This is a genomic window from Nocardioides hankookensis, assembly GCF_042658885.1.
GTDB lineage: Bacteria > Actinomycetota > Actinomycetes > Propionibacteriales > Nocardioidaceae > Nocardioides > Nocardioides hankookensis.
This window is the reverse complement of record NZ_JBHSRJ010000002.1, coordinates 112634-166956: the sequence shown is the minus strand read 5'-3', so window position 1 is coordinate 166956 and position 54323 is coordinate 112634. Positions and strand designations below refer to the sequence as shown.

General features: G+C 72.6%; 59 protein-coding genes and 1 riboswitch (2 of these 60 running past the window's edge). Of the genes, 24 read left to right on the top strand and 35 right to left on the bottom strand.

The window, feature by feature from the left end; translation table 11 throughout:
- Window positions 1–797, bottom strand: the 5' portion of a protein-coding gene (gene folP, locus ACFPYL_RS03735; RefSeq protein ID WP_379150470.1) for a dihydropteroate synthase. Its footprint begins 52 nt before the window's first position; the window shows 797 of its 849 coding nt (coding positions 1–797); it begins with the start codon at window positions 795–797; its stop codon lies off the left edge, out of view.
- Between the two features lie 60 nt (window positions 798–857).
- Between folP and ACFPYL_RS03730 the strand changes: the two genes are divergently transcribed.
- The gene (locus ACFPYL_RS03730) at window positions 858–2228 is read left to right on the top strand and encodes a glycosyltransferase (RefSeq protein ID WP_379150468.1); all 1371 of its coding nucleotides are present in this window, start codon (window positions 858–860) and stop codon (window positions 2226–2228) included.
- On the opposite strand, the gene ACFPYL_RS03725 is transcribed toward ACFPYL_RS03730, so the two are convergent.
- Window positions 2225–2980: a class I SAM-dependent methyltransferase gene (locus ACFPYL_RS03725; RefSeq protein WP_379150466.1), complete on the bottom strand. Its 756-nt coding sequence runs from the start codon at window positions 2978–2980 to the stop codon at window positions 2225–2227. The two genes, ACFPYL_RS03730 and ACFPYL_RS03725, sit on opposite strands and share 4 nt — an antisense overlap.
- Before the next feature lie 80 nt (window positions 2981–3060).
- Here ACFPYL_RS03725 and ACFPYL_RS03720 point away from each other — a divergent pair, with 80 nt between their 5' ends.
- Together ACFPYL_RS03720 and ACFPYL_RS03715 are read left to right on the top strand one after the other, a co-directional pair.
- Window positions 3061–3672 (top strand): TetR/AcrR family transcriptional regulator, encoded by a 612-nt coding sequence (locus ACFPYL_RS03720; protein WP_379150464.1) that lies wholly within the window; start codon window positions 3061–3063, stop codon window positions 3670–3672.
- Window positions 3669–4865: a sulfotransferase family protein gene (locus ACFPYL_RS03715; RefSeq protein WP_379150462.1), complete on the top strand. Its 1197-nt coding sequence runs from the start codon at window positions 3669–3671 to the stop codon at window positions 4863–4865. Before ACFPYL_RS03720 ends, ACFPYL_RS03715 begins: the two co-directional genes overlap by 4 nt.
- Window positions 4866–4888: 23 nt before the next feature.
- Here ACFPYL_RS03715 and folE read toward each other — a convergent pair whose 3' ends face one another.
- From folE to dacB, 7 genes are all read right to left on the bottom strand, one after another.
- On the bottom strand, window positions 4889–5503 hold the full coding sequence (folE, locus tag ACFPYL_RS03710; protein ID WP_379150460.1) for a GTP cyclohydrolase I FolE: 615 nt from the start codon (window positions 5501–5503) through the stop codon (window positions 4889–4891).
- Window positions 5504–5507: 4 nt separating this feature from the next.
- Window positions 5508–7568, bottom strand: a complete 2061-nt coding sequence (gene ftsH / locus ACFPYL_RS03705) for an ATP-dependent zinc metalloprotease FtsH (protein ID WP_379150458.1) — start codon at window positions 7566–7568, stop codon at window positions 5508–5510.
- 130 nt (window positions 7569–7698) lie between these two features.
- Window positions 7699–8250, bottom strand: coding sequence for a hypoxanthine phosphoribosyltransferase (gene hpt / locus ACFPYL_RS03700; RefSeq protein ID WP_379150456.1), 552 nt, complete (start codon window positions 8248–8250; stop codon window positions 7699–7701).
- A 22-nt stretch (window positions 8251–8272) separates the two neighbouring features.
- Window positions 8273–9055: a hypothetical protein gene (locus ACFPYL_RS03695; protein WP_379150454.1), complete on the bottom strand. Its 783-nt coding sequence runs from the start codon at window positions 9053–9055 to the stop codon at window positions 8273–8275.
- Window positions 9056–9097: 42 nt separating this feature from the next.
- Window positions 9098–10078: a tRNA lysidine(34) synthetase TilS gene (tilS, locus tag ACFPYL_RS03690; RefSeq protein WP_379150452.1), complete on the bottom strand. Its 981-nt coding sequence runs from the start codon at window positions 10076–10078 to the stop codon at window positions 9098–9100.
- The gene (locus ACFPYL_RS03685) at window positions 10075–11112 is read right to left on the bottom strand and encodes a zinc-dependent metalloprotease (protein WP_379150450.1); all 1038 of its coding nucleotides are present in this window, start codon (window positions 11110–11112) and stop codon (window positions 10075–10077) included. The genes tilS and ACFPYL_RS03685 overlap by 4 nt, the downstream gene beginning before the upstream one ends.
- A gap of 29 nt (window positions 11113–11141) precedes the next feature.
- Window positions 11142–12551, bottom strand: coding sequence for a D-alanyl-D-alanine carboxypeptidase/D-alanyl-D-alanine endopeptidase (dacB, locus tag ACFPYL_RS03680; RefSeq protein WP_379150448.1), 1410 nt, complete (start codon window positions 12549–12551; stop codon window positions 11142–11144).
- A gap of 111 nt (window positions 12552–12662) precedes the next feature.
- On the opposite strand from dacB, the gene ACFPYL_RS03675 reads away from it, so the two are divergent.
- Window positions 12663–13169, top strand: a complete 507-nt coding sequence (locus ACFPYL_RS03675; protein WP_379150446.1) for an inorganic diphosphatase — start codon at window positions 12663–12665, stop codon at window positions 13167–13169.
- 80 nt (window positions 13170–13249) lie between these two features.
- On the opposite strand, the gene ACFPYL_RS03670 is transcribed toward ACFPYL_RS03675, so the two are convergent.
- The 6 genes from ACFPYL_RS03670 to ACFPYL_RS03645 form a co-directional block, all read right to left on the bottom strand.
- Window positions 13250–15235, bottom strand: coding sequence for an acyl-CoA dehydrogenase family protein (locus ACFPYL_RS03670; RefSeq protein WP_379150444.1), 1986 nt, complete (start codon window positions 15233–15235; stop codon window positions 13250–13252).
- A 64-nt stretch (window positions 15236–15299) separates the two neighbouring features.
- The gene (locus ACFPYL_RS03665; RefSeq protein ID WP_379150442.1) at window positions 15300–16595 is read right to left on the bottom strand and encodes a C40 family peptidase; all 1296 of its coding nucleotides are present in this window, start codon (window positions 16593–16595) and stop codon (window positions 15300–15302) included.
- 237 nt (window positions 16596–16832) lie between these two features.
- The gene (locus ACFPYL_RS03660; protein ID WP_379150440.1) at window positions 16833–17870 is read right to left on the bottom strand and encodes a phosphatase PAP2 family protein; all 1038 of its coding nucleotides are present in this window, start codon (window positions 17868–17870) and stop codon (window positions 16833–16835) included.
- Between the two features lie 27 nt (window positions 17871–17897).
- A complete protein-coding gene (locus ACFPYL_RS03655) occupies window positions 17898–18890 on the bottom strand; it encodes an ABC transporter ATP-binding protein (RefSeq protein WP_379150438.1) in 993 nt (330 codons plus the stop codon).
- Window positions 18890–20524: an ABC transporter permease gene (locus ACFPYL_RS03650; RefSeq protein ID WP_379150436.1), complete on the bottom strand. Its 1635-nt coding sequence runs from the start codon at window positions 20522–20524 to the stop codon at window positions 18890–18892. The genes ACFPYL_RS03655 and ACFPYL_RS03650 overlap by 1 nt, the downstream gene beginning before the upstream one ends.
- A complete protein-coding gene (locus ACFPYL_RS03645) occupies window positions 20521–21573 on the bottom strand; it encodes a thiamine ABC transporter substrate-binding protein (RefSeq protein ID WP_379150434.1) in 1053 nt (350 codons plus the stop codon). Before ACFPYL_RS03645 ends, ACFPYL_RS03650 begins: the two co-directional genes overlap by 4 nt.
- Window positions 21563–21672: riboswitch (TPP riboswitch) on the bottom strand. Its footprint overlaps the gene before it by 11 nt.
- A 153-nt stretch (window positions 21673–21825) precedes the next feature.
- Here ACFPYL_RS03645 and ACFPYL_RS03640 point away from each other — a divergent pair.
- The gene (locus ACFPYL_RS03640; RefSeq protein ID WP_379150432.1) at window positions 21826–22254 is read left to right on the top strand and encodes a GNAT family N-acetyltransferase; all 429 of its coding nucleotides are present in this window, start codon (window positions 21826–21828) and stop codon (window positions 22252–22254) included.
- 2 nt (window positions 22255–22256) lie between these two features.
- Here ACFPYL_RS03640 and ACFPYL_RS03635 read toward each other — a convergent pair whose 3' ends face one another.
- Window positions 22257–23906, bottom strand: a complete 1650-nt coding sequence (locus tag ACFPYL_RS03635) for a DUF885 domain-containing protein (RefSeq protein WP_379150431.1) — start codon at window positions 23904–23906, stop codon at window positions 22257–22259.
- Between the two features lie 268 nt (window positions 23907–24174).
- Here ACFPYL_RS03635 and ACFPYL_RS03630 point away from each other — a divergent pair, with 268 nt between their 5' ends.
- Both ACFPYL_RS03630 and ACFPYL_RS03625 read left to right on the top strand, forming a co-directional pair.
- Window positions 24175–24696: a SigE family RNA polymerase sigma factor gene (locus ACFPYL_RS03630; RefSeq protein ID WP_379150429.1), complete on the top strand. Its 522-nt coding sequence runs from the start codon at window positions 24175–24177 to the stop codon at window positions 24694–24696.
- Window positions 24693–25310, top strand: a complete 618-nt coding sequence (locus tag ACFPYL_RS03625) for a hypothetical protein (RefSeq protein WP_379150427.1) — start codon at window positions 24693–24695, stop codon at window positions 25308–25310. The genes ACFPYL_RS03630 and ACFPYL_RS03625 overlap by 4 nt, the downstream gene beginning before the upstream one ends.
- A 9-nt stretch (window positions 25311–25319) precedes the next feature.
- On the opposite strand, the gene ACFPYL_RS03620 is transcribed toward ACFPYL_RS03625, so the two are convergent.
- The 7 genes from ACFPYL_RS03620 to ACFPYL_RS03590 form a co-directional block, all read right to left on the bottom strand.
- Entirely contained in the window at window positions 25320–26378 is a 1059-nt protein-coding gene (locus ACFPYL_RS03620) for an MBL fold metallo-hydrolase (RefSeq protein WP_379150425.1), read from the bottom strand.
- Window positions 26379–26387: 9 nt separating this feature from the next.
- Entirely contained in the window at window positions 26388–27194 is an 807-nt protein-coding gene (locus ACFPYL_RS03615) for an SDR family oxidoreductase (RefSeq protein WP_379150423.1), read from the bottom strand.
- Window positions 27191–28276, bottom strand: a complete 1086-nt coding sequence (locus ACFPYL_RS03610; protein ID WP_379150421.1) for an NAD(P)H-dependent amine dehydrogenase family protein — start codon at window positions 28274–28276, stop codon at window positions 27191–27193. The genes ACFPYL_RS03615 and ACFPYL_RS03610 overlap by 4 nt, the downstream gene beginning before the upstream one ends.
- Window positions 28277–28302: 26 nt before the next feature.
- The gene (locus ACFPYL_RS03605) at window positions 28303–29502 is read right to left on the bottom strand and encodes an oxidoreductase (protein WP_379150419.1); all 1200 of its coding nucleotides are present in this window, start codon (window positions 29500–29502) and stop codon (window positions 28303–28305) included.
- A gap of 38 nt (window positions 29503–29540) precedes the next feature.
- On the bottom strand, window positions 29541–29948 hold the full coding sequence (locus ACFPYL_RS03600; protein ID WP_379150417.1) for a hypothetical protein: 408 nt from the start codon (window positions 29946–29948) through the stop codon (window positions 29541–29543).
- A gap of 294 nt (window positions 29949–30242) precedes the next feature.
- Window positions 30243–30659, bottom strand: a complete 417-nt coding sequence (locus ACFPYL_RS03595) for a hypothetical protein (protein ID WP_379150415.1) — start codon at window positions 30657–30659, stop codon at window positions 30243–30245.
- Window positions 30656–31015: a hypothetical protein gene (locus ACFPYL_RS03590; protein WP_379150413.1), complete on the bottom strand. Its 360-nt coding sequence runs from the start codon at window positions 31013–31015 to the stop codon at window positions 30656–30658. Before ACFPYL_RS03590 ends, ACFPYL_RS03595 begins: the two co-directional genes overlap by 4 nt.
- On the opposite strand from ACFPYL_RS03590, the gene ACFPYL_RS03585 reads away from it, so the two are divergent.
- Window positions 31014–31793 carry a putative protein N(5)-glutamine methyltransferase gene (locus ACFPYL_RS03585; protein WP_379150411.1) on the top strand — a complete coding sequence of 260 codons (780 nt, stop codon included), beginning with the start codon at window positions 31014–31016 and terminating at the stop codon, window positions 31791–31793. The two genes, ACFPYL_RS03590 and ACFPYL_RS03585, sit on opposite strands and share 2 nt — an antisense overlap.
- 184 nt (window positions 31794–31977) lie before the next feature.
- Here ACFPYL_RS03585 and ACFPYL_RS03580 read toward each other — a convergent pair whose 3' ends face one another.
- Window positions 31978–32832, bottom strand: a complete 855-nt coding sequence (locus ACFPYL_RS03580) for an SDR family oxidoreductase (RefSeq protein ID WP_379150409.1) — start codon at window positions 32830–32832, stop codon at window positions 31978–31980.
- 122 nt (window positions 32833–32954) lie between these two features.
- Between ACFPYL_RS03580 and ACFPYL_RS03575 the strand changes: the two genes are divergently transcribed.
- Both ACFPYL_RS03575 and ACFPYL_RS03570 read left to right on the top strand, forming a co-directional pair.
- Entirely contained in the window at window positions 32955–33287 is a 333-nt protein-coding gene (locus ACFPYL_RS03575) for a winged helix-turn-helix transcriptional regulator (protein ID WP_056157038.1), read from the top strand.
- On the top strand, window positions 33284–34057 hold the full coding sequence (locus tag ACFPYL_RS03570; RefSeq protein WP_379150407.1) for an MBL fold metallo-hydrolase: 774 nt from the start codon (window positions 33284–33286) through the stop codon (window positions 34055–34057). Before ACFPYL_RS03575 ends, ACFPYL_RS03570 begins: the two co-directional genes overlap by 4 nt.
- Here the strand turns inward: ACFPYL_RS03570 and ACFPYL_RS03565 are convergent.
- Entirely contained in the window at window positions 34054–35112 is a 1059-nt protein-coding gene (locus tag ACFPYL_RS03565; protein ID WP_379150405.1) for a hypothetical protein, read from the bottom strand. The genes ACFPYL_RS03570 and ACFPYL_RS03565 overlap by 4 nt on opposite strands.
- Before the next feature lie 133 nt (window positions 35113–35245).
- On the opposite strand from ACFPYL_RS03565, the gene ACFPYL_RS03560 reads away from it, so the two are divergent.
- Entirely contained in the window at window positions 35246–35746 is a 501-nt protein-coding gene (locus ACFPYL_RS03560) for a thioesterase family protein (protein WP_379150403.1), read from the top strand.
- Window positions 35747–35756: 10 nt separating this feature from the next.
- Complete coding sequence (locus ACFPYL_RS03555) at window positions 35757–36173, top strand: DUF6314 family protein (RefSeq protein WP_379150401.1); 417 nt, start codon at window positions 35757–35759, stop codon at window positions 36171–36173.
- Between the two features lie 12 nt (window positions 36174–36185).
- Here the strand turns inward: ACFPYL_RS03555 and ACFPYL_RS03550 are convergent, their stop codons facing one another.
- From ACFPYL_RS03550 to ACFPYL_RS03540, 3 genes are all read right to left on the bottom strand, one after another.
- Window positions 36186–36674: a response regulator transcription factor gene (locus ACFPYL_RS03550; RefSeq protein ID WP_379150399.1), complete on the bottom strand. Its 489-nt coding sequence runs from the start codon at window positions 36672–36674 to the stop codon at window positions 36186–36188.
- A 150-nt stretch (window positions 36675–36824) separates the two neighbouring features.
- Window positions 36825–36998, bottom strand: a complete 174-nt coding sequence (locus ACFPYL_RS03545) for a hypothetical protein (protein ID WP_379150397.1) — start codon at window positions 36996–36998, stop codon at window positions 36825–36827.
- Window positions 36999–37125: 127 nt separating this feature from the next.
- Window positions 37126–38202 carry an NAD(P)H-dependent amine dehydrogenase family protein gene (locus ACFPYL_RS03540; protein WP_379150395.1) on the bottom strand — a complete coding sequence of 359 codons (1077 nt, stop codon included), beginning with the start codon at window positions 38200–38202 and terminating at the stop codon, window positions 37126–37128.
- A gap of 47 nt (window positions 38203–38249) precedes the next feature.
- Between ACFPYL_RS03540 and ACFPYL_RS03535 the strand changes: the two genes are divergently transcribed.
- The 4 genes from ACFPYL_RS03535 to ACFPYL_RS03520 are packed head-to-tail and all read left to right on the top strand — an operon-like array spanning window position 38250 to window position 42293.
- A complete protein-coding gene (locus ACFPYL_RS03535) occupies window positions 38250–39095 on the top strand; it encodes a TIGR03619 family F420-dependent LLM class oxidoreductase (protein ID WP_379150394.1) in 846 nt (281 codons plus the stop codon).
- Window positions 39092–39715, top strand: a complete 624-nt coding sequence (locus tag ACFPYL_RS03530) for a TetR/AcrR family transcriptional regulator (protein WP_379150392.1) — start codon at window positions 39092–39094, stop codon at window positions 39713–39715. The genes ACFPYL_RS03535 and ACFPYL_RS03530 overlap by 4 nt, the downstream gene beginning before the upstream one ends.
- Window positions 39712–41664, top strand: coding sequence for an oxidoreductase (locus ACFPYL_RS03525; protein ID WP_379150390.1), 1953 nt, complete (start codon window positions 39712–39714; stop codon window positions 41662–41664). Before ACFPYL_RS03530 ends, ACFPYL_RS03525 begins: the two co-directional genes overlap by 4 nt.
- On the top strand, window positions 41661–42293 hold the full coding sequence (locus ACFPYL_RS03520) for a PaaI family thioesterase (RefSeq protein WP_379150388.1): 633 nt from the start codon (window positions 41661–41663) through the stop codon (window positions 42291–42293). Before ACFPYL_RS03525 ends, ACFPYL_RS03520 begins: the two co-directional genes overlap by 4 nt.
- Before the next feature lie 6 nt (window positions 42294–42299).
- Here ACFPYL_RS03520 and ACFPYL_RS03515 read toward each other — a convergent pair whose 3' ends face one another.
- Genes ACFPYL_RS03515 through ACFPYL_RS03505 form a run of 3 tightly spaced genes read right to left on the bottom strand, consistent with a single transcriptional unit; the run spans window position 42300 to window position 45830 of the window.
- Window positions 42300–42767 carry a DUF4334 domain-containing protein gene (locus ACFPYL_RS03515; RefSeq protein WP_379150386.1) on the bottom strand — a complete coding sequence of 156 codons (468 nt, stop codon included), beginning with the start codon at window positions 42765–42767 and terminating at the stop codon, window positions 42300–42302.
- Window positions 42764–44629, bottom strand: coding sequence for an AMP-dependent synthetase/ligase (locus tag ACFPYL_RS03510; protein ID WP_379150384.1), 1866 nt, complete (start codon window positions 44627–44629; stop codon window positions 42764–42766). Before ACFPYL_RS03510 ends, ACFPYL_RS03515 begins: the two co-directional genes overlap by 4 nt.
- A gap of 10 nt (window positions 44630–44639) precedes the next feature.
- A complete protein-coding gene (locus ACFPYL_RS03505; protein ID WP_379150382.1) occupies window positions 44640–45830 on the bottom strand; it encodes an acyl-CoA dehydrogenase family protein in 1191 nt (396 codons plus the stop codon).
- A gap of 75 nt (window positions 45831–45905) precedes the next feature.
- On the opposite strand from ACFPYL_RS03505, the gene ACFPYL_RS03500 reads away from it, so the two are divergent.
- From ACFPYL_RS03500 to ACFPYL_RS03490, 3 genes are read left to right on the top strand one after another with little or no spacing between them, the layout of a single operon-like run.
- A complete protein-coding gene (locus tag ACFPYL_RS03500; RefSeq protein ID WP_379150380.1) occupies window positions 45906–46520 on the top strand; it encodes a TetR/AcrR family transcriptional regulator in 615 nt (204 codons plus the stop codon).
- Window positions 46517–47350: an oxygenase MpaB family protein gene (locus ACFPYL_RS03495; RefSeq protein ID WP_379150378.1), complete on the top strand. Its 834-nt coding sequence runs from the start codon at window positions 46517–46519 to the stop codon at window positions 47348–47350. Before ACFPYL_RS03500 ends, ACFPYL_RS03495 begins: the two co-directional genes overlap by 4 nt.
- A 59-nt stretch (window positions 47351–47409) precedes the next feature.
- On the top strand, window positions 47410–47904 hold the full coding sequence (locus tag ACFPYL_RS03490) for a nuclear transport factor 2 family protein (protein WP_379150376.1): 495 nt from the start codon (window positions 47410–47412) through the stop codon (window positions 47902–47904).
- On the opposite strand, the gene ACFPYL_RS03485 is transcribed toward ACFPYL_RS03490, so the two are convergent.
- Entirely contained in the window at window positions 47901–48704 is an 804-nt protein-coding gene (locus tag ACFPYL_RS03485) for a glucose 1-dehydrogenase (protein WP_379150374.1), read from the bottom strand. The genes ACFPYL_RS03490 and ACFPYL_RS03485 overlap by 4 nt on opposite strands.
- Before the next feature lie 60 nt (window positions 48705–48764).
- Between ACFPYL_RS03485 and ACFPYL_RS03480 the strand changes: the two genes are divergently transcribed.
- Complete coding sequence (locus ACFPYL_RS03480; protein WP_379150372.1) at window positions 48765–49274, top strand: SigE family RNA polymerase sigma factor; 510 nt, start codon at window positions 48765–48767, stop codon at window positions 49272–49274.
- Complete coding sequence (locus ACFPYL_RS03475) at window positions 49261–49824, top strand: hypothetical protein (RefSeq protein WP_379150370.1); 564 nt, start codon at window positions 49261–49263, stop codon at window positions 49822–49824. The genes ACFPYL_RS03480 and ACFPYL_RS03475 overlap by 14 nt, the downstream gene beginning before the upstream one ends.
- A 2-nt stretch (window positions 49825–49826) precedes the next feature.
- On the opposite strand, the gene ACFPYL_RS03470 is transcribed toward ACFPYL_RS03475, so the two are convergent.
- Window positions 49827–51212, bottom strand: a complete 1386-nt coding sequence (locus ACFPYL_RS03470; protein WP_379150368.1) for a hypothetical protein — start codon at window positions 51210–51212, stop codon at window positions 49827–49829.
- 141 nt (window positions 51213–51353) lie between these two features.
- On the bottom strand, window positions 51354–52784 hold the full coding sequence (locus ACFPYL_RS03465) for an MFS transporter (protein WP_379150366.1): 1431 nt from the start codon (window positions 52782–52784) through the stop codon (window positions 51354–51356).
- Window positions 52785–52871: 87 nt separating this feature from the next.
- On the opposite strand from ACFPYL_RS03465, the gene ACFPYL_RS03460 reads away from it, so the two are divergent.
- Genes ACFPYL_RS03460 through ACFPYL_RS03450 form a run of 3 tightly spaced genes read left to right on the top strand, consistent with a single transcriptional unit; the run spans window position 52872 to window position 54164 of the window.
- Window positions 52872–53327, top strand: a complete 456-nt coding sequence (locus tag ACFPYL_RS03460) for a MarR family winged helix-turn-helix transcriptional regulator (protein ID WP_379150364.1) — start codon at window positions 52872–52874, stop codon at window positions 53325–53327.
- A gap of 22 nt (window positions 53328–53349) precedes the next feature.
- Entirely contained in the window at window positions 53350–53814 is a 465-nt protein-coding gene (locus ACFPYL_RS03455) for a PTS sugar transporter subunit IIA (RefSeq protein WP_379150362.1), read from the top strand.
- A 41-nt stretch (window positions 53815–53855) separates the two neighbouring features.
- The gene (locus ACFPYL_RS03450; RefSeq protein ID WP_379150360.1) at window positions 53856–54164 is read left to right on the top strand and encodes a lipopolysaccharide assembly protein LapA domain-containing protein; all 309 of its coding nucleotides are present in this window, start codon (window positions 53856–53858) and stop codon (window positions 54162–54164) included.
- On the opposite strand, the gene ACFPYL_RS03445 is transcribed toward ACFPYL_RS03450, so the two are convergent.
- A protein-coding gene (locus tag ACFPYL_RS03445) for an alpha/beta hydrolase (RefSeq protein WP_379150358.1) crosses the window boundary here: on the bottom strand, window positions 54138–54323 show its 3' end. Its footprint extends 432 nt past the window's final position; the window shows 186 of its 618 coding nt (coding positions 433–618); its start codon lies beyond the right edge, outside the window; its stop codon occupies window positions 54138–54140. The two genes, ACFPYL_RS03450 and ACFPYL_RS03445, sit on opposite strands and share 27 nt — an antisense overlap.

Here is a 54323-nt window from a genome sequence, read left to right as displayed (position 1 = left end):
AGCACCCGGAGGGCGTCCTTCGCGGACAGTACGTCGTGCACCCGCAGCCCCCACACACCCTGCTGGGCGAGGAGCACGGTGAGTGCCGTGTTGGCGTGCTCCCGGTCGCCCACCGGGCGCGGGGACCCGCCGGACGCGAGGAGGGTACCGAGGAACGACTTGCGGCTGGCGCCCACCAGCAGCGGGAACCCCAGCGAGCGGACCGGGCCGAGGTCGTGCAGCAGCTGCCAGTTGTGCTCGGGCCGCTTGGCGAAGCCGAGGCCGGGGTCGAGGACGATCCGGTCGGGCCGGACGCCCGCGGCGAGCATCGCGTCGACCCGCGCGGCCAGCTCGTCGCGCACCGCCGCCACGACGCCGCCCGGCCCGTCGTAGACGGCGAAGTCACGCATGTGGTCGGCGTGCGCCCGCCAGTGCATCGCGACGTACGTGCAGCCCGCGGCCGCCACGACGTCGTACATCCGCGGGTCGGCGAGGCCGCCCGAGACGTCGTTGACGATCGCCGCGCCGGCCGCGATCGCGGCCTCGGCCACCTCGGCGCGCATCGTGTCGACCGAGACGGTCGCCCCGCTGCCGGCGAGCTCGGTGATGACCGGCACGACCCGCCCGAGCTCCTCCTCGACCAGCGGCCGGGTGGCGCCGGGGCGGGTGGACTCGCCGCCGATGTCGAGGATGTCGGCGCCCTGGGCCTGCAGCTCGCGGCCGTGGGCGACCGCTGCGTCGGGTGCGAACCAGCGGCCGCCGTCGGAGAACGAGTCGGGCGTGACGTTGACGACGCCCATCAGCCGCGGCAGCTCCATGGCCCGAACGTAGCGTGCGCCGGGACGCCTGGTCCCACCGCGCCGTGCACAATGACCCGCATGCCCCTGCGCGTCTCGGTCCTCGTCCCGCCGGCGGCCGCCGGCTCGCGCAGCCTCCTGGCGAGCCTGGACCGGCAGACCCTCCCGGCCGCCGAGTTCGAGGTGCTGATCGGTGACGACGAGCGGGACCCGGACCTGACCGCGCGGCTGGACGACCTGGTCGCGCACCGCACCAACGTCGCCCGGGTACCGGTACCGGTGGGCGGCGACGTCGCGGCGACCCTCCTCGACCGCGCGAGCGGCGAGTACGTCGTCGCCGTCCCCGCCGACCGGGTGTTCACGCCCGACGCGCTGGCCCTGCTCTGCGACCGGGCGGACGCGACCGGAGCCGACGTGTGCCTCGGGCTCACCGGTCGCGCCGGGAGCCGTCCGGCGGGGCTGCCGAGCGACCCGGACCGGCTGGCCGGTCCCGCCGGGGGCCTGCGCCGTCGGCGGGCGACGACGGCCGCCCAGGTCGCCGACGACCTCGCCGGCGCCGACGCGACCGCCGACGGTGCCGCAGCGGTCGCCTCGACCCTGTGCTTCGTGGACGGCACGCCTCCCGACCGCCCCGCGCCGCCGGAGGCCGACCGCTCGGTCCGCGCCCGGGTCGTCCGGGCCACGTGGACCGACGGGGTCCTCGAGGTCGTCGCCAAGCTCACCGAGCCCTCCGACGACGTCCGGGCGAGCGTCTACTCCGACCGGACCGGCGTCGAGTGGCCGCTCACCGACGTCCAGGTCGACGGGGAGCGCGTCACGCTGCGGATCGATCCCTCGTCGGTGCCCGGCGTCGGAACGCTGCCGGACGGCACCTGGTGGCCCTCGCTGCGGATCGGCGGCCGGTCCCCCGTCCTGCTCGGCGGGCGGCCCCAGAAGGTCCACGGCGCGAGCGTGCGGGAGCGGACCGTCATCTCGTTCTCCGGGGCGCGCAAGCGCGTGGGCCTGGACGTCGGCGGGCACGCGCACCAGCCGATCCGGCGGTTGGACCCCTCGGTGACCTCCGTGGTCGAGGACTCGCGCGGCAGCCTGCTCACCAGCAGGTTGAAGAAGATCGACCTGGCGCCCGGCTCCCGGCCCACCGGGGAGCTGCGGCTCGGCCGGATGCCGGTGGTCGCGTGGCTGGAGCACGACGGCACCGGGCCCGTCCTCCGGGCGTGGGTCAGCGGGCTGGCCGGCGAGAGCAGCCTGTACACCCGCTTCGGGCACGCCCACTTCGCCCCCACCGGCACCCGCCTGGTCGTCGACGGCGTCGGCGCGATGACGGTCACGCGGACCGTGCGCCGCCCCGCTCCCGAGGCGGAGACGCCGGAGCCCTCCGCTGCCGCGCCGGAGCACCAGCCGGGTCGCGCCAGGCGCCTCGCCGGCCGCGTGCGCCGTTCCGTGCGGGGCTAGCCGACCGGGGCGTACGCCGAGCCCAGGTCGGCCGCGAGCTGCTCGCGCAGGCGCCGGTGGAAGTCCGGCCGGCCGGGCTGCTCGCGCTGCTCGCGCAGCACGTCCCAGAAGCCGGCGTCCAGGACGCGCGCCGGCGTCTGCACGCCGCCCCGGTCGAGCAGCTGCTGGGGCACGACCTGCGGGTCGGGGCGTCGGAAGTCGCGCACGATCTCGTCGTACCTGTCCCGCAGGATGGTGTTGGCCGGGTCGAGCCCGAGCACGAACATCAGCCCGGTCGGTTCGGTGTCGACGAGGATCGTGACCAGCTCGGGGCGGTAGCGGCGCAGCACCTCGATGATCGGGAAGACGTCACCGGTCCACGGGCCGGTGTGCCGTTCGCGCGCCGCCTCGGGCACGTTGCGCGGCAGCACGTCGTCGAAGATCACCACCGACCAGGGGTGGGCGTGCTCCTCGGTGTTGATGAAGTCGCGCAGGCCGAACTCGAAGAGGTGCATCCCGTCGATGAACGCCAGGTCGAAGGGCTGTCCCTCGGTCACGTCGAGGCAGTCGGGCCGGGTGAAGTACTCGTCACTGGTGGTCCGCTGCAGGTGCACCTCGCCCGACAGCTCGGCCTCGATGAGGAACGCCGGGTCGATGCCGACGGCGCGGCACTTCGCGAGCGCGAGGCTGTGGCCGAAGCGCACCCCGATCTCGAGGTAGTTGTCCGGCTGGTGCAGCGCGTGCACCCGGGACAAGAAGTCGAGGTACTGCATGGCGGTCAACCTAGCGCGCCCGCGGGCGGCAGCGGTCTGGGCCACCTCGACAGCGAAATGAGACTCCGTATCATCGCCGTGTGACGACCGTCACGTCCATCCGGACCGACAAGCTCGCGGCGACCCGCCAGCGGATCGCCGACGCGGCCGCGCGGCTGGCCAACGAGCACGGCGTGACGGCCACGACCGCCGACCAGATCGCCGCCGAGGCCGGGGTTGGGCGGGCCACCTTCTTCCGGCACTTCGACTCCAAGGAGCTCGCGGTGGCCACCGGGCTCGCGGACGCCGCGATCTTCGTGATCGTCGGCCTGCTGGCCGAGGTGCCACCGGAGGTGAGTCCGCTGGACGCCGTGCGCGCGGCGTACCGCCGTCTCGGCGCGGACTTCGACGCCAACCGCCAGGCCTTCCTCGACCAGGCCGAGCTGTGCCGCTCCTCCCCCGCGATGTTCGCGTGGACGCTGCACCTGTACGTCGACTGGGAGGCCGCCATCGCCGACGCGGTCCGGCCCCGGTTCGGCGTGCTCGGGCCGCACGACCCGCGCCCCCGGATGGTGGGCGCGATGGCGATGGCGGCCGTCCGGCTGGCCTGCGACGAGTGGCTCGTCGACCGCGGCCGCGGCGACCTGCCCGCCCTGGTCCAAGCACACCTGAACACCTTGCAGCTGCCGCCCGACACCCGAGGAGCACGATGACGACCACCGCGAGCACCGAGACCACCGGCCAGCGCCACGAGCGGCTGGTCGCCGCCGCGATCGATGCGGCCGGCTCCGACGACTTCGGTGCCGACAGCTGGCAGGAGGGCCTCGACCTCTACCTCGAGTCGCTCGCCGGGAGCGCCCAGCTCAACGAGATCGGCGTCGGCGTCGCCGAGGACGGGATCGTCACCGACCTCGCCAACCGGCTCCGGATCGAGGCCTGGCGCAAGGACCACCCCGACGTCGCGGCCCAGGAGGTCCGGCGGCCGATCATCATCGTCGGCCAGCCCCGCACCGGCACCACGATCCTGCACGACCTGATGGCCCAGGACCCCGCCAACCGGGCGCCGCTGAGCTGGGAGATGGAGCGGCCCGTCCCGGCGCCGCGGACCGCGACGTTCGAGACCGACCCCCGCATCGACGAGTGCCAGGCCGGCTTCGACCTGGTCGAGTCGTTCATCCCCGGCTTCGCCGCCTTCCACGAGCTCGGCGCGCGGCTCGCGCAGGAGGACGTGCGGATCTTCACCAGCGACTTCCGCTCGATGCAGCACACGCTGCAGTTCGAGGTGCCGGCGTACAACCACTGGTTGCTGCACGAGACCGACATGGCGCCGGCGTACGCCTGGCACCGGCGCTTCCTCCAGCACCTCCAGTCCGAGCACCACTCCGAGCGGTGGCTGCTCAAGTCGCCGGCGCACCTGTGGTCGCTGCCGGCGCTGCTCGCGGAGTACCCGGACGCGATCGTGATCCAGAACCACCGCGACCCGCTCAAGGTGATCGCCTCGATCAGCGCCCTCGGCGCGAGCCTGCGCGAGATGACCACCGACCACTTCGAGGTGACGCGGCTGGCCGCGCAGTACGGCGCCGACATCCCGGTCGGCCTGGACCGCGCGCTCGAGGCGCGTCGCGACGGGGTCTTCGGGCCCGGTCAGGTGGTCGACGTCCGCTACCAGGACATCCGGCACGACCTGATCGGCGCGGTGGCGCGGATCTACGACGAGATCGGCCTCGAGCTCACCGCTGAGGCCGAGAGCCGGATGCGCACCTTCCTGGCCGCCCATCCGGGCGACCAGGGCGGCAGCCTGAAGCGCTACTCGTTCGCCGAGACCGGCCTCGACCAGGGCGAGCTGCGCGAGCGGGTGCGTGAGTACCAGGAGTTCTTCGACGTGGAGTCGGAGGCGCTGGACTGACGGCCCGGTTGCCGTCGAGACGGCTAGCGCCGGTGGATCAGCGCCATCGCCTCGGCGCGGGTGCTGGCGTTCGAGCGCATGGTGCCGCGCACCGCCGAGGTGATCGTGCGTGCGCCGGCCTTCTTCACGCCCCGCATCGTCATGCAAAGGTGCTCGGCCTCGATCACCACGATGACGCCGCGGGCCTCGAGGATCTCCATCAGCGCGTCCGCGACCTGGGTCGTCAGCCGCTCCTGGACCTGCGGGCGCTTCGCGTAGACGTCGACCAACCGGGCCAGCTTGGAGAGCCCCGTGATCTTCCCGCTGGCGGCCGGGATGTAGCCGACGTGCGCGACGCCGGTGAACGGCACCAGGTGGTGCTCGCACATCGACCACAGCTCGATGTCGCGCACCAGGACCATCTCGTCGTGCCCGAGGTCGAAGGTCGTGGTCAGCACGTCCTCGGGCGCCATCCGCAGCCCGGCCGTGAGCTCGGCGTACGCCCGGGCGACCCGCGCAGGCGTGTCGTGCAGGCCCTCGCGGTCCGGGTCCTCGCCGATCGCGATCAGGAGCTCGCGCACGGCGGCCTCGGCGCGCGCGTGGTCGAACGCGGGGACGTCTTCCGGCGCCCGCTGGTCGGGGCGGATGGAGTCCGTCATCGGATCAGCGCGGCGGCTCGACGTCGGAGCCCTGGACGCCCGGCCCGCCGTGCACGTCGCCGCCGGAGCCCGGCGGGGTCAGGATCGCGCCCGAGCCCTCCTGCCCCGACCCGTTGCCGTTGGCGGCAGCGGCGGCGGCCGCGTTGGCGGCGGTCCGGTCCTTGATCCACTGCGGGATCTCGACCGGCGGGATCGTGGACGGCACCCGGCGTTCGGAGCCGGTCCACGCGGGACGCTCGGGGCGACGGCGCAGCGGCTCGAAGATCCGCGCGACCTGCTCCTTGTCGAGGGTCTCCTTGTCGAAGAGCTCGAGCACCAGCGTGTCGAGCACGTCGCGGTTCTCCTCGAGGATCTCGAAGGCCTCCTGGTGCGCGACGGCGAGGAACTTCTTGGTCTCGTCGTCGATCTTCGCCGCGACGTCCTCGGAGTAGTTGCGCTGGTGGCCCATGTCGCGACCCAGGAACGGCTCGGAGTTGTTGTCGCCGAGCTTGATCGCGCCGAGCGACTCGGTCATGCCGTACTGCGTGACCATCGCGCGGGCCAGGTTGGTGGCCTTCTCGATGTCGTTGCCGGCGCCCGTCGTCGGGTCGTGGAAGACCATCTCCTCGGCCGCGCGGCCGCCGAGCATGTAGGCCAGCGAGTCGAGCATCTGCGAGCGGGTCTGGGAGTACTTGTCCTCGTCGGGCAGCACCATCGTGTAGCCGAGCGCACGGCCGCGCGGGAGGATCGTGATCTTGTGCACCGGGTCGGTGCCGGGCAGCGCCGCCGCGACGAGGGCGTGGCCGCCCTCGTGGTAGGCCGTGATGAGCTTCTCCTTCTCGCTCATCAGGCGGGTACGCCGCTGCGGGCCGGCGATGACGCGGTCGATCGCCTCGTCCAGGGACGGGTTGGTGATCAGCTTCTGGTTGCCGCGGGCGGTGAGCAGCGCGGCCTCGTTGAGCACGTTGGCCAGGTCGGCGCCGGTGAAGCCCGGCGTACGACGCGCGACCGACAGCAGGTCGATGTCGGCCGACATCGGCTTGCCGCGCGAGTGCACCTTCAGGATCTGGTGGCGACCGGACAGGTCGGGGGCGTCGACCTGGATCTGGCGGTCGAAGCGGCCCGGACGCAGCAGCGCAGGGTCGAGCACGTCGGGACGGTTGGTGGCGGCGATCAGGATGACGCCGCCGCGCACGTCGAAGCCGTCCATCTCGACGAGCAGCTGGTTGAGGGTCTGCTCGCGCTCGTCGTGACCGCCGCCCATGCCGGCGCCACGGTGACGGCCGACGGCGTCGATCTCGTCGATGAAGACGATCGCCGGGGCGTTCTCCTTGGCCTGCTCGAAGAGGTCGCGGACGCGGGAGGCACCCACGCCGACGAACATCTCGACGAAGTCGGAGCCCGAGATCGAGTAGAACGGGACGCCCGCCTCGCCGGCGACGGCGCGCGCGAGCAGGGTCTTGCCGGTGCCCGGAGGCCCGTAGAGCAGCACGCCCTTGGGGATCTTGGCGCCGACGGCCTGGAACTTGGCGGGCTCCTGGAGGAACTCCTTGATCTCGCCGAGCTCCTCGATGGCCTCCTCGCAGCCGGCGACGTCGGTGAACGTCGTCTTCGGCATGTCCTTGGAGATCAGCTTGGCCTTGGACTTGGCGAACTGCATGACGCCGCGGCCGCCGCCGCCCTGGACCTGGTTCATCAGGAAGAGGAAGAGGAAGATGATGAGCGCGAAGGGCAGCAGCGTCGCGAGGATCGAGCCGAGCAGGCTCGGCTTCGGCACGTCGACGGTGTACTTCTCGATGTTGCCTGCGTCGACCTGGTCCTGGACGGCGTTGCGGATCGACTCCTGGGTGCCGGCGAGCCAGAACGAGTTGACCTTGTCGCCGTTGTCGAGGGTCGCCTTGATCTGCTGGTCACCGCCGTCGACGAAGGTGATCTCCTTGACCTCGCCGCTGGAGATGTAGCTCTCCATCTTGGACGACTCGACCTCGTTGTACCCGCCGCTGGGGGCGAGGTACTGCAGGGCGATGAGCACGGCCACCACCGCGAGGACGATCCACAGCCACGGACCCTTGAATATGCGCTTCACAGGCTTCTCTCGACACGAGCTCGCCGCCCGGCGGTCACGCGACCGCCCAGGCGCTCAACTGAACTGACGACGGTACACACCTTCGCCAATGTGCATTCTCTCAGGAATCGGCCGTTCGGGCGCATCGTCCTCAGGAGTAGACGTGCGGGGCCAGGGTGCCGATGTCCCGCAGGTTGCGGTAGCGCTCCTGGTAGTCGAGGCCGTAGCCGACCACGAACTCGTTGGGGATGTCCCAGCCGACGTACTTCACGTCGACCGGCATGGTGAGCGCCTCGGGCTTGCGCAGCAGGGTGCAGATCTGCACGCTCGCCGGGTCGCGGGACGCCAGGTTGGAGGTCAGCCACGACAGGGTGAGGCCGGTGTCGATGATCTCGTCGACGATCACTACGTGCCGGCCGGAGATGTCGGTGTCAAGGTCCTTGAGGATCCGGACGACGCCGCTGGACTTCGTGCCGGAGCCGTACGACGACACCGCCATCCAGTCCATCTCGAGGTGGCGGCTGAAGCTGCGGGCCAGGTCGGCCATCACCATCACGGCGCCGCGCAGGATGCCGACGATCAGCAGGTCCTGGCCCTCGTAGTCGGCCTGGATCTCGGCGGCGAGCTCGCGCAGCCGCCCCTGGATCTGCTCCTCGGTGAAGAGAACGTTGACCAAGTCGTCCGGCACGTCGGATGCGTCCATGGTCGAGAGCCTAGAGGACCGCTCAGCGACCGCTCCGGGTGACCTTGAACCTGACCACGACCGGCTTGGCCGAGGCCGCGACGGCGTCGTTGCCGGCGAAGGTGAAGGTGGCGGTGTGCCAGCCGAGGCCCTGGCGCGGCAGCGCGACGGCCACCCGCCCGCGGTCGGCTGCCCGGAAGGTCGCCGTACGGCCCGGACGCCGGTCGACGACGACCCGGACCGAGCCCAGCACCGGCCGGACCTCGGCAGCCGTGAGGCCCACCCGGACCAGCGGCGCCTGGCTCGGCCTGACGGTGGCGTCGGTCAGGCTCGCGGTCAGCCGGGCGGGCACCTTGGTCACCAGGGTGACGGCGGTGCTGCCGAGCTGCTCGATCTCCCGGTTGCCGACCGTCACCGGCCGGCTCCAGACGCTGCGGTAGCGCACCTTCCTGGGCGTGCCGGGTGCGCTGCTGAACCTGAGCTCGTAGGTCCCGGGCGTCAGCCCGTAGAGGCGGAACCAGCCGTGCTCCGGCCCACCCTCGGGGTCCTCGTAGGTCTGCCACGACGCGACCGGGTCGCCGCGGAGGTCGTCCACGTCGTACGCCTCGACGTCGATGCCGTCCAGGAACCGGCCGGCCCGGTTGACGACCGTGCCCTCGATCCAGGCGTGGCCGCGCTCGGGCCGCGTCGGCATCAGACGGTACGACGATCCCTGGTCGGCCGCGACCGCGAGCGTGCTCGCGTCGACCGAGTCGGGGACGGCGTGGGAGGCGACGCCGATCCCGAGCAGGACGGACAGGGCGGCGACGACGCTCCGGCGAGGCATGCCGGATCCATCGGCAGCGCCGGGCGCCAGTCGAGGAGTTGTCTAGGTGGCGACGCGGTCGATCCGGAGCCGGCCGTCGGCCCTCGAGCAGCGCAGGTGGCCGGGGAGGTCGATCCACCGCTGGCCGTGCCAGTCGGTGACCAGGGAGTCCATCGCCACGACGTGCTCGTGGAAGAGCTCCGACCCGGGCGCCCCCGCCGCCAGCGCCGCGAGCCGCAGCACCCGGCGCCGGACCGGCTCCGGCCGAGCCGCCAGCCCGGTCGCGGGCAGCGCGCCGTCGGGCTCGCGCAGCTCGGCGTACGCCGCGTCCGCGAGGTCGTCGAGCAGGTCCATGTCGGCGCGGAGCTGGTCGGCGGTGCGCGCCAGGGTGGCGGCGACCCCCGGCCCGAGCTGCTCCTCGAGCAGCGGCAGCACGGTGCGCCGCACCCGCACCCGGGTGTACGCCGGATCCGCGTTGTGGGGGTCGTCCCAGGTCTCCAGCCCCTCGACCAGGCACGCGGCGACGGTGTCGGCTCGGTCGACGTCGAGGAGCGGGCGGACGAACCGGTCGTAGGACCGGCGCATCCCGGCGAGCGACCTCCCACCCGAGCCACGGGTCAGGCCGAGGAGCACGGTCTCGGCCTGGTCGTCGCGGGTGTGGCCGAGCAGCACGGCCGCGGCGTCGAAGCGCTCGGCGACCTGCTCGAGGACGGCGTAGCGCGCCCGCCGGGCGGCGGCCTCCGGGCCCAGCCCGGCACCGTCCACGTGGACCCGGGCGCTCAGGGTCTCGTCGGCACCGAGGGCGGCCATCTGCGCGACGACCGCCGCCGCCCGCGCGTCGGAACCGTCCTGGAGCCCGTGGTCGACCGTCGCGCCGATCACGTGCTGGCCGCCCTTGCGGGCCTCGAAGACCGTGGCGGCCAGCAGCGCGGTCGAGTCGGGGCCGCCGGAGCAGGCGACCACGACGGTGCGGCCCGGGTCGACGTCCGCGAGCGCGCGGCGTACGCCGTGCCGGACGGCCGCGACCGCCGGGTGGAGGCTCACAGCACGCGCGAGATCCAGGCGTTCGGGTCGCCGATCTCGGCCTTCGTGGGGAGGTTCTCGGGGCACTCCCAGATGGCGTTGAACTCGGCCATCCCGGCCTTGTCGACGACGGCCCGCACGAAGATCGCTCCGTCGCGGTACTGCGCCATCTTGGCGTCCAGCCCGAGCAGCCGCCGCAGCGTGCGGTCGAGGACGCCGACGCCCTTGCGGCGCTTGGTGAACTTCTTGCGGATGTCCGCGACGCTGGGGATGACGCTCGGGCCGAGGCCGTCCATGACCACGTCGGCGTGCCCCTCGAGCAGCGACATGACGCCGGTGACCCGGTCGAGGATCTCCTTCTGCTCCGGCGTGCTGACGGCCTCGAGGAGGTTGCCGCCCCGGGCACCGCCCTTCAGCGCCTCGGTGATCCGGCCGAGCCCCTCGTCGAGGAAGCCGGTGGGCTCGAGGCTGTCGGCGATGCTCTGCATCTCGCCCAGCAGGTGGCCGCCGAGCCACGGGGTCGCGGTGAACTGCACCCGGTGCGTCTCCTCGTGCAGGCACACCCAGAGCCGGAAGTCGTGGGGGTCGACCTCGAGCTCGCGCTCCACGTGGACGATGTTGGGCGCGACCAGCAGCAGCCGCCCGGACGGCTCGAAGAAGGGGTCGAACTGACCCAGCACCTTGCCGGCGAGGAAGCCCAGCAGCCCGCCGACCTCGGCGCCGGTGACCCGCGAGCCGACGGCGTGGGCGATCCGCGACGGCTGCTTGTCGCCCGTGAGCTTGGTGACGATCGGCGCGAGCACGGTGGCGAACCCGTCGGCGTTGGCCTGCACCCAGCCGGCCCGGTCGACCACGACGACGGGTGCGGTGTTGGCCGGGGCGTCCAGGCCGGTGAAGTCGCGGACCAGTCCGGTGGAGCGGTCGGCGCCGGCCCGCAGCTCCTCGACCACCTCGGCCGCCTCGCTCCAGGTGACGGTCGGGCCGTCGCCGGCCAGCCGCGAGCCGATCGACACGGCGAGGTCCCAGTCGACCATGCCCGAGCGGGGGTTCGTCATGCGCCGACCGTACCGCCGCGGTCCAACGCTCACGCCGCGCAGCGGCAGGCGGCGAGCGCGGAGGCGATGTCGTCGAGGGCGTCGCGCGCGTCGAGGGTGTCGAGCAGCGCGATGTCGTCGGCCAGCACCGCGAAGACCATCGGCGTGCCGGTGCGGTCGACCACGGTGCCCGCCAGGCCGCTCACGCCGGTGAGGGTGCCGGTCTTGGCCCGCACGCTGCCCCGCCCGGAGGCGTCGGCCGTGCCGTCGAACCGCTCCGAGAGCGAGCCGCTGAACGCCGCGACCGGCAGCCCCGTGAGGACGCTGCGCAGCTCCGGGTGCTCGGCCGCGCCGGCGACGTCGAGCAGCGCGGTCAGGGTCGCGGGAGCGAGCCGGTTGTCGCGGGACAGCCCGCTGCCGTCGTACGTCGTCGCGCCGGCGGTCGGAACCCCGAGCTCCCCGATCGTGGCGAGGACCGCGTCGGCGCCGTCGGTGAAGGTGGCGGGCGCGCCGGTCGCGATCGCGACGTGGCGGGCGAGCACCTCGGCCGCCTGGTTGTCGCTGACGAGCAGGGTGTGCTCGACGAGCTGCGACAGCGGCGGGCTGGTGACGCGGGCGAGCTCGGTCGCGGCCGGGTCCGCGGCGCGCGGCACGGGCACGCCGACCACGTCGATGCCGGCCTTGGCCAGGGCACCCGCGAAGACGGTCGCGGCGACCTGGGCGGGGTCGTCGACGGGGTCGCCCTCCGGCGACCAGCCCTCGTCGACCCACAGCGACTGGATCGGGGCGGCCACGTCGTCGGGGACGTACGACGCCGGCCAGTGCGGGCTGACGTCGGGCCCCGTGAACAGCGTGGCGTCGTACCCGAGCCGGACCCGCGTCGTGCCGCTCGCGCGCAGCTGCGCTGCGGTAGCGCGGGCGAGCGTGACGACGTCGGCGGGACGCGGGTAGTCGTCGCGGGCCGGCCGGGTCGACGAGAGGAGCGGGTCGCCGCCACCGACCAGCACGATGCCGCGCGGCCCGGCGGTGACGACGGTCGTGGCGAACGTGTGGTTGGCGCCCATGGTCTCGAGCGCGGCCGCGGAGGTCAGCAGCTTGAGGGTCGACGCGGGGATGGCGGCGTCCTTGCCGCGCTGCAGCAGCGACGTCCCGTCGCTGCCGGCGACCGTCGCGACGACGTGCGGCCCGAGGTCGCCGTCGCGGAGCAGGGGCGCGAGGGCCTGGCGTACCTTCGCGGGGTCGGCGGCACCCGTCGCCGCGGCTGCCACCGGGCTCGGCGTCGTCAGTGGCGGGAGCTCGAGGCCCGGGGGCGGGGCGACCTGCTCGGGGTCGTGGTCCGGGTCGGGCTGGTCGCGGTCGAGCCAGTACGCCGTACCACCGCCCGCGAGCAGGGCCAGGACGAGCACCACCGGGAGCCAGAACGCGAGCCGCGAGCCGTGGCGTGCGTCACGTCGGCCCACCTCGCACCCCTTCCGACTCCACGTTTGAGCACATTGTGCGCGAGACTGGACGCGGCCCGCCGCGCGGGCCCACCCTGACTGTGCGAGATGGCCTGACGATGTGCCCGAAGAATGGCGGAGGATGACGTGCTCGAGTTCGACGTGCTGGTGGAGATCCCGAAGGGCGAGCGCAACAAGTACGAGGTCGACCACGAGTCGGGCCGGATCCGCCTCGACCGCACCCTGTTCACCTCGACGGCGTACCCCGCCGACTACGGCTACATCGAGGACACCCTCGGCCAGGACGGCGACCCGCTCGACGCGCTGGTGATCCTCCAGCAGCCGACCTTCCCGGGCTGCCTGATCCGCTGCCGCGCGATCGGCATGTTCCGGATGACCGACGAGGCCGGCGGCGACGACAAGGTCCTCTGCGTCCCCGCCCAGGACCCGCGCCTGGAGCACCTGCGCGACATCTCGCACGTGTCGAAGTTCGACCGCCTCGAGATCCAGCACTTCTTCGAGGTCTACAAGGACCTCGAGCCCGGCAAGTCCGTCGAGGGCGCCGAGTGGGTCGGCCGCACCGAGGCCGAGGCCGAGGTGCACGCCTCCTTCGAGCGGTTCAAGACCGACGGTCACTGACCTCTTCGCCGACCCGGCGCTGGTTTTCACACGACCCGGCGCTGGTTTTCACCTGCAGGTGAAAACCAGCGCCGGGTCGGCTATGCCAGGAGGTCGGATGAGCGGAGCATCTCGTCTGGTACGCCCCACCCGTCGACGAGGTCGACGGCGATCGGGCGGATCTTGCGGCAGAGGTCGTTGACCTCGCGGCTGATCGCCTTGGACCGCTGGACGGTCAGCCGGCCGTGCTCCATGAACCAGGCCCGGTCGGCCTCGATCGTGGACAGAGCGAAGAGGTCGCAGAGCAGCCCGAGCGCCACGCGGTTGCCCTCGGGGGTGTCGGCCGGCAGGTCACGCATCCGGTCCACGAAGGCCTCGAGGACCAGTCGCTCGACGTGCGCGTTGGCCGCGCCGATCACGTGGTCCTGGACCTGGGAGAAGACCACGCCCGGGTTCATCTTGTCGTCGATCCCGCGCTTGAGCCGCCGGGCGACCCCGGAGAGCATGTGCTCCTCGCGGAAGCGCAGCATCGCGAGCTGGTAGTCGGAGTCGAGCAGCCCGGCCTCCTGGTCCCACTGGTCGCCGCCCGGCAGGAGGTCCTTGACCCGCTCGAGCAGCTTGTGGGCCGACGTCCGCTCGATCACCGTCCCCACCGCGAGGTTGGTGACGAACCGGACCATGCCGAGCTGGTCCATGTCCTCGAACTCGCTGGCGTAGTCGGTGAGCAGTCCCTTCGCGACCAGCTGGAGCAGCACGTGGTTGTCGCCCTCGAAGGTCGTGAAGATGTCGCTGTCGGCCTTGAGCGCGGCGAACCGGTTGACGGAGAGGTAGCCCGCACCGCCGCAGGCCTCGCGGCACTCCTGGATGGTGCGGGTCGCGTGCCAGGTGCCGAGCGCCTTGGTGCCGGCGGCCCGCCCCTCGAGCTCGCGCCGCGCCACCTCGACGCCCCCGCCGGGTCCGTCGGCCTCGGTGAAGACGTCGTGCAGCTGCGTGCGTACGACGTCCTGCGCGAAGTGCAGCGCATAGGTGCGCGCGACCAGCGGCAGCAGCCGCCGCTGGTGCATGCCGTAGTCGAGGAGCAGCTGCTCCTCGGTGTCGGAGGCGGCCTCGAACTGCCGCCGGCGTACGGCGTACCTCGTCGCGATCGCGAGCGCGACCTTGCTGGCGTTGATGCCGGCGCCGCCGACGCAGACGCGGCCCTGCACGAGGGTGCCGAGCATCGTGAAGAAACGCTTGTTGGGGTTCTCGATCGAGCTCTCGTAGACGCCGGCCGGCGAGACGTCGGCGAAGCGGTTGAGCAGCGCCTCGCGTGGCACCCGCACGTCGTCGAACCAGATCCGGCCGTTGTCGACCCCGTTGAGGCCCATCTTGCGGCCGTCGTCCTCGATCCGGACGCCGTCGAGGACCTTGGTGCCCTTGCGGATCGGGACGACGAAGGCGTGCACGCCCTCCGACTTCCCACCCACCTCGAGCTGGGCGAAGACCACTGCGACCTCGGCGTGCCGGGCGGCGTTGCCGATGTAGTCCTTGCGCGCGGCGTCGCCGTGCGTGGTGATCACGAACTCCTGCGTCGCCACGTCGTACGTCGCGACCGTGCCGAGCGCCTGAACGTTCGAGCCGTGGCCGGTCTCGGTCATCGCGAAGCAGCCCATCAGCTTGCCGGTGACGAGGTCGCGCAGGTAGGCGTCGTGGTGGCGCTGGGTGCCGAGCTGGAGGATCGCGCCGCCGAAGAGGCCGAACTGCACGCCGACCTTCACCAGCACGGACAGGTCGCCGAGGGCGAGCGTCTCGAAGGCGGCGACCGAGGCGCCGATGTCGCCGCCACCGCCGTACTCCTCGGGGAAGCCCATCCCCGTCTGGCCGGTCGCAGCCATCTCGACCACGATGTCGCGGACCCGGTCGCGGAAGTCGTCGATGCCGAGCTCGTCGGCCTCGTCGAGGACCGACGCGTAGTCGGCGAGGTTGCTCCGCACCAGCTGGCGGACCTCGGCGTACTTGCCGTCGAGCAGCTCCGTGAGGGCGCGGACGTCGACCTCGGGCTCCTCGTAGCCGGGCGCGCTGGACGGTACGGCGGTGTCGGTGGCCATGCCGGAGGACTACCCACCGGCGGGCGGCTTCAAGCGGTGATCTGGACCTCTCCCGCCGGGCCGCTCAGGGCCGGGCGAAGAAGTTCGGCGCGGTCCAGTAGTACATCGAGACCTCTTCGACCGGGCGGCCGGTCCGCGGCGCCTGGATGATCCGGCCGCCGCCGATGTAGAGGGCGACGTGGTAGATCGAGCCCGGGTCGCTGCTGGAGCCCCAGAAGACCAGGTCGCCGGGCTGGAGCTGGCTCGCCGAGATCGGCGTGGACTGCTCGTACTGCGCGACGGAGTAGTGCGGCAGGTAGGTCCCACCCGCGCCCCAGGCGCCCGCGGTCAGGCCCGAGCAGTCCCACTCGTCCGGCCCCGCAGCACCCCACTGGTAGGGCTCACCGATCTGAGCACGCGCGAACGCGATCGCGGCCTGCGCGCCCGACTTCGGCGCCGGCGTGGCCGCCGGCGGCGGGGCGGGCGCCTCGCTGGGCTGCTCGCTGGGCTGCTCGGTCGGCTGCTCGGTGGGCTGCTGCGTCGGCTCCTGGGTGGGCGTCGGGGTGCCGGTGGGAGCCGGCGGCTGCGCCTGCTCCTGCTCCTGCGCCTGCTCGGCGGCGGCTGCGGCGGCCGCGGCTCGGGCGGCCCGCGCCTCGAGGCCGGACTGTCGACGCCGGGCCAGGTCGACGCTGACGTGCTGGAGGTCGGCCAGGCGCGCGATCAGGGCGCCCTTCTCGGCGGCGATCGACTGGGCGTCGGCGGCCGCGGCGTCGGCGGCGCGCTGCGCCTCCTGCCGCGCGTCCAGCGCGTCCTGCTCGGCCTGTTTCGCCGCGTCGAGGGCCCGGTCGGCCCGGTCCCGGGCGACCTGGGCGACGACCGCCGAGGCCCGGAACTCGTCGTAGTTGCCGCTCATCGCGTCCGTGGCGTTGCGCATCGTCTCGGTGCGCTGGAGGACGGTGTCGATGCCGTCGGAGTCGAGCACGCCGGCCAGGGCGGTGAGCTCGGGCGACATCTCGTACGAGGAGACGACCGCATCGCTGTAGGCCTGCCGCTGCCGCTCCACGTCGGCCTCGGCCGCGGTGACGCCCGCCTGGGCCTCGGTCGCTGCGTCGCGGGCCTGGTCGGCGCGCCACCGGGCGCCGTTGAACGCCTCGGCCGCCTGGGCCGCGGCGACCGCGGACTGCTGGAGTCGCTGGTTCGCGACGACCAGCCGGGCGCGCACCGCGGCGACGTCGTCGAGCTGGGCGCGCACCGCCGTACGCGCGTCGTGGACGTCGTCCTTGCTCGGGACGGTGTCGTCGTCGGCGACCGCGATCCCGGCGACCAGCCCGGAGGCGAGAAGCGCGAGCACCGTGGTCGCCGCCATGTTGCGCGCTCGCACCGCATTGCCCCCTCGTCAGGACGCCTCCACCAGGCGTCACTCGGAGCACGCTAGACAACTTTCGTCACATTGGAAACATTTTCCCCAACTTTTTCTGCGCTGCTCGGCGTGTCGCCTTGACGAACTACAACCTTGTAATTCGCGCGCGTCGGCGTAGTCCCCGACGTTGTGGTCCCGAAACGGGTCCACGGAGGACCGTTCCGTCAGGGACTACCCCGACGGTCGGCCGCAGACGGGTCAGCGGTTGACGGGGACCTGCGACGTGGTCGTGGTGGGGTGCGAGGCGAGGCCGTGGCGGTCGAACCGCTGGCCGCTGGCGATGCCGCCCAGGTAGAAGGAGACGAGCGCGATCGCCACGCCGGCGATGTCGTCGGCGACGTAGTGCCAGCCGAAGTAGAGGGTCGCGACCACGATCAGGCCGAAGTTGACCCAGAAGGCGATCCGGATGATCCGGTTCTGGACGGTGAACTGCACCATCAGCGCCCACAGCAGCGCGATGCCCGTGTGCAGGCTCGCGAAGCCCGCGACGGTCTGGGCCTGGCCGTCGCCCCACAGGACGCCCTGTCTCGCATTGACCAGTGACGACATCAGGTCGCTGGTGCCGGTGTGCGCGAGGGCGTTGTAGAGGTAGGTGTACTCGAGCCCAGGACCGAGGGTCGGGAGCGCGTAGTACGAGATCGTCCCCAGCGTCCACGCGATGCCCTGCGAGGTGACGAACCACCAGCCGTAGGACAGGTTGCGCGACCACACCAGCCAGACGGTGACCATGATCGCCACCATCGGGATGAAGAGCAGGTAGAAGTTCGACAGGAAGTGCGCCACCCAGACCGTGCCCAACAGGTCGTGGAGCAGGCTGCCCGGGTAGTGACCGAAGAACAGGATCTTGTCGAGGGCGTGCAGCTCGCGGTCGTACATGCGGTCGCTGACGAGCGGCAGGAACGACTTCAGGTTCCGGTAGCAGACGTAGATCACGTAGAAGCAGACGATCCCGAGCAGCACCAGGAGGATCCGCTCCCGAGTCCAGTGGGTGCGCCACCGGTCCCGCACGAGCTCGGGCCACCGGCTCGGACGACCGCGCGAGATCCACAGCGCCCGCGGCACCAGGTCGAGGAAGAGGGCGCCGATGCACAGGATCGGCAGTCGCACCATCGCCGGGCCGAGGAAGCTGCCGTCGGGGTCGATCAGGGGCCGACCGAGGGACCAGGCCGTGATCGCCGCCCACACGAACATGGCGATGGCGTTGACCACGAGCAGGGTCCAGGCACGGCGATACACGTCGGTCAGTGTAGGGAGTGTTTCCGCTCAGTCACGGGTCCGTGTCACGGCCAGCCGTGAGGCGTCCACCACCATCGACACCCGGTCCCCGGCCGCGGGGTGGGTGTCCAGCCGGGCGACGGCGTCGAGCTCCCCGATCCCGTCCACGTCGACGACCACCCGGATCTGCTCCGGCGTGACCCGCGCCGACACGACCGTCCCCGACACCGTCCCGGCGTCCGAGACGACCAGCGCGGACCGGCGTACGGCGACCGCGGCACCGGCGTCCGGCAGCCCGGCCGCGCGCAGCAGCACGCCCGCCGGCTCGCCCTCGAGCACCCGGGCGTAGCCGAGGAAGAGCGCGGTCTCGGGGTCGGCCGGCGCCCGCCAGACCGCGGCGATGTCGCCCTGCTGCACGACCCGGCCCGCCCGCATCACCGCGATCCGGTCGGCGACGGTGAACGCCTCCTCCTGGTCGTGGGTGACCATCAGCGCGGTCGTCCCGGCCTCGCGCAGGATGTCGCGGAGGTCGTGGGCGAGCCGCTCCCGCAGGCCCGCGTCGAGCGCGGACAGCGGCTCGTCGAGCAGCAGCAACCGCGGCTGCACGGCGAGCGAGCGGGCCAGCGCGACCCGCTGCCGCTCACCTCCCGAGAGCGTGGCCGGCAACCGGTCGTCGTACCCCTCGAGGCCGACCAGGGCGAGCAGCTCGCGCACCCGCGCGGCGGCGTTCGGCGTGCGCCGCAGCCGCAGCGCGTAGCCGACGTTGCGGGCGACCGTGAGGTGCCCGAAGAGCTGGCCGTCCTGGAACATCAGCGCGAACCCGCGCTTGTGCGTCGGTACGCCGGCCAGGTCGGCGCCGTCCCAGCCGATCCGCCCGGAGGCGACCGGCTCGAGCCCGGCGATCGCGCGCAGCAGCGTCGACTTGCCCGACCCGCTGGGACCGAGGACGGCGAGCACCTGGCCGTCGTCGAGCGTGAGCGAGGCGTCCACGACCGCGGGCACGCCGTCGTACGCCACGGAGACGTCGTCGATGGTCAACATCAGAAGGCCCCCAGGGACGGCACCCGCAGCCGCTCGACCGCGAGCATCACGACGGCGGTCGTGGCGGCGAGGACGACAGAGGCGGCGAGGGCCATGCCGTAGTTCATCGCGCCAGGGTGGCCGATCAGGTGGAAGATCACGATCGGCATCGTCGGCGTCTCGTCGCGCGCGAGGAACGACGTCGCCCCGAACTCGCCCAGCGACACCGCGAACGCGAAGCCGGCGGCGGCCAGCAGCGGCTTCCACAGCACCGGCAGGTCGACCGTCACGAAGGTGCGCAGCGGCCCGGCGCCGAGCGACGCGGCCGCCTGGCGCTGGCGGTCGTCGATGCCGCCGAGCGCCGGCGCGAGGGTGCGTACGACGAGCGGGAGGGCCACCAGCGCCTGGGCGATCGGCACCAGCAGCAGCGAGTCGCGGAAGTCGAGCGGCGGCTGGTCGAGGGTGATCAGGAACCCGAAGCCGAGCGTCACCGCCGAGACCCCGAGCGGCAGCATGAAGAGGCCGTCGAGCAGGCCGCGGACCCGGCGCTCCCCCCGGGTGTGCGAGCGACGGGTCACGACGACCGCGACGAGCACGCCCATCGACAGCGACATCCAGGTCGCGTCGACGGCGGTGCGCAGCGAGGTGACGAGCGCGTCGGTCACCGGCACCAGCAGCGCGCCGCGCGAGCCGACGGTCGTCAGGGCCCGGTAGTTGCCCAGGCCCCAGCCGTCGCCCACCTGCAGCGACCCGACGACGAGCGCCGCGATGGGCGCGCCGACCAGCAGCAGGACCAGCAGGGTCGCGAGCACCCCCGGCCAGTCCCCGCGCGAGACGCGCGGCGGACGCGCCGTGGTCCGCGCCAGGCTCGGGTCGGCGACGGCCCGCAGGCGGCTCGTCACGAAGAGCAGCGCCGTGATCGCCAGCAGCTGCACGATCGAGAGGGCGGCCGCCGCCTGGAGGTCGAGCAGGTTGGTCGTCAGCAGGTAGATCTCGGTCTCGACCGAGGAGTAGCGCAGCCCGCCCAGGGTGAGCACGACGCCGAACGCCGTGGCGCAGAAGAGGAAGACCACGCTCGCCGCCGAGACGATCGCGGGACGCAGGGCGGGCAGCGTGACCGTGCGGAAGACGTACGCCGGGCCGGCGCCCAGCGCGGCCGCCGCCTCCGCCGGCCGGGGGTCGAGGGACTCCCACGCGGCGCCGACCGCCCGGATCACGACGGCGACGTTGAAGAACGCCAGGCCCGCGATGATCGCGCCCGCGGAGCCGTCGAAGCCCAGGAAGCCCAGTGGCCCTGCCTCCCCGATCAGCTGGCGGAACGCGACGCCGACGACCACGGTCGGCAGCACGAACGGCACCAGCAGCAGCGCCCGCAGCGTCGCGCGGCCGCGGAACCGGCGCCGGTGCAGCAGGTGCGCGGCGGGTACGCCGAGCAGCACCGCCACCGCCGTACCGGCCAGGGCCGACCAGACCGTGAACCACACGACCCGCACCGTCCGCGGTCGGGTCAGCACGTCGACGACGGCCACCGGGTCGAAGTGGCCGTCGACCCAGAACCCCTCCGCGAGCATCCCGCTGACGGGGAGCACGAAGAACACACCGAGGACGGCCAGCGGCACCGCCGCCAGGCCGACCAGGACCCCGATCCGTCTCATCGGGAGGTGACGTCACTCCACGTGCGCAGCCAGTCGTCGCGGTTGTCGGCGATCGCGGCCGGGTCGACCGAGAACGGGTCCGTCGGCTGCTTCGCGAACTTCGCCCACTCGGCCGGCAGCTGCACCGACGAGTCGACCGGGAAGACGTACATGCTCTCGGGCAGCGCGGCCTGCACCTGCGGCGTCAGCAGGAAGTCGACCAACGCCTTGGCCCCGTCAGGGTTCTCGGCCCCGTCGAGCACCCCGGCGTACTCGACCTGGCGGAAGCAGGTGTCGAGCAGCGCGCTGGTCGTGGACGTCCCGTCGCCCGCGATCGTGAACGCCGGCGAGGAGTCGTAGGAGAGCACGATCGGCCGGTCGCCCTTGCCGCCGCCCTGGGTGAAGTCGACCTCGTAGGCGTCCGACCAGCCCGCCACGAGCTTGGTGCCGTTGGCCATCAGCTTGGTCCAGTACGCCGGCCAGTCGTCGCCGTACGCCGCGACCGTCGACAGGAGGAAGGCCATGCCCGGCGAGCTGGTGGTGGCGCCCGGGGCGACGAAGAGGTCGCGGTACGCCGGCTTCGTCAGGTCGTCGAGCGTCGTCGGCGGGGCGAGGTCGTGGTCGGCGAACCAGGTGTCGTCCACGTTGACGCAGACGCTGGCGTTGTCGACCGGGGTGAGCCGGTGGTCGTCGTCGCCATCGAGCCGGAACTGGTCCGCACCGTCGGGCAGCGTCGCGTCGTACGGCGCGAAGACACCCTCGTCGAGCGCCCGCGACGCAAAGGTGTTGTCGACGCCGAAGGACACGTCGCCCAGCGGGTCGTCCTTCGTCAGCACGAGCTTGTTGGTCAGCGCCCCGGCGTCGCCGGAGGCCCGGACCACCAGGTCGTAGCCGCTCTCCTCCTCGAACTCCTTCTGGAGCGCCTTCGGCAGCACGAACGACTCGTGCGTCACCAGCACGACCCGCTGGGAGGCTGGCTCGTCGTCGGCGGTGCTGTTGCCGACGGCCGAGCAACCGGCGGTCGCCACGGCCAGGACGAGCACGGACGCATACACACGGATGGACTTCACTGCGACTCCCTAGCGCCGGTGCTAACCGGATCAGGTTCATAGGGTCTGCGGCTGGTCCGCACTCTCAGCACGCTCGCGCGTGCTCCCCTGTCTGTGAGGTCGACTCTAGTACGCCGTGCGCTGGTGGTGGTTTCGAGGCTCGCTCCGCTCGCACCTCAACCACCGTCGTCGGTGGTTGAGGTGCGAAGGCCGCCAGGCCTGAGCCTCGAAACCACCAGACACCGCAGGGCGCCGATCTGTGACACTCGGCCCATGCGAATCGTCGGACTCCCCTTCGAGCAGCTCGACGCTGCGACGGCGTACGCCGTGTGGCGGCTGCGCCAGGACGTGTTCGTCGTCGAGCAGGAGTGTCCCTACCCCGACCTCGACGGTCGCGACGACGAGCCGGGCACCCGGCACGTCGTGATGGACGAAGACGGTGCGGTCGTCGGCTACGCGCGCGTGCTGGATGACAGCGACGCGTGGCGGATCGGCCGGGTCGTGCTCGCGCCGTCGGCTCGCGGGCGCGGGCTCGCCGACGCCGTCATGGACGTCGCGCTGCAGCTCAGCAAGGGGCGTGACGTGGTGCTGGACGCCCAGTCACCGCTGGCGGGGTGGTACGCGACGTTCGGCTTCGAGGTCGACGGACCCGAGTTCCTCGAGGACGGGATCCCGCACCTGCCGATGCGGCTGCGTCGCTGAGGTCAGAGCCTGGCCAGGGACGCCCGGAGCGGGTCGAGCCCGATCGAGCCCAGGTCGAGCGCGGCCCGGTGGAAGGCGCGCAGGTCGAAGTCCGCGCCGTGCCGGGCCTGCGCGTCGGCACGGGCCTCGAGCCAGATCCGCTCGCCGACCTTGTACGACGGGGCCTGGCCCGGCCAGCCGAGGTAGCGCAGCACCTCGAAGCGGAGCATCGCGTCGTCCATGCGCGAGTGGATCCGCATGAACTCGAAGACCAGGTCCGGCGTCCAGCGCTCGCCCGGCCGCCAGCCGAACGGGTTGTCCTCAGGGATCGTCAGCTCGAGGTGCAGGCCGATGTCGACGATCACGCGGGCGGCCCGGAAGCCCTGCATGTCGAGCATGCCGAGCCGGTCGCCCGGGTCCTCGAGGTAGCCGAGCTCGTCCATCAGCCGCTCGCTGTAGAGCGCCCAGCCCTCGCCGTGCCCGCTCACCCAGCAGAGCATCCGCTGCCAGCGGTTGAGCATGTCGGCGCGGTAGACGGTCTGCCCGACCTGGAGATGGTGGCCGGGCACGCCCTCGTGGTAGACGGTCGTGACCTCGCGCCACGTCGTCAGCTGGTCGCTGTCGTCGGGCAGCGACCACCACATCCGTCCGGGCCGCGTGAAGTCCTCGCTGGGACCCGTGTAGTAGACGCCGCCGTCGTTGGTCGGGGCGAGGCAGCACTCGATGCCCCGGATCGGCTCCGGGATGTCGAAGTGCACGTCGGCCAGGTCCGAGATGGTCCGGTCGGCGAGCTGCTGCATCCAGTCGCGGAACTCCTCCCGGCTCCCCAGCTGCCGCGCCGGGTCCGCGTCGAGCGCGGCCACGGCGTCCGGGATGCTGCCTCCGGGCACGATCCGGTTGCTGGTCGCGACCATGTCGTCGGTGAGCCGCTTCAGCTCCTGCCAGCCCCAGGCGTAGGTCTCCTCCAGGTCGACGGCGGCGCCGAGGAACTCACGCGACGCCAGGGCGTAGCGCTCCGGGCCGACGGCCTCCTTCTCGAGCCCGCGCGGTGCCAGCTCGGTCTCGATCCAGCGGCCCAGGTCGGCGTACGCCGCGCTCGCGGCCCGGCCCTCGGGGGCGTCCGGGATGAGACCCGTGAAGAAGTCGCCGCTCGCGCCCTCCTGGCCGGTCCAGCGCCGGATCTGGCCGGCCACCTCGGCGTACTGCCGTCGGGCGACGACCCGGCCACGGGCCGCCTCCTCGGCGAGCGTCGTGCGGTAGCCCTCCAGCGCGGCCGGGACGCCCGCGAGGCGGGCGCGCACGTCCGCGCGACCTTCCTCGGTCTCGACCGACATCAGGTCGAAGGACTCACGGATCGCGTGCGCCCAGCTGCTGATGACCGACAGCTCCGCCCGGTCGTGACCGGCGTCGGCGTTCTCGACCTCGAGGCCGACCCGCTCCAGGAACGCGTCGCGGGCCACGGCCTCGCGCTCGTCGGCCGGCTGGGTCGCCGTCATCGCGGCGACCGCGCGGCGGGCCAGGTCGGCCCGAGCCTCGAACCCCGCGGGCGAGAGGTCCGGCAGCTCGTGGTCGTGGCCGGCGATGCCGGCTGCCGTGGCGGTGACCGGGTCGAGGGCGGCCACGTCCTCCACGTGCTGGTCGGCGACGGCGTTGACGGAGTTCGTCGAGTTCACCCGCGTCAGCCTAGGGTGCGTCTCTCAAGTCGGCGCCGTCGCGAGCGGGGTTTCGCGCCGTATCTGGCAAGGCGGAGGTGCGAAGGCGGGCCGGAGGCCCGTCGAGTCGCCGACAACGCCGCCAGATCGGATGCGAAAGCTCGCGCAGCAGGCGCTCCGACTTGAGAGACGTGCCCTATAGGTGCGGTCGCCGACATGTCGCGAGGGAACCATCCTGGGGGTCCAGGTGCTCGTCATGGGTAGAGGAGCACCCAGCAGAAGGATCGCCATGAAGCCGGACGAGGACGACTACCGGGCGTTCATCGACGCCCGCTACGCGCGTCTGGTGCGCGCGGCGATCCTCTTCGGCTGCCGCGAGCAGGACGCCGAGGACGCGGTGCAGGAGGCGCTGATCCGGTGCTACACCGCGTGGGGCCGGGTCTCTGCTGCCGACGATCGCGACGCCTACGTCTACCGGGTCCTGGTCAACGGCATCACCCGTGGCCGGCGCCGCAGGTGGCGCGGCGAGATCCCCTACCAGGACCTGCCCGAGCCGCAGCCGGCGGACGACCCCGCCACGACGGTGTCGCTCAGCCAGAGCGTTCGCCGCTCGCTCGGGCGGCTGGGGCCGGACCAGCGTCAGGTCCTGGTGCTGCGCTACTTCGCCGACCTCACGGAGAACCAGGTCGCGACCGTGCTCGGCATCCGGCCCGGGACGGTCAAGAGCCGGGCATCCCGAGCCATCGCGGCACTCTCCGAGGACGGGTCGCTCCGCGAGCTCATCACCCGAACGCACGAGGAGAAGTCATGATCGACGAACATGAGGTCGCCCAGCTGCTGCGAGCGGCCACGGACGACGTCACCGTACCGGTGACGCCCGAGCGCGACCTGGTCGTCGCGGGGAGCAGCAGGCGCCGGCGCCGTCGGGTGGCGACGAGCATCGTGGCGGGCGCGGCCGCCGTCGCCGTGGCCGCCGCGGTCCCCATGGCCCTGAGCGCCGACCGGCCCGAACGGTCCGTCGCCCCGGCAGGCTCGCCGGACGCGGCCGGCGCGTCGTGCGTCCAGCCGGTGCCGAGCGGGCTGCTGCCCGACTGGGCCCGCGCAGGGTTCTCCGACCCCCACCCCCGCATCCCCTACGTGACGGGCGAGCGCGGCGACATCGTCGCGATCCTCTTCGCGCAGCCGTTGACCGCGCCGGCCTCGACCGACCACACCAACAAGGTCCTGTGGGTCTCCCGCGTCGCGACCGAGGGCGACCTCCGCATCACCGCGACCCTGCCCGACGGGTCGGCGCCGGTCGCCCGCGTGGTCGAAGGTGGACCGGGTCCGTCGATCATCGACCTGCCCAGGACGGGCTGCTGGCACCTCGAGCTGGACTGGGGCGACCGCTCGGACAGCCTCGACCTCGCGTACGTCGCGCCCTGACCTCTGCGTCTACGGCGCAGCCGTGAAGAGCACACCGTCCGCCGTGTCGTCGCGCGTGGCCCGACCCTGGGCGACGAGCAGCTCGAGGTGCGCCTTGGTCTCCATCGCGGCCATGCCCTGGCTGAACTCGTCGAGCTCGGCGTACGCCTTCTCGTGCCGGGTCCAGCCGAGCTCGTGGGCGACGGTGAAGCCGGTGGCGGGGCCGTCCGCGAGGGCCGCGAGACTGAGGTCGAGACGGCGCTCGTGGAAGGCCAGCAGCTCGTCGACCCGCGCGTGCGACGACGGCGCGACCGGCCCGTGCGCCGGCAGGATCGTGAGGTCCGGGAGGGCGCGCACCTTCGTCAGCGAGGCCATGAAGTCGCCGAGCGGGTCCGGCGTCGGCGGCACCGTGAACCCGATCGACGGCGTGATCGTGGGCAGCACGTGGTCGCCGGCGAAGAGCAGTCCGGCGGCCTTCTCGGCGAAGACGTAGTGGCCGGGCGTGTGCCCGGGCGTGTGCACGGCGTCGATGGTCCGGGCGCCGACGGCGATCTCGTGGTCACCCTCGAACCAGGTGTCCGGGAACATCCACATCGACATGTCCGGGCCCTCACCGTCGCCGACGGCCCACAGCTCGGCGAGCTCGTGCGCACCGGCGGTGCGGAGCACCTCGATGAACGGGTTGCGGTTGAGGTCCGGGTCGTTGAGCAGCTCGAGGGCCGGCTTCTCGCCGAGCCCGAGTGCGACGTCCGCGCCGTACTCGTGACCGAGCACCGTGGCGAGCGTGAAGTGGTCGCGGTGCACGTGGGTGACCAGGAAGCGCTTGATGTCGCCGAACCCGTAGCCGACGTCGAGCAGGCAGCGCTCGAGCAGGTCGCGCGCGACCTCGATCGACCAGCCGCCGTCGATGAGCGTCAGGCCGTCGTCGGTCTCGATGACGTAGACGTTGATGGCCTTGAGCCCGTCCATCGGCAGCGGCAGCGGGATCCGGTGGATCCCCTCGGCCACCTTCCAGGCGCCCTCCTTGCTCCAGTGCTCGCCCGAGTCGGGCGAGACGGCGAAGGCGGTCGGCGTGCTGGAGGAGGTCACGGTCGGACCCTACGAGGTGACGTCGGGGAACCCGAGGTCGAGGGTGGGCTGCTGGATCCCGCCGTCGATCTCGATCAGCTTGCCGGTGACGTACTGCCCGGCCTTCGACGACAGGTAGAGGACGCCGGCCGCGATGTCCTCCGGCTCACCCACGCGACCGAGCGGGGTCTTGCCCTCGAGCTGACCCATCAGCTCGGGCTGGCCGGCGACGAACTCCAGGGCGCTGGTGAGGATCGAGCCGACGTAGATGCCGTTGACCCGGATCCGCGGCGAGAGGTCCTGCGCGGCCATCTTGGTCCAGTGCGCGAGCGCGGCCTTCGCGGTGCCGTAGGCGACGAACCCGCGATCGGCCGTGCGCCCCATCATCGAGCTGATCGTGACGACGCTCTTCTGCCTGCCGTCGTCCTCCTGCAGCATCAGCGGGACGGCGGCCCGGGTCAGCGCGTGCGCGGTCGCGACGTTGAAGCTGAAGGCCTCGTTGAGGAACCGCGGGCTCGTCTTGAGGAACTCCTTGGGGAACGTGCCGCCCACGTTGTTGACGACCGTGTCGAGCCGCCCGAGCTCGTCGTACGCCGTCTGCGCGAGGCCGGCGACGGCGTCGAGGTCGCTGAGGTCGGCGGGGACGACGACGCAGCGGCGTCCGGTCGCGCGGACCTGCTCGGCGACCACCTCGAGCTGGTCGGCCGTGCGCGCGGAGATGAGGACGTCGGCGCCCGCCTCGGCGAGCGCGACGGCGGTCGCGGCGCCGAGACCGCGGCCCGCGCCGGTGACGATCGCGACCTGGCCGTCGACGGAGAACCTGTCGAGGATGCTCACTTCGTGCTCACCAGGCCTCGGCCGGTGACGAGGGGGAGGTCGAGCGCGGTGACCAGGCCGCCCTTCGCCTCGACGACGGCGGGCAGCGCGTTGACCAGCCGCTGCGCGGTCGTGATCATCCCGGAGACGTTGTGGTCGCCGTGCTCGCCGTGGTGGGTGAGGTCGAGCTGCATCATCGGCTCGCCGGTGATGACGACCCGGTAGCCGCCACCGCCCTCGGCCGGCTGCGGCCACTCCGGCACCTGGTCCTCGGCGGTCCGGGTGACGTGCTCGAGCACGACCCGCGGGATGCCGTCGACGTTGCCGATCAGCTCGAAGCGGACGGCGCCCATGGTCCCGGCCTTCACGTCGCCCGAGACGCTCGGGGTGTCGACCTCGGCAGCGCGCCGCTCGACCTTCTCGACCAGTGGCTCGTCGAGGACGATGTCGAGGCCCGCGGCGATCTGCCGGACCACGCTCCCCCAGGCCATCGTCAGGATGCCCGGCTGCCAGAGCAGCGGCTGGAAGTCCATCGGCCGGCCGAAGCCGAACATGTCGCCCATCACGACGGGCTGGTAGTACGTCGAGTAGTCGGCGATCTCCATCACCCGCACCTCGTCGATGCGCTGGCTGAGGCTGGTCAGGGCCAGCGGCAGCAGGTCGTTGGCGTAGCCGGGGTCGATGCCGTTGACGTGCAGGCTCGCACCGGTGCGTGCGCCCGCCCTCTGGATCCGCTCCAGCAGGTCGTCCGGCAGGATCTTCTCCGGCCACTGCAGCAGCACCGGGCCGCTGGAGACGACGTTGACGCCCGCCTCGACGAAGCCGATCAGGTCCTGGATGCACTCGAAGACCCGGTCGTCGGCCATCGCGGTGTGCACGATCGCGTCCGGTTGCAGCGCGATCAGGGCGTCGCGGTCGGTCGTCGCCAGGACGCCGAGCTCGCGGCCGAGGTCGGCCAGGAGGCCGGCGTCCTTGCCGTCCTTCTCCGGGTTGGACACCCAGACGCCGACCAGCTCCATGCGCGGGTGCGCGTCGATGCCCGCGATCGCGTGACGTCCGATGGTCCCGGTCGACCACACGACGACCTTCAGCTTGTCTCCCATGCGCGCCAACCTAGAACACGTTCTAGTTAGTTGGGAAGGGCCGCCGTCTCGGCGATCACCGGGCAGCGGGTGCCGGAGTAGATGGTGGGCATGCACCGGTTGCAGTGGATGCAGACGCCCTCGACGGCGCGACCGGCGGCGAGGTCGTTGACGAGGTTGGGCTCGCGGAGCAGCGCGCGGCCCATCGCGACGAAGTCGAAGCCGTCGGCCATCGCCTGCTCCATCGTCTCGACGCGGTTGATGCCGCCGAGCAGCATCAGCGGCATCGACAGCGCCTCGCGGAAGCGCAGTGCCTTGTCGCGGAAGTACGCCTCCTCGAACGGGTAGGTCTTCAGGAAGCCCTTGCCCACGGGCGTCTTCATGCCGAGGCGGACCACCAGCGGCATCGTCGCGGCGAACTCCGAGAGCGGCGCATCGCCGCGGAAGAGGTACATCGGGTTCATCAGCGACGAGCCACCGCTGAGCTGGAGGGCATCGAGGGTGCCGTCGGACTCGAGCAGCTGCGCGTACTCCAGACCGGCGTCGGTGGTGACCCCGCCCTTGAAGCCGTCGGAGAGCGAGATCTTGGCGGTGACGGCGACCGCGTCGCCGACCTCGTCACGTACGGCGCGCGCCACCTGGCGGCCCAGCCTCGCTCGGTGCTCCAGCGACCCGCCGTACCCGTCCTTGCGGCGGTTGAGGCTCGGCGCGAGGAAGGACGAGATCAGGTAGCTGTGCGCCATGTGCAGCTCGAGGACGTCGAAACCGGCGTCGACGAGGGTGCGGGCGGTGGCGACGTACGCCTTCGTCACGCGCGTCAGGTCGGCCTCGGTGGCCGACCGGATCATCTGCATCGACAGCGGGCTGGGCATCCGCGAGGCGCTGATCGCCTTGACCCCGTTGGAGCGCCCGTTGGCGACCGGGCCGGCATGGCCGACCTGTCCGGCGATGGCCGCCCCGGTCTCGTGGATCGCGGCGGCCATCCGGGCCAGCCCGTCGCGGGCGTCGGGGCCGACCACGATCTGCTCGCGGTGGGTGCGCCCCTCGGGAGCGACGGCCAGGTAGGCGACCGTCGTCAGGCCGACGCCCCCGCGCGCCGGGGCCAGGTGGTAGTCGATCAGTGCGTCGGTCACCTGGCCGTGCGGCGCCCGGCCCTCGAAGGTCGCGGCCTTCACCGTCCGGTTGCGCAGCCGGACCGGGCCGAGCTGGGTGGGTGCGAAGACGTCGGGCGGCGAGGCGGGGGTCACCCCGGCAATCTAGAACACGTTCCAGTTCGGTGCCATGGTCATGCGGCGGCGAGCTCGAAGAGCTCCGGCTCGCTGAGGCCGGCCAGCAGCCGCGCCTCGCCGTCGTCGTACGGCCTCTCGTCGCGCAGCACCCGCAGCATGCCGGCGTACCCGTGACCCGCGGCCAGGGCGACCACGAGCGACTCGGCACCGAAGCGGTCCAGCCACGCCCAGAGGGTGCGGGCGTCCACGCCGTGCCGCGCGACCCGGGCCAGGACGAAGTCGACCTGGTGGCCGGGCAGCTCCGCGTCCAGGCGGGTCCGGACGTCGCCGAGGTTGGCGAGCGCCGGGTGGCGGGAGACGCGGTGCGCGCGGCGGGCGGCCTCGCGGGCGGGGGACGCCGGTCGGGTCGCCAGGTAGGCGAGCAGGATGGCGATCGGGGCTCCGAGTGCGATCAGGGTGTTCACGACGGGTTCCTCAGGTGGGGGGTGCGGGACGGCGTTGTCCCGATGTGCCCACTCTGTCGCCGGCCGCTTGAGGCCGACTGGGAACGCACTTGGAATCGTTGTTGAAGCGTGAACCAACGACGGAATCCGTCGTCGGGTGATGAGATCAGCGACGATTGCGTACGCCGGCAGCGCGCCGCGCCGGCCGGGTCGGTCGGGCGGTCAGGAAGGTCGTCAGCAGGACGACCGGGACGGCGAGGGCGACGAGCAGGTCCATGTCCTCACTTCGGCGCCGCCGCCGGGAAGGATCGGGTCTCAGGCCCCTGGACCAGACCGCTTCTGACGGCGGAGCCAGAAGAGCCCGGCGATCGGGAGCACCGCCGGGACGAACCCGTAGCCGATCCCGTAGTCGGACCACACCGAGGCGTCCGGGAACCAGTCGGGCTCCACCAGGCTGAGGGTGCCGACGGTGAGGACCCCGGCCAGCTCGATCCAGAGCATCACGCTGGCGAAGCCGGTGCGGCCGACGGAGGCCTGCCGGATGGCGTACCAGCCGAGGGCGTAGGTGACGGCGGCAGCGAGGGAGAGCCAGTAGGCGACCGGCGCCTCGTCGTACTGCGTGGTGAGCTGCACCAGCGCGCGGGCGCCCGCGGCGAAGGTGAAGAGCGCGTAGAAGGCGAGCAGGACCTTGTGCGGTCCGCTGCGTGGGACGGTCGCGTCGGGGGTGGTCATGTCGCGGTCATCTCCAGTCGTACGGCGACGACGCCGACCGCGACCGCCGCGACGGTGATCACCGCGGAGGACCACGGGGCCCGGTCGTCCTCGATCGACTTCATCGCGATCGGGAGCACGCACACCGAGGCGATCAGGTAGCCGACGTACGTCGAGGTCGAGGGCGGTCCGTCGCCGCTGAAGGCCCCCAACCCGGCGAGCGCCCGCACGGCCAGCAGCACCTCGAGCATCCAGGCGAGCTGGTCGAGCCATCCCGGTCGCTCCTGCTTGCGCAGCGCGACGACCAGGGCGAGGGCCGCGACCAGCACGGCGTACCCGACCACGATGAAGGTGATCTGGGTGGACACGCCTGGCATGGGAGCATCATCGACCATGCCGTACGACGAGCTGGTCACCGCCCTGCGAACGGCCGGCTGCGTCTTCGCCGAGGACGAGGCACGCGTGCTGCTCGACGCCGCGTCCGACGAGGACGAGCTGGCGCGGATGCTGGCCGAGCGGGTGGCCGGGGCGCCGCTGGAGCTCGTCGTGGGGTACGCCGAGTTCTGCGGGCTCCGCATCGTCGTGGCGCCCGGGGTCTTCGTGCCGCGCCAGCGCTCCACGGCCCTGGTCCGCGCCGCCGTGGCCGGCCTCGCGGCCGGTGACGTCGTGGTCGACCTCGGCTGCGGCACCGGCGCCCTCGGCGCCGCCGTGCTCGCGGCGGTGCCCGGCGTCGAGGTGTACGCCGCCGACGTCGACCCGGACGCGGTGGCCTGCGCGCGTCGCAACCTGCCGCCGGAGCGGGTGTTCCTCGGCGACCTCTACGCCGCGCTGCCTGACGGGCTGCGCGGCCGGGTCTCGGCGCTGGTCGTCAACGCGCCGTACGTGCCGAGCGACGCGATCGCCCTGATGCCGCCCGAGGCCCGTGACCACGAGCACCGGGTGGCGCTCGACGGCGGGGCCGACGGGCTCGACGTGCAGCGCGGGGTCGTCGCCGGGGCCGGCGGCTGGCTGCGACCGGGCGGACGGGTGCTGGTCGAGACGAGCGTCGCGCAGGCCGAGAGGACCGCGGGCCTGATGACCACCGCCCGCCTCGCCGCCGACGTCGTCCGCGACGACGACGTCGACGGCACCGTGGCGGTCGGGACGCTCGCCTGACGGTGGTTTCGAGGCTCGCTGCGCTCGCACCTCAACCACCGACCGAACGCGGTGGTCGAGGTGCGAAACCACCCCGCCCGCGACGACGACGTCGACGGCACCGTGGCGGTCGGAACGCTCGCCTGACCCGGTGGTTGAGGTGCGAAGGCCGCCAGGCCTGAGCCTCGAAACCACCCCGCCCGCGTCAGACCCAGGAGCTGACGGTCTCCGCGAGCGGGACGGTCGGGCGGCCGAGGAGCTTGCCGAGCTCGCCGGTGGTGACGGCGAGCAGGCCGTCGCGAGCGTTCTGGTCCAGGGCGACCACGAAGCCGGCGGAGCCCTCGTCGAGGTCCGCCTCCAGGAGCGCCGCGTGGTGCTGCTCGGGCGTCAGCCGCTGGTAGGTCACCTCGCTGCCGAGCGCGTTGCCGAAGACGGATGCGAGCTCGTCGAAGTCCCAGGCCGTGTCGCCGGACAGCTCGTAGACCGCGCCGTCGTGGCCGTCGGTGGAGAGCACCACCGCGGCCGCCTCGGCGAAGTCCGCCCGCGGCGCACTCGCGACCCGGCCGTCTCCGGCACTGCCGGCCACGGCGCCGGTGGCACGGGCCTGGTCGAAGGTCGGCTGGTAGTTCTCGGTGTACCAGCCGTTGCGCAGGAACGTGAACGGCAGCCCGCTCGCGCGGACGACCGCCTCGGTGGCGGCGTGCTCGGGTGCGACGACGAGGGTCGTGTCGTCGGCAGCGGGCGCGCTGGTGTAGACGAGACGGCGTACGCCGGCGCGCTGCGCGAGCTCGACGACGGCGGTGTGCTGCGGCACCCGCCGGCCGACCTCGCTGCCGGAGACCAGCAGCACGACGTCGTCCGCGGTCAGCCACGGCACGGACGTGGGGACGTCGTCGAAGTCGAGGACCTCGACACGCACCCCGCGCTCGGCGAGGTCGGCGATCTTCTCGACCGAGCGGCCGGTGGCGACGATCTCCGCGGGGTCGACCCCACGCTCCAGCAGCGACTCCACGACTCCGCGACCGAGCGGGCCGGTGGCTCCGGTGACGACGTACGACATGACATTCCTCCAGGGATCGGGTGTTCTCACCCGTCCGAACGACCCCCGGTCGCCGTACCTTCCCGGCGGAGAGTACCCACTTCAAAGTGGGGTACCCACCTCGGGGTGAGTAGCATCGGCCCATGACCGCCGCCCGCGACCTCCAGCTCGACACCGCCTGCCCCGACACCCGCGCCCTGGTCGAGCACGTGACCAGCAAGTGGGGCGTGCTCGTCCTGCTCGCCCTCCGCGACCGCACCATGCGCTGGAGCGAGCTCAAGCGCGAGATCGCGGGCGTCAGCGAGAAGATGCTGATCCAGTCGCTGCAGACCCTGGAGGCCGACGGTCTGGTGCTGCGGACCGCGCGGCCGGTCGTCCCGCCACACGTCGACTACTCCCTCACCGATGCGGGCCACGAGGCCGTCGATCTCCTCGCACCGCTGGTCTTCTGGGCCCAGCAGCAGGTCCAGGGGTGAGTCGGCTCGCTCTCACCTGGTGGGGGCACGCGTCCGCGACCGTCGAGATCGACGGCGCCCGGGTCGCGCTCGACCCGCTGCTCAGCGACCAGCTCTTCCACCTGCGCCGCTACACCGCGCACCCGACCGAGGAGGCCGCCGACGCCGACGTCGTCGCGATCTCCCACCTCCACCACGACCACCTGCACCTGCCGTCGCTACGCCGGTTCGCCCGCGACGTCCCGATCCTGGTGCCGCGCGGTGGGGAGGCACTGCTCCGCGACCTGGGCACCGATCGGGTGCTGCCCGTCGAGCCAGGTGACGTGCACGAGGTCGGTGGTACGACGATCCGCGTGCTGGCGGCGACCCACGACGGCGGTCGCGGCCCGCACACCAAGATCACCGGGCCACCGCTGGGCTTCCGGATCGATCGCGCCGACCGGTCCGTCTGGTTCCCGGGCGACACCGAGGTGCGCGAGGACATGTACGACGTCGGTCGGGTCGACCTCGCCCTGGTGCCGATCGGCGGCTGGGGCCCGACGCTCGAGGACGGCCACATGGACCCGGTCGCCGGCGCGGAGGCGGTGCGCCGCGTGGGCGCCGACCTCGCGGTGCCGGTGCACTGGGGCACGTTCTGGCCGCTCGGGCTCCGGCGCCTGGCGCGCGCCAACCACGACCGACTCTTCGTCACGCCGGGCGACCGGTTCATCGAGGCGCTCGGCACGGCCGCCCCCGACGTACGAGCCGTGCTGGCCGCGCCCGGCGACCGGGTCGTGGTCGGCGAGGGCTAGGACAGGGTCAGCCGGGCGAGCAGCGGCCGGTGGTCGCTGTGGTAGCCGCTGAGCACCCGCTGGGCACGCACCTGGATGAGGTGGTCGCGCAGGCCGGTGCGCTCCAGCCACACGTAGTCGATGTTGCGTGCGGTCGGCGGGTGCGTGGGCCCGACACCCGTACCGAGCAGCTGGTACGTCGACTCCGCGCGGTTGCGCAGCGTGCGCATCGGCCCGCCGACGGGACGCCCGCGGGCGTCGGCGCGGGCCCCGAAGTTGAAGTCGCCGGTGCCGACGACCCACCGCCCCGGGACGGTGCGCCAGATGTCCGCGAGCCGGTCGAGCTGGGCCCGCGCCCGGATCGCGTTGATCGTCGAGAGCCACCGGCCGGGGTCGCCGAGGTCCTCGATCTTCTGCGGGAGGTGGGTGTTCAGCACGGTCAGGACCCGGCCCGTGTCGCGGTGCCGGAGGCGGACGACGGCGACGTACCTGTTGTCGAAGGGGTAGCGGCCCTCGCGCCAGCTCAGCCCCAGCGCGACCTTGTGCAGGCGCGCGGTGACGAGCTTGAACTCCGAGGTGCGCCACGACACCGCCAGCTCGGCCGCGCCCTGGTCGGCCCCGAAGGTCTTCGAGGTCCAGCCCGGCAGGTGGTGCAGCACCGTGCGGAAGGGGTCGGCCTCCTGCCAGGCGACGACGTCGACGCCGGGGTGCGAGGTGAGCCGGCGGGCGTCGGCAGCGGCCTCGGCAGGCGAGAGCTTGCGGAACATGTTCATCGTCGCCACCCCGACGCCGATGGGCGCGAGCCGCACCGGCGCGACCCGGTGGCCGAGCTGGCCGCCCTGCTTCGCGAGCGTCGTCGAGCGGATCACCCGCGGCTCCACCGAGCGCGAGGTCTGCGCGGCGCTGATCGCCGCCGCCTGGCTGGCCTGCGGGACCGATGCCGGCCCGTCGTCCGCGACGAAGGGGGCGACGATGAGGCCCAGCACGGTCGCGACCAGGAGCAGGGGCGGCGGCCCCGTCCACCTGGAGCGTCGCCGGAGGTCGTCACGGCGCCCGAGAAGGACCCGTCTGACCACGCGGCTTCCCCTCCGGCTCGGTCCATCGGCTGAGGGACCACGCTAGCCTCGCCAGCCCCTCGAGCCCCGGAGGCCACGCCCGTGTCGTGGGCCGCTGTCGCAGGCGTCACCGACGGCCAGTACCGTCGCGGGTGTGACCACCGCGCATCCGTCGTACGACGAGCTCGCCGCCCTCCCTGCCTACGCCACCCAGGCGGTGCCGACGGCGTTCGAGGACATCAACGGCCACCTCAACATCCGCCACTACGTGGGGATCGCGAGCGAGGGCCTCGACGAGTCGCTCGTCGACGTGGGGATCCCGCAGAACTGGCCGACCGTGGCCGGCCAGGGCGTCTTCAGCGCCGAGCACCACATGACCTACCTGTCCGAGCTGCGCACCGGCGACAAGATCTCGGCCCGGGTCCGCGTGGTCGGCCGCTCCGAGCGTGCCGCGCACGTCGTCGTCTACCTCCTCGACGACAGCCACCAGCGGGTGAGCTACGTGATGGAGGAGATCTTCCTCCACATCGACATGGAGAGCCGGCGCAGCGCCCCGTGGCCCGACGATGTCGCCGGCGCGCTCGACCGCCGCATCGCGGCCGACGGCGAGCTGTCGTGGCAGCCCGCCCTGTCGGGCTCGATGGCCCTGCGCTGACGCCGGTCCCGTGACGCCCACCGAGCTGCTGGGCACCTGGACGCTGACCCGCGTGGTCGACGACCACCGCACCGGTGAGCGACGCGACGTCGTCGGCACGGCCGAGCTCGTCGAGGTCGACGCCGGTCGGGTCCGGTGGACCGAGTCGGGCACGATGTCGTGGCCGGGGCACGCCGTGCCGGTCAGCCGCACCCTGGACGTGGTGCGCGAGGACGACGGCTGGTTCGTGCGGTTCGAGGACGGGCGCCCCTTCCACCCCTGGGCTGTCGGCCACCGGGTCGAGCACCCGTGCCCGCCCGACCACTACCGCGGCCTCGTCGAGGTCGAGGGCGAGGGCGAGCCCGTGACCTCGTGGACGGTGACCTGGGACGCCGCCGGTCCGGAGAAGGACTACCGGATGGTCACGGTCCACACCGACCGCCGCTGACGGGTCGGAGGCTCAGTCGCGGTCGACGAGACCGTGCTGGAGACCCCACACCGCCGCCTGGGACCGGCTGTTGACGCCGATCTTGCGGTAGGCCGAGCGCACGTAGGTCTTGACCGAGTTGATGCTGACGAAGACCCGGTCCGCGATCTCCTGGTTGGTGAGCCCGGCGGCGATCAGCGCGAGCACCTGCACCTCCCGCGCACTGAGGCCGTGGCCGATCTCGACCGGCTCCGTCGGCGCCGCCGCGGCCTCCACCATCAGCACGATCTGCTCCACGCCCACGCGCAGGGGCACCCATCCCGTCGCGCCGGTACGCCGGAGCACGACGTCGCGGCCCTCGGCTCCGGGACCGTCCGCGTCGTGGAGCACGACGTCCGCGGGCCCACCCTCGGCCTCGACGACCAGGACCCGGTGGCCCTGGCGGGCCAGCATCTGTCGCAGCCCTGCTGCCACGGCCTCATCGGGGCTGGCGATGGCCAGCCGGACGGGGCGCGCGGACATGGCAGCGATCCTCCCGAGGCGTGCCCGCGTGCGGCCACTCGGACTCACCACCCAAAGGGGTGAAAGTTCCTGCGGGGATGCGAAGAGCCCCTCTCCGCGGGGGCGGGAGAGGGGCTCTCGGGGGCGCTGCCGGGCTGGCCGGGACGGCGGTCACGCGGCGCGGGTGAAGGCTCGCTCGGACGGGCCGGAGACGGTGACGAGCACCGGGGTGGCGGTGGAGCGGTCGCGCACGGCGACCACGACGGCGGCGACGGCGAGCGCGACGGTGACGGCGGCGACCGCGAGGAAGCCGTACGCGAAGGCGGCGATGGAGAGGTCGAACATGGGGGTGCTCCTGACTGGACGGGCCCGCGGGTGGTGGGCCCGGATCGGTGTGCCGGGGTGTTCCCCGGCAGACACCACAGTGCCGCCGCGCTCTTGAGACCGACTGGGAGCCGACTGGGAACGTCAGTCAGACGCTGAACCGGCCGGCGAAGGCGCGCAGCGGCAGGTCGGCGCTGGTGACGATCCCCGGCGGTGCGTCGACGACGGACCGGATCGCGTTCAGGGCCGGCATCCCCGTCACCGTCATCCCGATCGCGGCGAACGCCTCGACCGACGAGAAGTCGGTGCCGGGCTTCGGGAGGATCAGGTGCTTGCTGTAGATGACCGGGTCGCCCTGGATCTTGGTGATGTAGCAGCCCTGGATGTCCCAGTGCGGCTCGGTCCTCGGCGTCATCTGCCACTCGAGGTGCAGCTCGACCCGGGGCACGCCGGCCACCTTCCCGACGTACCGGAAGGCGCTGCCGCCGAGCGAGCCCTTCGGGAGCCGGAACCAGCCCAGGTCGACGTCCTCGGTGCAGGCGCCGAGCTCGTACTCGAAGTCGACCGTGTCGAGCTCGATGCCCAGGCAGTCCGCCATCAGGTGCACCCCGTCGCCGAAGACCCGGGTGCCGAGCTCGAGCAGCCGCGGGACCTCGGGGTCGTCGACCGGCATGCCGTAGCCGCAGTTGCGCCAGGTGTCGGCGGAGTGGTGGCAGGAGACGTCGACGGACTCGATGCAGGTGACGTTCTCGATGTCGGTGACGTCGGCCGAGTGGACGATCGTGAGGACCTGGGCCAGGCCCGGGTTCATGCCGGTGCCGTAGAACGTCGAGCCGCCGCGCTCGCACGCCGCCGCGATCACGTCGGACTCCGAGCGCCCGGACGGATGCGGGTGGTTGGCGTCGCGGTGGTGGCCGGTGACGAAGTCGGCGGTCGTCACGACGTCGATGCCCGCCTCCAGCACCCGCTCGTAGAGGTCGACGTCCGGCCAGACGCCGTGGAAGGTCACCACGTCGGGTCGCGCCGCGAGGATCTCGTCGACGGTCCCGGTCGCGACCACGCCGACCGGGTCGAGGCCGGCGATCTCCCCCGCGTCGCGGCCGACCTTCTCCGGCGTGTAGCAGTGCAGACCCACCAGCTCGAGGTCCGGATGGCGCTGGATCCGGCGCACCATCTCGGTGCCGACGTTGCCGGTGGCCACCTGGAACACGCGGACCCTGTCCATCGAGACCCCACTTTCGTAGAAGGCTCGATGAAACTAGCATCACCGGCATGCGCTTCGCGGTGGTCTCGGCCTTCGTGCCGGTCGAGGAGATCGCTCCGGTCGCCATCGCCGCCGACGAGCTCGGCTACGACAGCCTCACGATCGCCGACCACGTCGTCGACCTCGAGACGCTCGCGACGCCGTACCCCTACGAGGCCAGCGGCCAGCGGCGCTGGGACCACGACTGCGCGTGGCCGGACCCGTGGGTGCTGGCCGGGTCGCTGGCCGCGGTGACCACGCGGCTGCGCTTCTTCACCTCGGTGTACGTCGCGGCGCTGCGGAGCCCCTTCCAGGTCGCGAAGTCGGTCGGCACGGCGGCCGTGCTGTCCGGCGGCCGGGTCGCGCTCGGCGTCGGGGTCGGCTGGTGCCGCGAGGAGTTCGAGCTGCTGGAGCAGGACTTCGGCACCCGCGGGCGTCGCACGGACGAGGCCATCGAGCTGATGCGCGACCTGTGGCGGCCGGGCTGGACGTCGTACGACGGCGACCGCATGGTGATGAAGCCCGAGCCCGGTGCGGTGCCGGTGCTGGTCGGCGGTCTGTCCGACGTCGCGCTGCGACGGGCCGCGCGCAACGACGGGTGGGTCGGTGACATCTGCACCACCGACGAGGCGATCGCGACGGCGCGCCGGCTCGCCGAGCTCCGCGACGAGGCCGGCCTCGACGGCCCGTTCGAGGTGATCCCGCCGCTGAGCGACGCCCTGCTGCCCGAGGACTTCGCGCGGGCCCGCGATGGCGGGGTCACCGAGGTGATGACCGCCCCGTGGATGTACTACTTCGGCCGGCGTGCGTCGCTGGAGCAGAAGATCGAGGGCCTGCACCGCTTCCGCGACGACGTCCTGGTGCATCTCCGATGACGGCCGGCGCCGACCAGCACCGCCGCAACCGGCGCGGCGACGCGACCCGGGCGCGGATGCTCGCGGCCGCCCTGGACTGCCTCGCGACCGGCGACCCCGACGCGGTCTCCGCCAACCACGTCGCCCGCCAGGCCGGCGTCACCTGGGGTGCCGTGAAGTACCAGTTCGGCGACGTCGACGGACTCTGGGCCGCGGTGCTCGACCACCTCGAGGAGCGTCGCGGCGGACCGCTGTCCTTCCCGGGCTCGGTCGACCAGACCGTCGAGGCACGGGTCGAGCAGATCGTCACGACCCTCTGGCGTGGCCTCGAGCTGCCCGACTCCCGCGCGATCGACACGCTGCGGGTGGCGCTGCCCCGCGAGCGCGGGGAGCTCGAGCAGAAGCTCCCCCGGACCGCCGAGGCCCTGGCGTCCTGGCAGGTGAGCTGGGTCGAGACCTGCCAGACCGCGTTCGCCGACCTCGACCTGGACCCGGAGCGGGTGCGCGAGGTCGCGGCGCTGCTGCCCGGCGCGATGCGCGGCCTCAGCTCCGAGGCGCACCTCTCGACGTACTCCGACCTCGACCTGGCCCGACGCGGCCTGGCGCGCTCGATCGCCGCCTACCTCGGGGAGCAGGGATGACCGCCTACCCGCACCTGCTCGCACCGGGCCGGATCGGCACGATGGAGCTGCGCAACCGGCTGGTGATGTCGCCGATGGAGACGATGTACGGCACGCCCGAGGGTCTTCCCTCGGACCGCACCGTCGCCTACTTCGCCGCCCGGGCCGCGGGCGGCGTGGGGCTGGTGACGGTCGGCGCGACCGGCGTCGACCCGTTGCACCCCGAGACGCCGGGCGGCCTGCACCTCGGCACCGACGAGTCGGTCGCCGCGCACCGTCGTCTCGTCGACGCCGTGCACGAGCACGGCGCCCGGATCCAGCCGCAGATCGTGCACGCCGGCCCCGACGGCCTCGGCCCGGAGATGCACGGCGTCGACTCGCTCGGGCCGTCCGTCATCCCGTCGTACCTGACCGGCCGCCCCTCGACCGAGGTCACCCGGGCCCAGATCACCGAGGTGCTGGACCGCATCAAGGCCGGCGTACGACGGGCCCGCGAGGCGGGGTACGACGGCGTCGAGCTGCACGCCGCGCACGGCTACATGTTCCTGGGCTCGTTCCTGGCGCCGCAGCGCAACCGGCGCGGTGACCGCTACCGCGGCAGCTCCGTCGAGGGCCGCATCCGCGTGGTGCTCGAGGCGCTGGCCGCGATCCGGGCCGAGGTCGGCGCGGACTTCCCGGTCACCCTGCGGATCTCCGGCTACGAGCGGGTGGCGGGCGGACGGCCGTCGTACGAGACGGCGCTGGTGGCGCCGCTCCTCGTCGAGGCCGGAGTCGACGCGTTCCACGTCAGCGGCGGTGTCATCGACCGGCTGGTCACGCAGATGGTCAACGGGGCGTCGTACGGCGACGGGCCGAACGTCGCCGCGGCCACCGCCGTCAAGGAGGTCGTCGACGTCCCCGTGATCGCGGTCGGCCGGCTGCACGACCCGGCCCTGGCCGAGCAGGTGCTCGCCGACGGCCGGGCGGACTTCGTCGCCCTGGCGCGACCGCTGCTCGCGGATCCCGACCTGCCCCGCAAGCTCACCTCGGGTGCGCGCGTGCGCCGCTGCATCTCCTGCGAGAACTGCATCGACTCGCTGGAGGAGCGGCTCGCGACCGACTGCGCGATCAACCCCCTGACCGGTCGCGAGCACGAGCTGCTCCCGCTGCCGGTCGCCCGGCGACGGCACGTGGTCGTGGTCGGCGGCGGACCCGGCGGACTCGACGCCGCGCGACGCGCGGCCGCCCAGGGTCACCGGGTGACCCTGCTGGAGGCGTCCGACCGGCTCGGCGGCCGGTTCCGTCATGCCGCCGCGCTCCGCCCGGCGAACGCGCTCTTCCTCGACTGGCTGCTCGCCGAGGTCGCCGACTCCGCCATCGAGGTGCACCTCGACACGGTCGCGAAGCCCGACGCCGTCGCCGCGCTCGAGCCCGACACGGTCGTGGTCGCCAACGGCGGGATGCACGTCGTCCCCGAGGCCGGCCAGGACACACCGAACGTCATCGACCTGGTCGGCGTGCTGCAGGGCTGGCACGTCGGCCGCAAGGTCTGCGTGGTCGGCGGGACGCTGCCCGGGGTCGCGATCGCAGGCCACCTGGCCGCCGGCGGACACCTGGTGTCGCTGCTCGAGCCGGGGCCGGAGCTGGCCCCCGAGGTGGGACCGAAGCGCCGCACCGAGGAGCTGGACGAGCTCGACCGGCTCGGCGTCGCCGTCCACGTCGGGACCGCGATCGAGGGCTACACCGACGGCGGCGTCGAGTTCACGCCGCAGGGCGGCAGCACCCGCGAGCTGCGGGCCGACACGTTCGTGGTCACCGGATGGTTCGGGCCGAACCTCCGGCTGCACGACGCGATCGCGGCGCGGCTGCCGGGCATCGACGTGTACGCCGTCGGCGACTGCCGCGGCTACGGCCTGGTCCGCCAGGCGACGGAGGACGCCGCGCGTGCGGCGTACGAGTGGGGACAGACGAGCGACAGGAGCGGGGCTTGAGCGAGTTCGGCGGGTTCATCCAGGACGAGGTCGCGAACGACGAGCTCGACCGCATCGAGGCGGCGTACGGCCCGCTGGCGGCGGCCGTGCGCGAGCTCGTCGACGCGACGATCCGGAGCACGGTGCCTCCCGAGGAGGCCGCCCTCGCGCTGGCCGAGGTCGAGGCGGTCGTGAAGCGGCTGCGGGCCCAGCAGATGCCCGGCCCCGCTGGCGTGCGCTTCAACTCCGAGGGCCGCGCCTGGAACTGGGGCAACGCCGTCGTCGGCCTGCGCAACGCGATCGCGCCGCCCCTGGAGATCGTCCACGTCCGCTCCGGCCTCGCCCACGCGAACGTCGACCTCGGGGCGGCGTACGAAGGACCGCCCGGCCTGGTCCACGGCGGCGCCACCGCGCTGCTGCTCGACCACATCATGGGCGAGACCGCCGCGGCGGCGTTCACGCGCGTGACCTTCACCGGCACCCTGACGATGGTCTACCGGCGCGGCACCCCCCTCGGACCGCTGCGGCTGGACGCGCGCATCGACCGCGAGGAGGGCCGCAAGGTCTGGGTCGTCGCCTCCATCGGTGACGAGGAGGGCCCCACCGTCGAGGCCGAGGGCATCTTCATCATCCCGAGGTGGGCGACCTAGGAAGGATCAGTCCTCGCGCTCGAGCACGAAGTAGTAGGAGCGGCCCTCGTGACGCACGCCCTTGCCGTTCATCAGGCCGAGCAGCACGCCGTCCTCGACCAGCTTGAAGTGGTCGATCACCGGCTGGCCGTCGTAGACCATCGCGGCGGTGACCTCGCCGTCGAGCTCGATGTCCCACAGCGACGCGAGGCCGCGTCCGAGCTCCTGGTTGGAGAAGAGCTCGCCGTCCTCGCCGCGGCAGACCAGCGGGTGCGCCTCACGCTGTGACACGAACCGCTTGCCGTGCCAGCCGGAGGCCGCGAGCATCGCGTGCACCGGGTGGTCGGTCTCGAAGTCGGAGCCGCGCCACGAGCCGAGGATGTCGGCGGCGCGGACCGGCGTGCAGTCGGCCCAGAGGGCGTCGAGGTCCTCGGCCGGTACGTCGTCCATCGCCTGCAGCGCGGCCAACCGGCGGCGCAGCAGCGACGCACTCATCGCTCACCGACCGGCGCGTAGAGGCGGTCCAGCACGTCGGCGTACTTCTGGTGGACGACGCGGCGCTTGAGCTTGAGCGTCGGGGTCAGCTCCTCGGACTCGGCGGTCCACTCGACCGGCAGCAGCTCGAAGGCCTTGATCTGCTCGGGCCGCGAGAGGCGGGCGTTGGCGGAGTCGACGGCGGCCTGCGCCATCGCGACGATCTGTGGGTGCTGCGCGAGCTCGGCCAACGACGAGGCCTCGATGCCGAGCTGCTGGGCCACGACCGGGACAACCTCACCGTCGAGCGTGAGGACGGCGACGCAGTAGGGCCGGCCCTCGCCGAAGACCAGCGCGTGGCCGACGACCGGCGACTCCTTGAGCAGGTTCTCGATGTTGGACGGGGCGACGTTCTTGCCCGACGAGGTGATGATCATTTCCTTCTTGCGGTCCACGACCCGCAGGAACCCGTCGTCGTCGAGGGCCCCGATGTCGCCGGTGTGCACCCAGCCGTCCGCGTCGATGAGGGCCGCGGTCGCCTCGTCCTGGCGGAAGTAGCCAGGGGTGGCGACCGGGCCGCGGGCGAGGATCTCGCCGTCCTCGGCCAGGGTGACCTCGATGCCGGCCAGCGGCTTGCCGACGGTGCCGAGCCGGAACTGCTCCGGCCCTCCGGCGGTCACGGCCGCGGTCGTCTCGGTCATGCCGTAGACGTCGTAGATGCGCATCCCGAGCCCGGCGAAGAACCGTGCGGTCTCCAGGGGCATGGGTGCCGCGGCCGACGTGGCCCACTCGACCCGGTCGAGTCCGAGGAGCGCCCGCATCGGGGTCAGGGCGAGCTCGTCGACGACCTCGAAGCGGGCGGTCAGCTCCGGCGACGGCGCACGCCCGTACTCCTGGGCCTCGACGTGCTCGAGCCCGGTCGCCATCGCCTCCGCGACCGCCGCCCGCCGCTCCTCGTCCGGCTCGGCGGCCAGCCGGGCCGAGAGGGCGGTCTGGATCTTCTCCCAGACCCGCGGCACGCCGAAGAAGCGCGTCGGGTGCACCTCGGCGAGCGCCCCGACCAGCTGCGACGGGTCGGCGACGAGGTGCGCGTGCCCGCCCATGACCTGCGGGACGTACATGCCCAGCAGGCGCTCGGCGATGTGCGCCAGCGGCAGGTAGGAGACCCAGACCAGCTCGCCCTCGGGGGCAGCGGTGCGCAGGGACGAGTGCGCCTCGAAGAGCACGTTGCGGTGCGTGAGCACCACGCCCTTCGGGTGCCCGGTGGTGCCGGACGTGTAGAGGATCGTGACCGCGTCGTCGGGGCGTACGGCCGCCGCCGCCTCCGCCACCGCCGTCGGGTCGGTCGACCGCGCCGTGCGACCGCGCTCGACCAGGTCGGACCAGGCGACGTACTTCTCGCCGTCCGGGACCACGGTCTCGTCCAGCAGCACGACGGTGTGGATGCTGCCCGACGCGTCGAGCGCCGGACCCCACCGCCGGAGCTGGTCGGCACCCTCGAGCAGCACCACGGTCGGCTCGGAGTGGCCCGCGACGAAGAGCACCTGCTCGGGCGCCAGGGTCGCGTAGATCGACATCGGCGTCGCTCCGGCGTGCACCGCGGCCATGTCGACCACGACGTGCTCGATCCGGCTGGCGGCCATGATCGCGAGGGTGTCGCCGCGCCGTACGCCGCGGTCGAGCAGCGCCGCCGCGACGTCGAGCACCTGCTCGTGGTAGTCGCCCCAGGTGACGGTGCGCCAGCCCGGACCGTCGACGCCGACCTTGTCGGAGTACGCCGGCTCGTCGGCCCGCTCGCCGACGACCCGCTCCAACGTCGCGGGCAGCGTCAGCCCGGCGATCTGCTCCTCGATCTCCGCGCGCTGCGCGAGGACGTCGCTCATCTGTCTCTCCTCAGTAGCTCCGGGGCAGGCCCAGCATCTGGGTGCCGATGTGGGCGAGGATCAGCTCCTCGGCCACCGGGATGTTCTTGCCGATCCGGCTGTCCCGGAACAGCCGCTCGATCGGGTACTCCTTCGAGTAGGCCATCCCGCCGTACGTCTGGAACGCGCGGTCGGCGGCCTCCCACGCGACCTGCGCGGCGGTCAGCTTGGCGATGTTGGTCTCGTTGCCGCATGGCCGGCCCTGGTCGAAGAGCCACGCCGCCTTGTAGGTCATCAGCCGGGCCAGCTCGGTCTTGGCCTTGAGCTGCGCGAGCGGGAACTGGATGCCCTGGTTGGCGCCGATCGGTCGCCCGAAGACCTCCCGCTCCGAGGCGTAGTCGGCGGCCAGCCGCAGCGCGACCTCCGCGGCGCCGACACCGCCGGCGGCGGCCAGGATGCGCTCGGGGTTGAGCACGTCCCAGAGCACCGGGAATCCCTGGTCGACCTCGCCGATGACGTCGGACAGCGGGATCCGCACGTCGTCGAGGAACACCTGGCTCGAGGTGACGACGTTGCCGCCCAGCTTGGGGATCGGGGTGTACGACAGGGTGCCGTCGGCGAGCGCCTTCGGCACGTCGACCAGCGCGATCGTGAAGCCCGCGGTCCGCGAACCCAGCCGCTCCTTGGCCTCGGCGGCCGGGGTGGTGCGCGCGACCACCAGCATCCACTGGGCGTTCTCGATGCCGGAGATCCAGACCTTCTGGCCGCGGATCACCAGCTCGTCGCCGTCGACGCGGGCGGAGGTCGCGATCCCGATCGCGTTCGACCCGGCGTCGGGCTCGGTGAGCGCCATGCAGAACTGGGTCTCCCCCGTCGCGACCCCCGGCAGGATCTGGTGGCGCTGCTCCTCGGTGCCGTGCCGGGCCAGCGTCATCGCGCCGAAGCCCGGCGTGAGGATGTAGAGGAAGGTGCCGGCCGTGCCGCCGGAGGCCGCGAGGGTCTCGCACGCGACGGCCAGCTCGAGCATGCCGGCGCCACCGCCGCCGTACTCCTCGGGGACGCAGAGCCCGATCCAGCCGCCGTCCGCCAGGTCGCGCCACGCCTCGGCCGGGAACCGGTGCTCGTCCTCGCACCGGGACCAGTAGGCGTGGTCGTACTTGGCGGCCACGGCCGCGACGCCCTCGCGGACGGCGACCGCGGTCTCGGGGAGGTCGAAGTCCATGACCCGCACGCTAGCCCGTTGTTGGCAAACTGCCAACAGTGGCTGGATCTGTGCCACTGTGGGAGGGTGACGCCCGTGTCCAGCACCGTCGAGCGAGGCCGGCGCCTCGCGCCCGACGACCGTCGCGAGCAGCTGCTCCTCTGCGCCGAGCGGCTCTTCGGCGAGCGGCCCTACGCCCAGGTCTCGACGACCGACATCGCCCGCGAGGCGGGCATCGCGCGCGGCCTGCTCAACCACTACTTCGGCGACAAGCGCGGGCTCTACCTCGAGGTCGTCCGGCGGGCGGCCCTGCTGCCGACCATGGACCCCGCCCGGCTCCCGACCGGGACCCTCGAGGAGCGCGTGGACATCAGCGTGGCCTGGTTCCTGGACTCGGTGGAGCCGCACCGCCGGACCTACCTGACCGTCCGCGGCGCCGAGGGCGTGGGCGAGGACGCCGAGATCGCCGCGCTGATCGAGACGGCCGACGACACCGTCGCCCGCCGCGTCCTGGAGATGGTCGGCGTCGACCCCGAGGACGGCGCCGCCCGCGCGGCGGTCCGGGCGTACGGCGACCTCGCCAAGGGGACCGTGCGGGAGTGGAACCGCGGCGGCTCGCTCACCCGCGAGCAGGCCCATCTGCTGCTGCGCGAGTCGCTGCTGGCGATCGTCGACCGGGTCCTGCCGCCGCTGACCCGGGCCCGCGCGTGACCGACCGCGACGTCCCGGTCCCGGCCGGCTTCGACGTGCGCCGGCACCTGTCCGGCGTCGGCGCCCAGATGGCCGGCGGCGCCAACGTGATCCTCCAGCTGAGCTGGCCCGAGGTCGGCTACGGCGTGATGAACAGCCGCGTGCACGACGGCTCCGCGATGCTGCACCCGGTCAAGCGCGCCCGCACCACCTTCACCTACCTCGCGGTCGCGATGCTCGGCACCGACGCCGAGCGCACGGCGTACCGGCGCGCGGTGACCGGCCAGCACGCCCAGGTGGTCTCGCAGCCCGACGAGCCGGCGACCTACCGCGCGATGGACCCGGAGCTCCAGACCTGGGTCGCGGCCTGCCTCTACTACGGCACCGCCGACCTCGTCGAGAAGATGCACGGACCGCTGCCGGACGGCGAGGCCGACGCGCTCTACGCCTACTGCGCCCGCTTCGGCACGACGCTGCAGATGCCGGCCGCGTCGTGGCCCGCCGACCGCGCCGCGTTCGCGGCGTACTGGGAGGAGTCGCTGGCGCGGGTCCGCATCGACCCGCCGGTGCGCGACTACCTGATGCGCCTGACCCTGCTGGAGAACCTGCCGCGGCCGCTGCGCCGGCGCGCCCGCCACAACCTCTTCGTCACGACCGGCTTCCTGCCGCCGCTCTTCCGCGAGGCGATGGGGCTCGCGTGGACCGACGACGACCAGGCCCGCTTCGACCGGCTGATGGAGCGGACCGGTCGTCGCCAGCGTGCGCTCCCCGTCTCCGTGCGGATCTTCCCCTTCAACGCGCTGCTGCTGGACCTGCGCCGTCGGCTGCGGCGCGGCCGCCCGCTCGTCTGATCCGCCAGCACCGACCCGGAACACTGGAACACGTTTCAGTTTGGGCCTAGGTTGGCGCCATGACGACGTACTCCCGCGAGGAGCTCGAGACCGCCTTCCAGCAGTACCAGGACGAGGTGGACCGGATCGCCGGCAGCGGCGACTGGGACCGGTTCGCCGACCTCTTCGCCGAGGACGCGACGTACGTCGAGCACGCCTACGGCAGCTTCAGCGGCCGCGAGCAGATCCGGGCGTGGATCACGAAGACGATGTCGGAGTTCCCGGGCAGCGAGATGCCGCACTTCCCGATCACGTGGTACCTCGTCGACGAGGAGCGCGGGCGGATCGTCTGCGACGTCTACAACGAGATGCACGACCCCGGCGACGGCCAGCCGCACGGCGCCAGCAACATCACGATCCTCACGTACGCCGGCGACGGGCTGTGGTCGTGCGAGGAGGACATCTACAACCCGGCGACCTTCCTGCGGGCCACCAAGAAGTGGTGCCGGGTCGCCCGCGAGCACGACCGGATGACGCCGGAGGCGGAGGCCTGGATGGGGATGTTCGGGGGCTAGGTCGACGGCTCGATCGGCGGCACCGGGATCTGGAACGACGGCGCCGTCGTGCCGCCGTCGACCCGGAGCACCACGCCGGTGACCCACGACGACGCGGGCGAGGCCAGGTAGAGCGCGGCGGCGGCGATGTCGCGCGGCTGGCCGATCCGGCCCATCGGCGTGTTCGTCTCGTACGTCGCCCGCAGGTCGTCGTCCGACATCACGAAGTCCATCGCCTGGGTCGCGACGCCACCGACGCCGATCGCGTTCACCCGGACCTGCGGTGCCAGGTCGGCGGCCAGGTCCTGGGTGATCATGTTGAGGGCGGCCTTGCCGGCGCCGTACGCGAGCATCGAGGTCATCACCAGGTCGCCGGAGCGCGAGGAGATGTTGACGATCGAGCCGCCGCCCTGGGTGTCGACCATCGCCTGCGCGGCGAGCTTGCTGAGCAGGAACGGCGAGACCGCGTTGAACTGGAGCGCTGTGCTCAGGTAGCGCGCCGAGGTCTGCATCGCGGGCCGCGGCAGGCTGCCGCCGGCGTTGTTCACCAGGACCGAGAGCCTGCCGAACCGCGAGACCGTGGCGGCAACCAGTCGCTCGAGCTCCTCCTCGACCATCACGTCGGTCACCACGGCGAGGCCCGAGCGGCCGGTCGCCTCGACCAGGCGCACGGTCTCCTCGAGGTCGGCGGCGGTGCGGGCGGCGACCACCACGTCGGCGCCGGCCTCGGCGAAGGCGACGGCGATCGCCCGGCCGATCCCCGCTCCCCCACCGGTGATGACGGCGACCTGGTCGGTCAGCCGGAAGTCGTCGAGGATCACGGGTGACAACCTAGGTCGTCCTCCTGGAGTTAGGACAGGTGTGACCAGACGGAGCCACCCATGATCCCGAGCCGGGACCGACGCGCGTTCGACGAGTTCGTCGCGACCTCGGCCGACCGCCTCGTCCGTACGGCGTACCTGCTGTGCGGCGACCGCGGCCATGCCGAGGACCTCGTGCAGACCGCCCTCCTGCGCACCGCGCGCCGGTGGCGGAGCGCACGGCGGCAGCCCGAGGCGTACGCGCGCCGGGTCGTCGTCAACCTCGCCAAGGACCGGTGGCGCGACCTCGCCCGCCGGCCCGCGGAGGCACCGCTCGACGGCGTCGAGGCCACGATCCCCGTGGTCGACGGGCTGCTGGACCGCGACGAGCTGGTGCGCGCCGCCGCCCAGCTCCCGCCGGGCCAACGGGCCGTGCTCGTGCTGCGGTACTTCGACGACCTCTCGGTCGAGGAGACCGCGGTGACGCTCGGGTGCTCGACCGGCACCGTCAAGTCACAGACCTCGCGCGCCCTGGAACGCCTCCGGGCCGCGCTCACCCCCGAGAAGGAGAACGCCGATGTTGACCGATGACGACCTGACCCGCCAGCTGGGCGGGGCCTTCCGCGACGCCGCCGGCGACCTGGAGTACGCCGGCCGGGTGCCGACCCCGCGCACCCCGATCGCCACGGTCGGCGTGCCCCTCGCCTCGACCGCGGCGGTGGTCGCCGCCCTCACCGTCGCCTGGGCGTCGGCGCCCGGCGCCGACAGGCCCGCGTCCGACCCGTCGGCGAGCCGCGCGCCGTCGACCACCTCACCGTCGGCTCCCGAGGTCGTGACGCGGACCATCGAGGTCGCCGGCTTCGTGTTCAGCTACCGCGGCGAGCCGCGCGCCGACGACCTCTACGCCGACGGTCACGTCACCGTGCCCGACGACGCGACGTCCATCGACGCCCCGTCGGGCGTCGAGGCGTGGATCGGGGTCGACCCGGCGAGCGGCGACAACGCCGTCTACGTCAAGGCGCCCACGCGCAACGGCGGAGAGGTCTTCGCGGTCCTGTCGCCCACCTGGACGCAGGACCAGCTGGTCGACCTCTTCCGCAACGGCGACCGCGAGGCCCGCCCGATCCCCGAGGTCGGCTGACCTCACTTCACCCGGAGCGTCGACTTCGCGTTGGCGTAGCCCGGCTTGGACGCCAGCACCACGAGTCGCCCCTTCTTGGTCGACTTGGGGAAGGCGATCACGCACTTCCCGCTCGCCTTCGTCGTGCAGTGCTTGGGCCCGACCTTGACGACCGCGCCCGCCACGGCGTCACCGGCGTCGGTGACGGTGAAGGCCACCTTCTGCTTCTTCGTGCCGTGCTTCCACACGCCGGGCTTGCCCCGGACGGTCAGTGCGGCGACCACCTGGGTGTGCCAGAAGCCGTCACCGACCTGGATGACGACGTCACCGCGGCCGGTGCTGCCCTCGATGGCCAGCGAGTAGACGGCGGCCTTGCCGTGCGGCATGCCGACGTTGCGGACCGTGCCGAGCTTGCCGACGCTGCGGTCGGTGCGCAGCGCCTTGACGACCGGGATGTTGTCGGACCAGGCCAGCCACAGCCGGCCGGTCGGCCCGGCGCTGAGCGCGACCAGGTTGGCGTACTTGGTCCCCGGCACCTTGAGGACCTTGGAGCTGCCGACCTTCCAGAGGCCGACGTTCTCGCAGTAGGGGTAGCCGGTGCAGTACGCCAGGTAGACGCCGCCACCTGCACGGGCCACCATCGCGACCCGGCCTGCGGGGAGCGAGTCGCCGCCGACGCTCGAGCCGGGAGCCTTGATGATCGGCCCGAGGGTCGGGTAGATCTGGCGGACGAACGTGCCGTTGGCGCTCGCGCCGGTGCCGTTGGCGTACCACGCCATCCACACGTTCTCGCCGTCGCGCACCATCGTCATGTCGTAGGCGCAGCAGGGGACGTCGAAGGTCTGGTCGCCGCCAGCACCCGTCCCGACGTGCCAGGTGATGCTCGAGTTGAGCGGGTACGCCGCCACCGGCGTGCCGTCGGCCAGCGTCGTCGCGGCCGTGCCGTAGCTGCCGTACGCCGAGTGGCTGTCACCGACCGCCTCGGCCGGCAGCGTCCACGACGCCCCGCTGGCGGGTGCGGTCGCGGTGTACATCCGGCCGTCGGACCAGAACCCCGCACTCGTCGTCTGCTGCCCGCCGAAGACGGCCCGCAGGCCACCGCCCGGTCCGTCGACCAGGACGGGGGCCGAGTCCATGATCGACCACGTCGTCCCGAGCACGTCCTGCTGCCCGGTCACGGCTCCGCCCGCGCTGATCGAGGTGTGCGCGAGGCCCGTGTCGGCGCCGCTGCTCCTCGGGTAGAGAACGTGGAGGACACCGTCCGCGGTGCGGTGCAGGCTCGACTCGAAGTTGATGCCGCTGCCGCCGGTCGAGATCTTCGTCCAGCTGCCGGGCCCGCCGCGGTCGAGGTCGGGAGGTGCTGCGCCGACTGCCGCGCCTCCCGGAGCCGTCAGACCGGCTGCGAGCACCAACGCCGCACCACCGCACACCAAACGCACCGACCGCATACCGAGACCTCCGAGGTTCGTGGACTGCGTCTCACGATGTCTCGGCACCCGAGCCGGCGCCATGACCCGAACGGGCCATGGCGCCACCCGGTCGGGAGGTGTTCAGGCCTGCTCGGACCTCGGGATCGTCAGCGCCAGGGCACCACCGACGACGGCGGCGACGGTCGCGACCAGGAAGCAGAGCTTGAAGGCGTCCTGGGTCGGGATCGCGAACCCACCGATCAGCTCGGTCTGCCCGGTGAGGATCGCCGCCATCACCGCGGAGGCCACGGTGGTGCCGAGCGAGCGCATGAGCGCGTTGATGCCCACGGCCGAACCGGCCTCGTTCATCGGCACGGCGTCCATGATCAGGGTCGGCATCGCGGCGTACCCGATGCCGACGCCGGCCGCGCAGACGAGCGTCGCGATCAGGATCTCCCACGGCGCATCCATCAGGAAGAACGAGAGCAGGTAGCCGGCGCCCAGCACGAAGCCGCCGAGGGCCAGCGCGTACTTGGCACCGAACGTGCGCATCAGCCAGCTCGACACCGGTGCGAGCGCCAGCATACCGAGGCCGCTCGGCGCCATCCACAGGCCGGTGGCGAGGATCGACTGGCCGAGCCCGTAGCCGGTCGCCTCCGGCATCTGCAGCAGCTGCGGGAAGACGATCGCCTGCGCCATCATCCCGAAGCCGATGGCGATGGCCGCGATGTTGGTGAGCAGCACCGGACGACGCGCGGTCACCCGGAGGTCGCAGAGCGGGTCGGTGGTGCGCAGCTCGTACCAGCCCCACACGAGCAGCACGAGCACGCCGACCACGAGGCAGCCGACGGTGCGCCCGGAGGTCCAGCCCCACTCGTTGCCCTTGGTGACGCCGACCAGCGTGACGACCAGGCCGACCGCGAGGCCGATCGCGCCGCCGACGTCGAACCGGCCGCGGTGCCCGTCGTGGACGTGCGGCACCAGGAACCAGGTGCCGAGGCCGACCAGGACGGCGAGGCCGGTGGCCACCCAGAAGAGCGCGTGCCAGTCGCCGCTCTGCACGATCCAGGCCGACAGCGGCAGGCCGATCGCACCGCCGACGCCGAGGGTCGCGCTCATGGCGGCGACCGCGGTGGTCGCCATCGCGGGCGGGACCACCTCGCGCATCAGGCTGATGCCGACCGGGATGAACCCCATGGCCAGACCCTGGAGCGTCCGACCGGCGAGCACCGGGCCGATGGTCGAGGACAGGGCACAGGTGAGCGAGCCCGCGAGGAGCAGCAGGGAGCTGCCGACGAGGACGCGCTGCTTGCCGAACAGGTCGGCGAGCCGGCCCGCGATCGGCATCGCGACGGCCGCGCCGAGCAGGGTGGCGGTGACCACCCAGGCCGCGTTGGCGGGCGAGGTGTTCAGGTAGTCGGGCAGCTGCGACTGGATCGGGATCACCAGCGTCTGCATCAGCGACACGCTCATGCCGCTGAAGCAGAGGACGATGACGGTCCACAGCGCCTTGGTGGGCGGCTGCTCCACGAGCGGCTCTGCGTCGCCCGCCGTGTTGATCGTGTCGGTCACTGGTCCTCCGTCTCGTGCGCCCGCTGTCCGACGGGCCGGTGTGCATCCTACATATGTATCGTGCACATGCGCGGTAGCATTCGTCACATGGCCGGTCCCACCCGCACGCAGCAGTCGACGCTCTCCGAGCTCGCGGACGAGCTGATGCGGGTCAGCCGGCGGCGGCACACGAACGTCGACGGCACCGAGCTCGACATGTCGGCGTTCAAGGTCCTGTGGGTCCTCTCCGACGACCGACCCCGCACCCTGCGCGAGCTCGCCGACGACCTCGACCTGGAGCTCTCGACGATCAACCGCCAGGTGAACGCCGCGATCCGCGCCGGCCTGCTGGAGAGGTTCGCGGTGCCGGGCAGCCCGAGCCGGCCCGTGCGCCCGACGCGCGAGGGACGACGGCTCTACGAGCACGACTCGGCCATCCACGCCGACCTCTACCGGTCCGTGCTCGCCGAGATGGGGGCCGACAGCGTGCGCGAGCTGACCCAGGGGCTGCGCGCGTTCAACGACGCGTACGAACGCCGGGCACCTCGACGCACCCGGGACTGAACCCCGTAGTCTCGGACCTGCCATGAACTCTCCCTCGCCGGTCAGCACCCCCGACATCGCCAGCCTCGACCAGGACCTCGGCGCCGACGGCGCCGCCGTCATCCGCTCGCTCGCTGGTCTCCTGCACGACGCCGGGCGGGTCAGCGACGTCGACGTCTTCGTCGACGCCGCCCTCGCCCGCGAGGCCCTCGGCTCGACGGTCCTGCCCGGCGGGCTCGCGATGCCGCACGCCCGCAGCCACGCCGTCACGACCTCGTCGGTCGCGGTCGCCCGGCTCGCCGAGCCGGTCACGTTCGCCTCCGGCTCCGAGCCGGTCCGGCTCGTGCTGCTGATCGCGGCGCCGGGCGACGACTCTGCCGGCTACCTGGCCCTGCTCCAGAAGATCGCCACCGCGTGCGTGAAGTTCGGGTTCGTCTCCGACCTCTCCGACGCGCGTACGCCGGAGGCCCTGGCCGAGCTCGTCAACGAGGCTGTCGGCTCGCGCTGACGCCACGGCGTACGCCGCCCGCGATCGGGTACCGCCCGGTCATGGACGACCCGGCACCGCCCCCCGAGCCCGAGCAGACGGCTCCCGCGCCTCCCGCGAAGGACCCGCTGCGCCGCTCGCGCACGAGCGGCGCGTTCGTCGCCGTCATCGCACTGGCGGTGCTGCTCCTGCTGCTGATCGTCTTCATCGCGCAGAACACCGAGGACGTGCACGTCTCGTTCCTCGCCTGGGACGGCACCACGCCGCTCGCCGTCGCCCTGCTGATCGCCGCCGTCGCCGGCATCTCGCTGACGGCCGTCGCCGGCCTGCTGCGGATCTGGCAGCTACGACGCCGGGTCCGTCGCACCTAGGACGAAGTCGGTCGCGAGCCGCTCGAAGACGGCTCCCTGGCTGAGCATCGCGTGCTTGCCGCCCTCGACCGGGACGAAGTCGACGTCGGTCGTCTCCCCGATCGCCTCGGCGACGACCCGCGCCCGCTCCGGGTCGGCGACCCGGTCGTCGGTGCCGTG

Coding starts and splice junctions, on each gene's coding strand:
- ACFPYL_RS03480 (WP_379150372.1), top strand. CDS start 48,765: ATGATCCCGAGCCGGGACCGACGCGCGTTCGACGAGTTCGTCGCGACC.
- ACFPYL_RS03475 (WP_379150370.1), top strand. CDS start 49,261: ATGTTGACCGATGACGACCTGACCCGCCAGCTGGGCGGGGCCTTCCGC.
- ACFPYL_RS03530 (WP_379150392.1), top strand. CDS start 39,092: ATGACGGCCGGCGCCGACCAGCACCGCCGCAACCGGCGCGGCGACGCG.
- ACFPYL_RS03695 (WP_379150454.1), bottom strand. CDS start 9,055: ATGCCTCGCCGGAGCGTCGTCGCCGCCCTGTCCGTCCTGCTCGGGATC.
- ACFPYL_RS03595 (WP_379150415.1), bottom strand. CDS start 30,659: ATGACCACCCCCGACGCGACCGTCCCACGCAGCGGACCGCACAAGGTC.
- ACFPYL_RS03580 (WP_379150409.1), bottom strand. CDS start 32,832: ATGTCGTACGTCGTCACCGGAGCCACCGGCCCGCTCGGTCGCGGAGTC.
- ACFPYL_RS03675 (WP_379150446.1), top strand. CDS start 12,663: ATGGCGGAGGATGACGTGCTCGAGTTCGACGTGCTGGTGGAGATCCCG.
- ACFPYL_RS03590 (WP_379150413.1), bottom strand. CDS start 31,015: ATGCCAGGCGTGTCCACCCAGATCACCTTCATCGTGGTCGGGTACGCC.
- ACFPYL_RS03630 (WP_379150429.1), top strand. CDS start 24,175: ATGAAGCCGGACGAGGACGACTACCGGGCGTTCATCGACGCCCGCTAC.
- ACFPYL_RS03450 (WP_379150360.1), top strand. CDS start 53,856: ATGGACGACCCGGCACCGCCCCCCGAGCCCGAGCAGACGGCTCCCGCG.
- ACFPYL_RS03685 (WP_379150450.1), bottom strand. CDS start 11,112: ATGACGAACCCCCGCTCGGGCATGGTCGACTGGGACCTCGCCGTGTCG.
- ACFPYL_RS03515 (WP_379150386.1), bottom strand. CDS start 42,767: ATGAGTGCGTCGCTGCTGCGCCGCCGGTTGGCCGCGCTGCAGGCGATG.
- ACFPYL_RS03730 (WP_379150468.1), top strand. CDS start 858: ATGCCCCTGCGCGTCTCGGTCCTCGTCCCGCCGGCGGCCGCCGGCTCG.
- ACFPYL_RS03610 (WP_379150421.1), bottom strand. CDS start 28,276: ATGGGAGACAAGCTGAAGGTCGTCGTGTGGTCGACCGGGACCATCGGA.
- ACFPYL_RS03575 (WP_056157038.1), top strand. CDS start 32,955: ATGACCGCCGCCCGCGACCTCCAGCTCGACACCGCCTGCCCCGACACC.
- ACFPYL_RS03535 (WP_379150394.1), top strand. CDS start 38,250: ATGCGCTTCGCGGTGGTCTCGGCCTTCGTGCCGGTCGAGGAGATCGCT.
- ACFPYL_RS03650 (WP_379150436.1), bottom strand. CDS start 20,524: ATGAGACGGATCGGGGTCCTGGTCGGCCTGGCGGCGGTGCCGCTGGCC.
- ACFPYL_RS03540 (WP_379150395.1), bottom strand. CDS start 38,202: ATGGACAGGGTCCGCGTGTTCCAGGTGGCCACCGGCAACGTCGGCACC.
- ACFPYL_RS03670 (WP_379150444.1), bottom strand. CDS start 15,235: ATGGCCACCGACACCGCCGTACCGTCCAGCGCGCCCGGCTACGAGGAG.
- ACFPYL_RS03715 (WP_379150462.1), top strand. CDS start 3,669: ATGACGACCACCGCGAGCACCGAGACCACCGGCCAGCGCCACGAGCGG.
- ACFPYL_RS03490 (WP_379150376.1), top strand. CDS start 47,410: ATGACGACGTACTCCCGCGAGGAGCTCGAGACCGCCTTCCAGCAGTAC.
- ACFPYL_RS03525 (WP_379150390.1), top strand. CDS start 39,712: ATGACCGCCTACCCGCACCTGCTCGCACCGGGCCGGATCGGCACGATG.
- ACFPYL_RS03545 (WP_379150397.1), bottom strand. CDS start 36,998: ATGTTCGACCTCTCCATCGCCGCCTTCGCGTACGGCTTCCTCGCGGTC.
- ACFPYL_RS03550 (WP_379150399.1), bottom strand. CDS start 36,674: ATGTCCGCGCGCCCCGTCCGGCTGGCCATCGCCAGCCCCGATGAGGCC.
- ACFPYL_RS03725 (WP_379150466.1), bottom strand. CDS start 2,980: ATGCAGTACCTCGACTTCTTGTCCCGGGTGCACGCGCTGCACCAGCCG.
- ACFPYL_RS03510 (WP_379150384.1), bottom strand. CDS start 44,629: ATGAGCGACGTCCTCGCGCAGCGCGCGGAGATCGAGGAGCAGATCGCC.
- folE (WP_379150460.1), bottom strand. CDS start 5,503: ATGACGGACTCCATCCGCCCCGACCAGCGGGCGCCGGAAGACGTCCCC.
- hpt (WP_379150456.1), bottom strand. CDS start 8,250: ATGGACGCATCCGACGTGCCGGACGACTTGGTCAACGTTCTCTTCACC.
- ACFPYL_RS03640 (WP_379150432.1), top strand. CDS start 21,826: ATGCGAATCGTCGGACTCCCCTTCGAGCAGCTCGACGCTGCGACGGCG.
- ACFPYL_RS03655 (WP_379150438.1), bottom strand. CDS start 18,890: ATGTTGACCATCGACGACGTCTCCGTGGCGTACGACGGCGTGCCCGCG.
- ACFPYL_RS03625 (WP_379150427.1), top strand. CDS start 24,693: ATGATCGACGAACATGAGGTCGCCCAGCTGCTGCGAGCGGCCACGGAC.
- ACFPYL_RS03460 (WP_379150364.1), top strand. CDS start 52,872: ATGGCCGGTCCCACCCGCACGCAGCAGTCGACGCTCTCCGAGCTCGCG.
- ACFPYL_RS03455 (WP_379150362.1), top strand. CDS start 53,350: ATGAACTCTCCCTCGCCGGTCAGCACCCCCGACATCGCCAGCCTCGAC.
- ACFPYL_RS03585 (WP_379150411.1), top strand. CDS start 31,014: ATGGGAGCATCATCGACCATGCCGTACGACGAGCTGGTCACCGCCCTG.
- ACFPYL_RS03505 (WP_379150382.1), bottom strand. CDS start 45,830: ATGGACTTCGACCTCCCCGAGACCGCGGTCGCCGTCCGCGAGGGCGTC.